At 39.4% G+C, this 57,671-nt stretch carries 41 protein-coding genes (2 of these 41 cut by a window edge); 26 read left to right on the top strand and 15 right to left on the bottom strand.

The genetic code is table 11. The annotated features are described in order from the left end of the window. The 4 genes from WAE64_RS13780 to WAE64_RS13765 form a co-directional block, all read left to right on the top strand. Nucleotides 1–1,793, top strand: the 3' portion of a protein-coding gene (locus WAE64_RS13780; RefSeq protein ID WP_340237376.1) for a glycoside hydrolase family 13 protein. It extends 85 nt beyond the left edge of the window; only the last 1,793 of its 1,878 coding nucleotides appear in the window; its start codon lies off the left edge, out of view; its stop codon occupies nt 1,791–1,793. Nucleotides 1,794–1,961: 168 nt separating this feature from the next. After that, complete coding sequence (gene pgmB / locus WAE64_RS13775; protein WP_340237375.1) at nt 1,962–2,627, top strand: beta-phosphoglucomutase; 666 nt, start codon at nt 1,962–1,964, stop codon at nt 2,625–2,627. Between the two features lie 48 nt (nt 2,628–2,675). After that, nucleotides 2,676–4,997: a family 65 glycosyl hydrolase domain-containing protein gene (locus tag WAE64_RS13770; RefSeq protein ID WP_340237373.1), complete on the top strand. Its 2,322-nt coding sequence runs from the start codon at nt 2,676–2,678 to the stop codon at nt 4,995–4,997. 1 nt (nt 4,998) lies between these two features. Further along, nucleotides 4,999–5,646, top strand: coding sequence for a hypothetical protein (locus WAE64_RS13765; protein WP_340237371.1), 648 nt, complete (start codon nt 4,999–5,001; stop codon nt 5,644–5,646). Between the two features lie 53 nt (nt 5,647–5,699). On the opposite strand, the gene WAE64_RS13760 is transcribed toward WAE64_RS13765, so the two are convergent. The 6 genes from WAE64_RS13760 to WAE64_RS13735 form a co-directional block, all read right to left on the bottom strand. Continuing rightward, complete coding sequence (locus WAE64_RS13760; RefSeq protein ID WP_340237370.1) at nt 5,700–6,425, bottom strand: hypothetical protein; 726 nt, start codon at nt 6,423–6,425, stop codon at nt 5,700–5,702. 93 nt (nt 6,426–6,518) lie between these two features. Then, complete coding sequence (locus tag WAE64_RS13755; RefSeq protein WP_340237369.1) at nt 6,519–7,073, bottom strand: DinB family protein; 555 nt, start codon at nt 7,071–7,073, stop codon at nt 6,519–6,521. 45 nt (nt 7,074–7,118) lie between these two features. Continuing rightward, on the bottom strand, nt 7,119–7,583 hold the full coding sequence (locus WAE64_RS13750) for a DinB family protein (protein WP_340237368.1): 465 nt from the start codon (nt 7,581–7,583) through the stop codon (nt 7,119–7,121). Nucleotides 7,584–7,713: 130 nt separating this feature from the next. Further along, nucleotides 7,714–8,538 (bottom strand): enoyl-CoA hydratase/isomerase family protein, encoded by an 825-nt coding sequence (locus WAE64_RS13745; protein ID WP_340237366.1) that lies wholly within the window; start codon nt 8,536–8,538, stop codon nt 7,714–7,716. After that, a complete protein-coding gene (locus WAE64_RS13740) occupies nt 8,538–9,368 on the bottom strand; it encodes a beta/alpha barrel domain-containing protein (protein WP_340237364.1) in 831 nt (276 codons plus the stop codon). Before WAE64_RS13740 ends, WAE64_RS13745 begins: the two co-directional genes overlap by 1 nt. Before the next feature lie 25 nt (nt 9,369–9,393). Then, complete coding sequence (locus WAE64_RS13735; protein ID WP_340237363.1) at nt 9,394–10,545, bottom strand: acyl-CoA dehydrogenase family protein; 1,152 nt, start codon at nt 10,543–10,545, stop codon at nt 9,394–9,396. A 142-nt stretch (nt 10,546–10,687) separates the two neighbouring features. Between WAE64_RS13735 and WAE64_RS13730 the strand changes: the two genes are divergently transcribed. The 5 genes from WAE64_RS13730 (at nt 10,688) to WAE64_RS13710 (ending at nt 20,234) form a co-directional block, all read left to right on the top strand. Further along, nucleotides 10,688–12,292: an acyl-CoA carboxylase subunit beta gene (locus tag WAE64_RS13730; protein WP_340237361.1), complete on the top strand. Its 1,605-nt coding sequence runs from the start codon at nt 10,688–10,690 to the stop codon at nt 12,290–12,292. A gap of 149 nt (nt 12,293–12,441) precedes the next feature. Beyond that, entirely contained in the window at nt 12,442–15,381 is a 2,940-nt protein-coding gene (locus WAE64_RS13725; protein WP_340237360.1) for a reprolysin-like metallopeptidase, read from the top strand. Nucleotides 15,382–15,549: 168 nt separating this feature from the next. Then, nucleotides 15,550–18,345, top strand: coding sequence for a M12 family metallo-peptidase (locus WAE64_RS13720; RefSeq protein WP_340237359.1), 2,796 nt, complete (start codon nt 15,550–15,552; stop codon nt 18,343–18,345). Nucleotides 18,346–18,707: 362 nt separating this feature from the next. Further along, a complete protein-coding gene (locus WAE64_RS13715) occupies nt 18,708–19,424 on the top strand; it encodes a ferritin-like domain-containing protein (RefSeq protein WP_340237357.1) in 717 nt (238 codons plus the stop codon). A 12-nt stretch (nt 19,425–19,436) separates the two neighbouring features. Then, nucleotides 19,437–20,234, top strand: a complete 798-nt coding sequence (locus WAE64_RS13710; protein ID WP_340237354.1) for a ferritin-like domain-containing protein — start codon at nt 19,437–19,439, stop codon at nt 20,232–20,234. Nucleotides 20,235–20,349: 115 nt separating this feature from the next. On the opposite strand, the gene WAE64_RS13705 is transcribed toward WAE64_RS13710, so the two are convergent. Then, complete coding sequence (locus WAE64_RS13705) at nt 20,350–21,459, bottom strand: MBL fold metallo-hydrolase (RefSeq protein ID WP_340237350.1); 1,110 nt, start codon at nt 21,457–21,459, stop codon at nt 20,350–20,352. A gap of 12 nt (nt 21,460–21,471) precedes the next feature. Then, complete coding sequence (locus WAE64_RS13700) at nt 21,472–22,887, bottom strand: aldehyde dehydrogenase family protein (RefSeq protein WP_340237348.1); 1,416 nt, start codon at nt 22,885–22,887, stop codon at nt 21,472–21,474. Between the two features lie 180 nt (nt 22,888–23,067). Here WAE64_RS13700 and WAE64_RS13695 point away from each other — a divergent pair, with 180 nt between their 5' ends. Together WAE64_RS13695 and WAE64_RS13690 are read left to right on the top strand one after the other, a co-directional pair. After that, nucleotides 23,068–24,183: a helix-turn-helix domain-containing protein gene (locus tag WAE64_RS13695; protein WP_340237346.1), complete on the top strand. Its 1,116-nt coding sequence runs from the start codon at nt 23,068–23,070 to the stop codon at nt 24,181–24,183. Between the two features lie 67 nt (nt 24,184–24,250). Next, nucleotides 24,251–25,396, top strand: coding sequence for a methionine aminotransferase (locus WAE64_RS13690; protein WP_340237343.1), 1,146 nt, complete (start codon nt 24,251–24,253; stop codon nt 25,394–25,396). 48 nt (nt 25,397–25,444) lie between these two features. Here WAE64_RS13690 and WAE64_RS13685 read toward each other — a convergent pair whose 3' ends face one another. Together WAE64_RS13685 and WAE64_RS13680 are read right to left on the bottom strand one after the other, a co-directional pair. Continuing rightward, the gene (locus WAE64_RS13685) at nt 25,445–26,557 is read right to left on the bottom strand and encodes an AEC family transporter (RefSeq protein WP_340237341.1); all 1,113 of its coding nucleotides are present in this window, start codon (nt 26,555–26,557) and stop codon (nt 25,445–25,447) included. A 105-nt stretch (nt 26,558–26,662) separates the two neighbouring features. Next, the gene (locus tag WAE64_RS13680) at nt 26,663–27,859 is read right to left on the bottom strand and encodes a pyridoxal phosphate-dependent aminotransferase (RefSeq protein ID WP_340237337.1); all 1,197 of its coding nucleotides are present in this window, start codon (nt 27,857–27,859) and stop codon (nt 26,663–26,665) included. Between the two features lie 969 nt (nt 27,860–28,828). Between WAE64_RS13680 and WAE64_RS13675 the strand changes: the two genes are divergently transcribed. From WAE64_RS13675 to WAE64_RS13665, 3 genes are read left to right on the top strand one after another with little or no spacing between them, the layout of a single operon-like run. Continuing rightward, the gene (locus WAE64_RS13675; RefSeq protein ID WP_340237334.1) at nt 28,829–31,999 is read left to right on the top strand and encodes a SusC/RagA family TonB-linked outer membrane protein; all 3,171 of its coding nucleotides are present in this window, start codon (nt 28,829–28,831) and stop codon (nt 31,997–31,999) included. Between the two features lie 40 nt (nt 32,000–32,039). After that, on the top strand, nt 32,040–33,509 hold the full coding sequence (locus WAE64_RS13670; protein WP_340237332.1) for a SusD/RagB family nutrient-binding outer membrane lipoprotein: 1,470 nt from the start codon (nt 32,040–32,042) through the stop codon (nt 33,507–33,509). 41 nt (nt 33,510–33,550) lie between these two features. Next, nucleotides 33,551–34,024, top strand: a complete 474-nt coding sequence (locus WAE64_RS13665; RefSeq protein ID WP_340237330.1) for a hypothetical protein — start codon at nt 33,551–33,553, stop codon at nt 34,022–34,024. A gap of 101 nt (nt 34,025–34,125) precedes the next feature. Here WAE64_RS13665 and WAE64_RS13660 read toward each other — a convergent pair whose 3' ends face one another. From WAE64_RS13660 to WAE64_RS13650, 3 genes are all read right to left on the bottom strand, one after another. Further along, the gene (locus tag WAE64_RS13660) at nt 34,126–34,851 is read right to left on the bottom strand and encodes a hypothetical protein (protein WP_340237328.1); all 726 of its coding nucleotides are present in this window, start codon (nt 34,849–34,851) and stop codon (nt 34,126–34,128) included. Further along, a complete protein-coding gene (locus WAE64_RS13655; protein ID WP_340237326.1) occupies nt 34,817–35,917 on the bottom strand; it encodes an AMP-binding protein in 1,101 nt (366 codons plus the stop codon). The genes WAE64_RS13660 and WAE64_RS13655 overlap by 35 nt, the downstream gene beginning before the upstream one ends. A gap of 67 nt (nt 35,918–35,984) precedes the next feature. Then, complete coding sequence (locus tag WAE64_RS13650; protein ID WP_340237324.1) at nt 35,985–36,455, bottom strand: QcrA and Rieske domain-containing protein; 471 nt, start codon at nt 36,453–36,455, stop codon at nt 35,985–35,987. A 345-nt stretch (nt 36,456–36,800) separates the two neighbouring features. Between WAE64_RS13650 and WAE64_RS13645 the strand changes: the two genes are divergently transcribed. The 10 genes from WAE64_RS13645 (at nt 36,801) to WAE64_RS13600 (ending at nt 48,451) form a co-directional block, all read left to right on the top strand. Beyond that, nucleotides 36,801–37,271 carry a DUF2452 domain-containing protein gene (locus WAE64_RS13645; RefSeq protein ID WP_340237323.1) on the top strand — a complete coding sequence of 157 codons (471 nt, stop codon included), beginning with the start codon at nt 36,801–36,803 and terminating at the stop codon, nt 37,269–37,271. A gap of 60 nt (nt 37,272–37,331) precedes the next feature. Beyond that, nucleotides 37,332–38,144: a 1,4-dihydroxy-2-naphthoyl-CoA synthase gene (gene menB / locus WAE64_RS13640; RefSeq protein WP_340237322.1), complete on the top strand. Its 813-nt coding sequence runs from the start codon at nt 37,332–37,334 to the stop codon at nt 38,142–38,144. A gap of 66 nt (nt 38,145–38,210) precedes the next feature. Further along, the gene (locus WAE64_RS13635; RefSeq protein ID WP_340237320.1) at nt 38,211–38,618 is read left to right on the top strand and encodes an EVE domain-containing protein; all 408 of its coding nucleotides are present in this window, start codon (nt 38,211–38,213) and stop codon (nt 38,616–38,618) included. Further along, nucleotides 38,611–40,248, top strand: coding sequence for a hypothetical protein (locus WAE64_RS13630; RefSeq protein ID WP_340237319.1), 1,638 nt, complete (start codon nt 38,611–38,613; stop codon nt 40,246–40,248). Before WAE64_RS13635 ends, WAE64_RS13630 begins: the two co-directional genes overlap by 8 nt. A gap of 244 nt (nt 40,249–40,492) precedes the next feature. Continuing rightward, nucleotides 40,493–42,031, top strand: coding sequence for a hypothetical protein (locus WAE64_RS13625; protein WP_340237318.1), 1,539 nt, complete (start codon nt 40,493–40,495; stop codon nt 42,029–42,031). Nucleotides 42,032–42,058: 27 nt separating this feature from the next. Beyond that, complete coding sequence (locus WAE64_RS13620) at nt 42,059–42,955, top strand: class I SAM-dependent methyltransferase (protein ID WP_340237317.1); 897 nt, start codon at nt 42,059–42,061, stop codon at nt 42,953–42,955. Nucleotides 42,956–43,090: 135 nt separating this feature from the next. Beyond that, complete coding sequence (locus WAE64_RS13615) at nt 43,091–44,317, top strand: tetratricopeptide repeat protein (RefSeq protein ID WP_340237316.1); 1,227 nt, start codon at nt 43,091–43,093, stop codon at nt 44,315–44,317. Nucleotides 44,318–44,370: 53 nt separating this feature from the next. After that, a complete protein-coding gene (thrS, locus tag WAE64_RS13610; protein ID WP_340237315.1) occupies nt 44,371–46,320 on the top strand; it encodes a threonine--tRNA ligase in 1,950 nt (649 codons plus the stop codon). Nucleotides 46,321–46,461: 141 nt separating this feature from the next. Beyond that, nucleotides 46,462–47,022, top strand: coding sequence for a translation initiation factor IF-3 (gene infC / locus WAE64_RS13605; RefSeq protein WP_340237314.1), 561 nt, complete (start codon nt 46,462–46,464; stop codon nt 47,020–47,022). 271 nt (nt 47,023–47,293) lie between these two features. Continuing rightward, nucleotides 47,294–48,451, top strand: a complete 1,158-nt coding sequence (locus WAE64_RS13600; protein ID WP_340237313.1) for a PAS domain S-box protein — start codon at nt 47,294–47,296, stop codon at nt 48,449–48,451. Between the two features lie 62 nt (nt 48,452–48,513). Here WAE64_RS13600 and WAE64_RS13595 read toward each other — a convergent pair whose 3' ends face one another. Beyond that, complete coding sequence (locus WAE64_RS13595; RefSeq protein WP_340237310.1) at nt 48,514–49,431, bottom strand: SAM hydrolase/SAM-dependent halogenase family protein; 918 nt, start codon at nt 49,429–49,431, stop codon at nt 48,514–48,516. A 159-nt stretch (nt 49,432–49,590) separates the two neighbouring features. Between WAE64_RS13595 and leuS the strand changes: the two genes are divergently transcribed. Beyond that, nucleotides 49,591–52,383: a leucine--tRNA ligase gene (gene leuS, locus WAE64_RS13590; RefSeq protein ID WP_340237306.1), complete on the top strand. Its 2,793-nt coding sequence runs from the start codon at nt 49,591–49,593 to the stop codon at nt 52,381–52,383. 216 nt (nt 52,384–52,599) lie between these two features. Here the strand turns inward: leuS and WAE64_RS13585 are convergent, their stop codons facing one another. Then, nucleotides 52,600–55,071, bottom strand: a complete 2,472-nt coding sequence (locus tag WAE64_RS13585) for a PIG-L family deacetylase (protein ID WP_340237304.1) — start codon at nt 55,069–55,071, stop codon at nt 52,600–52,602. Nucleotides 55,072–55,452: 381 nt separating this feature from the next. Here WAE64_RS13585 and WAE64_RS13580 point away from each other — a divergent pair, with 381 nt between their 5' ends. After that, on the top strand, nt 55,453–57,671 hold the 5' portion of the coding sequence (locus WAE64_RS13580; RefSeq protein ID WP_340237302.1) for a S8 family serine peptidase. Its footprint extends 619 nt past the window's final position; only the first 2,219 of its 2,838 coding nucleotides appear in the window; its start codon is at nt 55,453–55,455; its stop codon lies off the right edge, out of view.

The following is a 57,671-nucleotide window of genomic DNA, read 5'->3' as shown; positions in this document are numbered from 1 at the left end:
AGCGAATCAACCCTACTAATTGGTGGGTTGGCATGAAAAACCCTAACCTTCAAATCTTGCTTTATGGCAAAGACATAGCCAGTCATAAAATAAGCTTACAACCCTATGCCGGCGTGAGAATAAAAAAAGTTAATAAGGTAGAAAACGCCAATTATCTGTTTGTTGACTTAGAGATTACCAAAACAGCAAAAGCAGGAAAGCTGTCTTTTACTCTCGGAACAGGAGCAAATACTACCAAAATTGACTATGAACTTAGAACCCGAACAGCCAGACCGCAAGCCCTTACTCAAGCCGATGTTATTTATCTGATTATGCCCGACCGATTCTCGAACGGAGACGAATCGAACGATAGATTTGATGATATGATTGATAACAATGCAGATAGAAAGAACCCCTGGCTACGCCACGGTGGCGATTTACAGGGTATCATCAATCACTTAGATTATTTTCAGGAACTGGGCGTTACTTCACTTTGGCTCACTCCGGTTATCGAAAATAACCAGCCTATCACCAACGAAGGCGGCTCTATGAGAAGTGCTTATCATGGATATGGCTTCACCGACCATTATAATGTTGACCAACGTTTGGGCGGAAACGACACCTACAAAAAAATGATTGATGCAGCTCATGAAAAAGGCATCAAAGTGGTACAAGATGCCGTTTATAACCATGTTGGTATCAACCACTGGTTTTTACGTGATATGCCGTCAAAAGATTGGTTGAACCAGTGGGATACATATACCAATACCTCTTATAAAGACCAACCGCTATTTGATATTCATGCATCAAATTATGACAAAAGAGTTACTTCTGATGGTTGGTTTGTGCCTTTTCTACCCGATTTGAATCAGAAAAATCCGTTTGTGGCAAATTTTCTTATTCAGCACGCACTCTGGACGATTGAGTACTTTAATATAGATGCCTGGCGAATTGATACTTATATTTATAACGATATGGAGTTTATGAATAAGTGTAACAAGGCTATTCTGGACGAACACCCAAATATGCTAATCTTTGGTGAATCGGCTGTCGGAACGGTTGTGAGCCAGTCATATTTCACCAAAAACAATTACAATATCCCGTTTAAATGTAACTTGCCATCAAGTTGTGACTTTCAGGTGCATCATGCTATTAATGCTGCGTTGAACGAGAAATTTGGCTGGAACGAAGGCGTTAATCGCTTGTATCAGGTAATTGCACAAGATATGGTATATCAGAATCCTGAAAGACTAGTACCTTTTGTAGAAAATCATGACAGCGATAGATTCTTTTCGGTAATTGGTGAAGATTTCAATAAATATAAAATGGGCCTTACATGGCTTTATACGCTTCGAGGTATTCCGCAAATGTATTATGGCACCGAAATACTGATGAAAAACTTCAAGAATCCGACCGATGCTGAGGTGCGTAAAGATTTTCCGGGTGGTTGGAAAGACGACAAAGAAAATAAATTTGAAGCCGCTGGCCGAAACGAAAAAGAAAATGAAGCCTTTGAGTGGAACAAAAAACTACTGAACTACCGAAAAACATCGGAGGCAATTACTATAGGGAAAATGATGCAGTTTCTGCCTGTTGATGGAATCTACGTGTATTTCAGATATACCGACAAACAGCGAGTGATGGTGATAAGTAACTCTAATACTGCCGAAAAAGAGGTACAAACCCAGCATTTTGCCGAGATTCTGAAAAATGCACAATCTGCCAAAAATGTTATGACAGACGAGGTAATTTCTGATATTAAAAGCATCAAAGTACCTGCCATGACAGCACTAGTACTGGAAATTAACAATTAATAGTATTGCAAAATACAATTCGTTGAAAATTTCCTATCCAATAGGTACTACTCTTAATAAAACTATTGTTTAATTTGCAATACTGCCATAAACAATTCAAGTTGTTTATGGCTTGAAGAGTATTATGCCCAATACTAATGTATTCTGTAAAAATAACCAAAAGAAAATATGATTAAGGCTTTTCTATTTGATTTAGACGGTGTTATTGTCGACACTGCCATTTATCATTATCAGGCGTGGAAACAAATGGCCAATAATCTGGGATTTGATATTTCAGAAGAATTTAACGAACAACTAAAAGGTGTAAGCCGCATGGATTCTTTAGATATTATTCTAAAACACGGCGGTATTGAGGTTAGCGATGAAGAAAAACTGGCATTAGCTACACAAAAAAATGAAAACTATCTGAATTTAGTAAGCAAAATGAGCCCTGCAGATATTCTGCCAGGTGTTGGTGATTTTTTTGTGCAGGTAAAACAAGAAAATATAAAAATAGCCTTAGGGTCGGTAAGTAAAAACGCTAAGTTGATTCTGGAAGGAATTGGTATGCTCGACGATTTTGATTCTATAATTGATGGCACAAAAATAAGCAAAGGCAAACCTGACCCCGAGGTTTTTCTGAAAGGCGCCGAAGAATTAGGCTTTTCACCTGCTGAATGTCTTGTTTTTGAAGATGCCGTAGCCGGAGTTGAATCAGCAAAAAGAGCTGGCATGAAAGCCGTAGGAATAGGTAAAGAAGATGTATTGACAGAAGCTGATGTTGTGTTTGAAGACCTAGTAGGTGTAGATATTCATGACTTATTGGCTCAGGTCAATCAAGAAAATCTTTTATAGAAGACTTACTTTAACCATAAAATAAGCGACAGACGCTACTAATTACGTATGAAAAATTATATTGTCCATAACGAATGGAGCATTATTGAGGAGGGATTCCACCCCGAATATAATGAAATTACCGAAAGCCTCATGAGCCTTGGGAATGGTCGTATGGGCGGCAGAGGTAATTTTGAAGAAACTTATTCTGGCAAAACTTTACAAGGCAACTATGTAGCTGGTGTGTGGTTTCCCGACAAAACCCGTGTGGGTTGGTGGAAAAACGGTTATCCGAATTATTTTGCCAAAGTATTAAATGCCTGTAACTGGACGGGCATAGATCTTGAAATTGAAGGAGAAAAACTTGATTTGGCTTCTTGCGAAGTATCTGAGTTTCGTCGTGAATTAAATATGCATCACGGCACACTTGAGCGCTCGTTTATTGCCAAGTTTCCATCAGGTAAATCAATCAAGGTTAATACGCTTCGCTTTTGTAGCTTAAAAGATGACGAGTCGGGAGTTATACGCTTTTCGATTAGGCCATTGAATTTTTCGGCCTATGCCAAAATAACGGTATCGCTCGATGGTGATATTTCGAATAAAGACTCAAATCATGGAGAAAAATTCTGGAATGAAATAAGCAAAGAAACAGGACATGGCGAGGGGTATCTGACGCTAGAAACCAAAAAATCAAAATGGGAGTCGGTACCAACGTTTCAGGTGTGTACCGGTATGAAATTTGAAAGTTTCCAGCACGGTGAATTAGTTGATTTGCCAACGATGCCCATAAAAAAAGACAAATATGTGGCTAATGAGATAAAGGTACATCTGAAAAATGATGAGGAAACTGTTATCTATAAATATGCGGTTAACTTATCGTCGGAAAACTATGCAATTGAAAACCTTAATCTGGAGGCAAAGAAATATTTAGAACACATATCAAGCAAGGGTTTTGAACAAATGCTTGAAGAGCAAAAAGCTGCCTGGAAAACCAAATGGGAAGGTAACGATATCCAGATTGATGGAGACATTGCCGCACAACAGGGTATCAGATTCAATATTTTCCACCTGCAACAAACATATACCGGAGAAGATGCAAGACTAAACATCGGGCCAAAAGGTTTTACAGGCGAAAAATATGGTGGCTCTACCTATTGGGACACCGAAGCGTATTGCTTACCGTTTTATTTGTCAACATCAGAGCAAAAAGTGGCAAGAAACCTATTGGTTTATCGGCATAATCATTTACAAAGAGCTATTGAGAATGCAGGCAAACTTGGCTTTACGGCCGGGGCGGCATTGTACCCAATGGTTACGATGAATGGCGAAGAATGCCACAACGAGTGGGAAATTACCTTTGAAGAGATTCACAGAAATGGCGCTATTGCCTATGCTATTCACGATTACATCAGATACACAGGAGACCACCATTACCTGAGCGAATATGGTTTAGAGGTTTTAATTGGTATTGCCCGTTTCTGGGCTCAGCGTGTTAACTGGTCGGCAGCTCAGCAAAAATATGTGATGCTGGGTGTAACCGGGCCTAATGAGTACGAAAACAACGTAAACAATAACTGGTACAGCAATTATCTGGCTGTATGGTGTCTGAAATACACGCTTGAAGCCATAGATATTGTAAAGCGTAACTCTGCCCGGTTTGAAGATATTGTAAGCATTACAAACTTTGACGAAACGGCCGAAACATCGGCATGGAAAAACATTATTAAAAATATGTATTTCCCTTATGATGCCGAGCGGCAGGTAATTTTACAGCAAGATGGTTTCTTGGATAAAGAGTTGCTGACAGTAAATGATATTACACAGCATCGCCCGATTAACCAGAAATGGTCGTGGGATAGAATATTGCGTTCTTGTTTTATTAAACAAGCCGATGTTTTGCAGGGTATGTATTTCTTTGAAGAAGATTTTTCGATTGATGAACTGCAAAGAAATTTTGATTTCTATGAGCCAATGACTGTTCATGAATCGTCATTGTCTCCATGTGTGCACGTGATTCTGGCAGCTAAGCTAGGCAAGAAAGAAAAAGCCTACGAAATGTATGTCAGAACAGCCCGCCTCGACCTTGACGATTATAACAATGATACAGAAGATGGTCTGCACATTACCTCAATGGCTGGAACCTGGATGTCGGTTGTGAAAGGTTTTGGTGGTATGCGGGTAAAAGACAATATACTCTCATTCAGTCCATTTTTGCCTGAGCAATGGCAAAGTTTCTCATTCAGAGTAGGTTTCAGACAAAATGCTTTAAAAGTAGCTATTTATCCTGAACATATTTCGATTGAGAACTTATCAGAAGCCCCAATTTCAGTATTGGTAGAAGGTGAAAAAATAAATATTAAAGGTCTTGAAACCGTAAATATCCCACATTGATATGGATATAGACCCAAGCAATAAGGTAGTTCAGTTATGTACTGATGGCATGAGTAACGAGTTTGAAGGTAAACTCAATGAATCAGAAGCGCTATTTAATCAGGCTTGGGCATTAGCATCTAACGAATTTGAGGCTTGTATTGCAGCGCATTACATGGCACGCAGACAATTGTCATTAGCAGACAAACTCAAATGGAATCTTAAATCTTTTGATCTCGCAAATAAAATCGAAGGCGATGGTATGAAGAATTACTTACCATCGCTTTGCTTGAATGTTGGTAAATCTTATGAAGACTTAGAGCAAATTGCGGAGGCAACTTATTATTATCGCCTGGGTGCTGATTATACTGATACACTCAAGGAGAATCCATACGTTAACATGATAAAATCAGGGTTAACAGAGGGATTAAAAAGAGTAGGCGCAGCAGTAAACAATAATACTACTCTAAATGCATTGATTGATAAATGGTGCGAAAGAAAAGATTTAAAACCTTTGTCGTTTATATTGCCTGCCTATGTCAGTAATTTAGGCAGCCATGTTAGCAAACAGAAATTAAGAAGTGCCTTAAGTTATTTAAGTGCGGCCAAGTGCCTTAACAATGAAGAACAACAAATAGTCGAAGATTTGATTATTAATTTCTGCCAATAGCACAGTTAAAAACAAAGCGAGGCTCTTATTAATCTAAGAGCCCCGTTTTTATTTTAATTGACCATCGGCCTTTTCATCATTCTAAAAGCTCGTCTGAAACCTCCAATTAATGCCCATATACCTAGCCCTAAAAGAGCTAAACCGCCTATTATAGCCAAGGCTATAGCCCCTGACGAACCTCCACATTCAATGCCGCAAACCAAAACAACAACCCCGATTCCTAATAAAACGATACCGAGTACCATTAATAATACCTTTGCCGACCTATCAACCGTGGTTGTTGTAAAGAAAGTCTTTTTAATTTTTGCTACGGCATTTTTAAAGTATTTCTTAAAAACTGTTTTGGTTGTTAGCATTGAGCTTTCTGTTTCGCCAACAGTTGTACTTGTAATTGTAACAGCCAGAACAGAAAAAGGATAATTCATGGTAGGCTGAATACTATGCTCTGCCATGCGTACATGCTCAAAATAAGCAGCAGTCTGGTTTCCGATAAAGCCCCATAATGCGGCTGACGAAAAACAAGCTACCAATTGCATAACTTTGAGCCTGTAATAAAACTTATGCATTAATTCTCTGGCATTGAAAGGATATACCAGACAAACCCCGATATTAATAAACAACATAGCAAGCAAAAATGGAATCGAAAGAGTAGTGCCTTCGAAAAACATTTCGGCTCCTAAGACAAACGCCATACGGCATTGTACATAAAATAAAATCGGGAGAATGATAAAACGAACGAGCGCAGGATTCCTGCCAGCCCACCTGGAGATTTGAAACATTATCGTATGGATTTTTTATGTGAATTTATTATAATTCAAAATTATACGAAATATTTATACATTTCCAAGCTTTCGCTATATTTTTTTTAGATTTTAATACTCATCATCAAAACCATCGTTGAAATAACGGCTACTTTTCATCTCATCGTCGTCATCGAACTTGCTTGATTTAGGAGCCATTTTTTTCAAAATCCCAATCTGTCCGTTATGGTACAGGTCGTGGTTGATAATACCATGCAGAAGTGTGTAGAAATCATATTCACTACCCGGCACAATCTCTAACAAAAAGTTGTCGTCTTTATCTTCCAGGCTACTCATTAGCTCATCGTGGCTAAGGGTAAGCTCCATTTGAAGGGTTTCCCATTCAAACTCATCAATCTCTTTTAAGTTCCCCCAGTTTTGCTTTTCGGTTCTGATATCGAACTCTGCTTCTCCCTGAATCTTTTTCAATACAAAGATTCTCCAGGTTGTCATATGGTAAACTAATTCGGCAATAGTATGAATTCCTTTCTGACGATTTCCGGCAGTTTTCGGCTTTATGTCTTTTACATTTTCAAGTACTGATGGGCCATGCCATGAACCACCATGAAAAGCGGCATTCAATAAAGTCTTAATTCTGTCTATTTCTCTTGTTTGTAGTTCTTCCATTATATTTTTAATCTAATTCTATTGCTAACGTTTAATGTGTCAAAATTATTCCCATAAAACCCAAATCATACCTAAATGGTAGGTATCATGCTGGATTAAGCCTGTTAATAATTTATAATAGGTGTAGTCTTGTCCTGGTACTAGCTTAACGAGCAAATCGTCGTCTAAACTTTCGAGTGTACTTATCAGCTCTTCCTGATTAGCTCTTAATTGCTCAACCAGATTTGGCCAGTTTTGTTTAGTTATAGCCTCTTCGGTACCATAATTTTCCTCCTCACTCACCAAATCATATCTGATATTGCCACCTATTTTCTCAAGCACAAATCTTCTCCATGCACCAAGGTGGTATATAATCTGACATATAGAATATTTCGAATATTCTTTCCTTTCATCTACTACATTTAAAGGCATTGAGTTGATAAACTCCATTACTGATGGCCCATGCCAGGCATCTCCTCTGAATACGGTATCTAAATTATCAATAATTTTGTCAAGCTCCTTACGATTCATAAGCACTGGTCTTAAATTTCGCCAAAAATAACATTAAAATTTCTGACTGCAAATTTGCGGAAAAAGGTACGATTTGAAATACTTTCTATCAAAAAATATTCCTAAAATTTATAGAACATAACGATTTGCCTCATGAATTTTGCCAAACAGGCGGTCTTTTCTGTTTAAAAGCGAGAATACCCTCTTGTGCATCGGCCGAACTACGAATCTCTTGCAGTAGATTAATCAGGTATTGATGCTGCTCATTTTCAGCAATTGTAGCTAAATTCTGGTAAGCTTCTATACCTTTTTTAATAGCAAAGGGCGAACCAGCCAGTATAGTTTGAATCAATTCATCTGTATCTGAGTCGATTTTATCAGCTGTTGAAAGATGTGTTACCAAACCTAGTGCATGGGCTTCATGCGCAGAATATTTTTTGCCGAGTATGCACATTTCAAGAACTTTGCGTTGTGGCATTATTTTTAATAGGCTTGCCATAACCTGCAAAGGGAAAATTCCTCTTTTTACTTCAGGTAGGCTGAAACCGACTTCTTCGGTACCCACAACAAAAGTGCACCCTCCTATCAGCAAAAATCCTCCTGCCAATACGTCCCCTTTCACTTTGGCAATGCAAGGCTTTAGCAAACTCTTAAAGGCATCACCTAAAGTTATTTCCATAGCTGGTTCGGGAAGTTTATCATTGCTAATATCTAATGTAGGGTTCTGAAATACATTCAAATCCATTCCGGCACAGAAAACTGGGCCTTCTGCTTCCAGCAATACGCACCATACATCGCTTTGTGAATTAGCGTAAGCCAAGGCAAAAGCAATTTCATGTACCATTGTTGGGGTAAAAGCATTTCGTTTCTCTGGTCTGTTTAGCGTAATAATAAACAGATTCCCTTTAATCTCTGTTTTTATTAATTTAAGCTCAACATCCGCAAAAGAAGCAATATCGTTTTCAGTGAAATACATTAGTTAATCAGGTTTTGGAAAGCCATTTTTAAATCATTGATTTTATCAAAATCAGTGTTTTCACCAAATATCAATAAGTTTTCGGTTGGCATATTGCCTACCAGCTCGTCAGCAGCCATAGGGCAGCCACCATATCCTAATATAGCCCCGTCGAATCTTCTGCAACCTGCTCCATAGGCACTTTCAATCTTTTCTTTCCAGGTATCGGGGGTAGTATGCAGATGTGCCCCAAATTCTAATTCAGAGTACCGAGGTATAAGGTTTTGAAACAAATAACTAATGTTCTCTGGTGTTGCAATCCCTACTGTATCTGATAACGAAAATATCTTTATCCCAAGCTGTTTGAGTTGAGACACCCAATTTAACACAATTTCAGCATTCCAAAGGTCGCCGTAAGGATTGCCGAATCCCATTGAAATATAAATCACCAAAGCTTTATTGGCTTTCTCACAAATTTCCTGAATGCCCTTTACTCTTTCTAAAGATTCTGTAATTGTGGCGTTGGTATTCCGTAACTGAAAAGTTTCTGAAACCGAGAAAGGATAACCCAAATAGGTGATTTTGTCATAAGCGACTGCCTCAGCAGCACCTCTTTCGTTAGCTATTATTGCCAGCAATTTGGTTTTGGTGGTAGACATATCAAGCCCTTCAACAACGGCTTTGGTATCAGCCATTTGTGGTATAGCTTTGGGAGAAACAAAACTCCCGAAGTCGATGGTATCAAAAAGATTGCTTGCCAGAAGCTGATTAATGTAAGCTGTCTTTTTATGAGTTGGTATAAAATCGTGCAGCCCTTGAATAGCGTCTCTTGGGCATTCAATTATTTTCATGGGCTTTTAATTTTAGCAATACTAATTATTTTTTGGTAATTTCTCGGGCAATTACCACTTTCTGAATCTCAGAAGTCCCCTCACCAATCGTACAAAGTTTGGCATCTCTGTAATACTTTTCAGCCGGATAATCTTTTGTATAACCATATCCGCCATGAATCTGTACACCCTCATTTGCTACCTCAACCGCTGTTTCAGAGGCATAGAGTTTTGCCATAGCCGACACTTTGGTTACTTTCTGACCATTATCTTTTAAAAAACCAGCTTTTCGGGTTAAGAGTTCTGATGCTTCAATTTTTGTCGCCATATCGGCCAGTTTAAAACTCACTCCCTGAAAATTAATAATTGTTTTACCAAATTGCTCTCTTTGCTGCGCATATTTCAAGGCAGCCTCTAAAGCCCCTTTAGCGATACCAAGCGACAAAGCAGCAATAGAAATACGCCCTCCATCAAGAATTTTCAAAGATTGAACGAAGCCATCGCCTACATTACCCAGAATATTATCTTTATGTATTCTGCAATTATCAAAAAACAAACAAGCGGTCTCGCTTGCACGCATACCCATTTTGTTCTCTTTCTTACCTGCCGAAAAGCCCGGTGTATCTTTTTCAATAACGAAGGCTGTCATTCCATGAGAATCGCCTTTTTCGCCTGTGCGGGCAATTACAACAGCTACATTTGAACTAATGGCGTGAGTAATAAAATTTTTTGAGCCATTCAATACATAATAATCACCATCGGCTACTGCTGTTGTTGCCATGCCGCCAGCATCAGAACCCGTGCCAGTTTCGGTTAAGCCCCATGCGCCTATCCATTCTCCGCTAGCTAGTTTAGGTAAATATTTCTGTTTTTGTTCTTCGTTGGCAAAAGTGAGTATATGATTGGTACAGAGTGAATTATGTGCCGCTACCGACAAGCCGATAGAACCACAAACCTGCGAAATCTCGTCTATAATAGTAATGTATTCTTGATAGCCAAGGCCCGAACCACCGTAATTTTCGGGTACAAGTACACCCATAAACCCGAATTCACCCATTTTATGAAAGAGGTCAACCGGAAACTTCTGAGTCTCGTCCCATTCCATTACGTGAGGTCGAATATAGTTCTCTGCAAAGTCTTTGGCACTTTGGCGAATCATTTCTAGTTGTTCGTCTGTATCGATTTCAAAAACTGTCATATATTTATATTATTGGTTGTTGATAATTAGTTGCAATACTAATTATTTTTTTGACAACTATTTATCATATTTGCAAAAAAATTGTTCGATATTAAGAAATAATATCATTATTTTGTTTCATAAACGAAATCACTCATATATTATGCTAAATCTGGAATCACTTTTAGAAGAGCTGGCTCAAAAGAAAAAACAAATAAAACTGGGCGGAGGTTTAAAAAAAATTCAGGCACATAAGGCAAAAGGCAAAATGACCGCCTGGGAAAGAGTTGAATATCTTATAGATAAAAATACTGAATTTGTTGAGTTTGGGGTGTTTGCCGGAGAAGGTATGTATGAAGAAGATGGCGGTTGCCCCAATGGTGGCGTAGTATGTGGCATTGGCTATGTAAGCGGCAAAATGTGTGTGATAGTATCGAACGATGCTACGGTGAAAGCCGGAGCGTGGTTTCCGATTACAGCCAAGAAAAACCTACGTGCACAAGAGATAGCTATGGAAAATCAATTGCCGATTATTTATCTGGTCGATTCGGCAGGGGTATATCTCCCAATGCAGGCAGAAGTTTTTCCTGACAAAGACCATTTCGGTCGAATATTCAGAAACAATGCTCAGCTCTCGTCGATGGGTATTCCACAGGTAGCCGCTATTATGGGAAGCTGTGTAGCCGGAGGAGCGTATCTTCCGATTATGTCTGACTACGCCTTGATTGTGGAAGGTACAGGCTCGGTTTTTCTGGCGGGTTCTTATCTGGTAAAATCTTCTATCGGAGAGGATATTGATAATGAAACGCTCGGAGGTGCTACTACGCATTGCGAAATTTCGGGAGTAACAGATAATAAATTCCCGAACGATGCGGCTTGTTTAGATGAAATACGAAAGATTTTTGACAAAATGGGGCATAACCCTAAAGCAGGATTTGACCGCAAAGCCGCTCTCCTGCCACTAAAAGACCCGAAAGAAATCTATAATATTTTACCAGCCGACCGAGTAAAACCTTATGATATGGTAGAGATTATTGAAAGAATAGTAGATAATTCGGAGTTTGATGAATACAAAAAAGGTTATGGACAAACCATACTATGTGGTTTGGCTAGAATTGATGGCTGGGCGGTAGGGATAGTTGCCAATCAGCGCAAGATAGTAAAATCAAAAAAAGGTGAAATGCAGATGGGTGGCGTTATTTATTCTGATTCGGCCGATAAAGCCGCACGATTTATCATGAATTGTAATCAGCAAAAAATTCCACTCGTGTTTTTGCAAGATGTAACAGGTTTTATGGTAGGCAGTCGCTCAGAGCATGGTGGAATTATTAAAGATGGAGCAAAAATGGTAAATGCAATGGCCAATTCGGTTGTGCCGAAGTTTACGTTTATTGTCGGAAATTCGTACGGGGCAGGCAATTATGCCATGTGCGGCAAGGCCTATGACCCAAGGCTGATATATTCGTGGGTAACAGGACAGATGGCTGTAATGAGTGGCGCATCGGCCGCTAAAACTTTACTTCAAATACAAGAAGCAACGTTAAAAAACAAAGGTGTAGAACTAGACGAAGAAAAGAAAAAGGAATTGTTAGATTCAATTACAAATAAGTACAACTCTCAGCTCAGCCCTTATTATGCCGCATCTAACCTTTGGGTTGATGGGGTGATTGACCCATTAGAAACCAGAAAAATCATATCGGCAGGTATAGAGGCAGCCAATCATGCACCTATTACCAAACGTTATAACGTTGGGGTGATTCAGACATAGAAGCCATTAGATAAAAACTAAGATCAAAATACATCTCTGACAGTATTTAATGCTAACTTGCAAGACCAATATTTACCAAAATTCTGTAAGGTAAGTATTGGTCTTTTTCATAAATAACTTATGAAACCTTAACTTTTCCCTAAGCGCACATGAGAAAGAATTTACTCCTTATTCTTCTGCTGAATATCTATCATACCAGTTTTGCGCAAACTCCCGTAATTTTAGGACGAGAAGTAAAAATCAATATTAACCAATTAACGCAACAATTACAAACAGCCAATGCTTCAAGTGAAGATTTACGTCCTGTAATCAGCTTGCCTTCACCCGATGGGAATACGATTCTTTTCAAGATAAAAGATTCTCCGATCATGCAAAACCAAGCGGCAAATGTAAAGACTTTTAATGGAGAATCAATCGATAAAAGTATTCCAATACGAATAACACTCACACCTTCAGGTTTTAGTGCCATCATGCACTATAATAATGGCTATTATTTTATTGAACCTATCGACAAAAAGCCAGACACTTACAGGTTATATAACATTAACGAAGCACCCAAAGGCAGTTGTAATATTAGCGGCAATGAGCCTTTTCTGAATGAACATAAAAACGGGCGTGTATTAAGCGTATCACCATTCCCGATTGGTACGCATCTGCGAACTTTCAGGCTAGCCGTGGCTGCCACTAATCAAATGACCGCAGCACTGGGTGGACAAACACAAGCGAGAGACAAAATTATTTCGATAATAAATGCAGTAAACCTGATTTACGAAGTTGAAGTGGCTATCAGATTTTCATTGATTCCTGAAACCATCAGTTCAATGTCAATCTTGTTTACCTCTCAAGTATCAGACCCTTTCGTAATCAATTCTTCATTTGCTAGTGCCGCCAATGCTCAAAACGGGTTTAATGTACTAAGTACTAATACTTTATTACCTTACAGTAATTATGATATAGGGCATGTAATGAATGCCTATATTGATGGATCAGGGCCTGATTATTATGTACAAGGGCAAGCAGGCCCAACCCCGTGCGAAAACACCAGCAAAGGACGCGCATGGACAGAATTTGTAAGCAATGCCGCTTTGGGGAGCATAGTTGAGGTTTTTGCTCATGAAACAGGGCACCAGTTTATGGCATGGCACACCTATAATGCCATAGGTGGCGCATCTAATTTCTGTATCAACGGCTGGGATAGCAGAGCGGCCATTGAACCAGGAAGCGGTTCAACCTTAATGGGATATGGAGGTAATTGCGGAACGCCCGTTAATTATAACCTTACACCTCCGTATAATAGCACTTATTTTCATACCAAAAGTATTGAACAGATATTGGTTTCGGTAAATACATTTAATACTTGCTACACTTCAACAACTACCGGAAATACCCCTCCTACTGCCATTGGCGGAAACAATTATACAATACCCAAAGGCACACCTTTTACTTTAACTGGCTCTGCCACCGACCCAAACAGCACGGATGTATTAAGCTATGCTTGGGAACAATACGATATTGCCAATAACGATGACAAGGGCGCATTTGGCAGTAACATTAACGGAATTGGTGGATACCCGGCCGTAAACAGCACAGCAGGTGCGCCATTATTTAGAAGTAAAATTTCTAATGTTCCGGTCCGTAATTTCCCTGACTTAAGATTTGTGCTCAATAATGCGAATAATCCGCCAGATAATGAAGGAGAAGCACTACCACAAGTAAGTAGAATAATAAATTTCAGGCTTACTGTAAGAGATAACAAAGCCAGCGGTGGTGGAGTAGATTCTGACGAAGTGACTATTACCGTTGATGGTACTAAGGGTCCCTTATCGGTTACATTACCCAATGGCGGCGAGCCTTGGGCGGCTGGCTCTACTCAAATCATTACATGGGATGTTAACAGTACTCATTTGTTGAGCGCCAATGTAAAAATCTTACTTTCAGTTGATAGTGGTTATAATTACCCTTATACACTCTTATCTTCTACAGCCAACAATGGGACTGCGAGTGTCACAATTCCTACTAATATTGTAAACACATCACAAGCTAGAATCAAAATAGCAAGTACCAATAGCCCAACTGCTGAGTTTTTTGATGTGAGCAATAGTAATTTTACTATTAATTCATCTTGTATTGCAGCCACTACTTATATTTGTTCAGAACAGCCGATTACTGGCAACAGTGGAAGTACTGTATTTAATCTTGGGCTTAGTAAGGCTACAGGAAGTTTGTTTACTAATAAAAGCAAGACTTTTAGTTTTTCAGGTGCAAGCGGTCAGCCAGGAATTTACTACACGAATTCATCTAAAACTGCTTGCCATAACCCTTACACTATTACTGCTAAAATAGTGGTATTTAAGGTTAGTAAAACCGGAACTTATCAATTAAACGCTTTAGATAGTAGTACGAGCGCTGCTGGAATAAGTATATTCAACGCTCCCAATTTTAATTGCAACACTTTTTTAGGCTCAAACACTTATTCGACAGGACAAGGTATTTCTTGGGGTGGAGGCACAAATCTTACCTTACATGAATGCAACACTTACTACGCATTGGTATATAACTTTAACTCAGCTACAAGTTTTCAATTAAATTTCGATGGGCCTGGCGATATAATTGACGTACAAAGTGATGTTTCGGGCTTTAACTATACTTATGTAGCAGTTAATCAGGCTAATAATCAAATTGTGGCGGTGTCTGCATCTTCAAATTTTACTACACTTCCGAATGGCAACTTTAGTGTTTATGGCTTAAGTTATGCTAACGGATTTGACACTAATACTCTACTAAATAAAACAATTGCGCAGATATATGCCGAGAGCACCTGTCTTTTGTTTAGCAATAATAACAAACAATTAACTGTCATCGAGTTGCCATGTTTAAGTAATCTTGTGCTGACACACCCAATGAATGATATTACGAGCGGCGATGTTGCAAACCTTGCTTCGGCAAGTAATGGGAAGATAAGTGCAACTAATTTCATTACAGGCATTGGCACTCGAGCCACTTATCTGGCAAAAACTATTGAATTAAACGCCGGATTTAAGACCGAAACCGGAAGCGTTTTCAGAGCAGAAACAGGAGGGTGTAATTAAAATTGCTTTGCTGAATTGTAAAGTTCTGGTTTTTAGAAATTAATTATCTTTTGTCCAATCATATTAAGCAGTTCTAACCTTTTCTCACAAATACGTTTTATGAAAAAAACTTTTATTTTCATAGTTCTTTGCATTCTTCTGTCTGATTATCTATTTGCTCAAACCGATATGCGCAAAGTTACCTTAGATATATCTTCTTATTTACAACAATTGAATGCCTCTCCCAAAGAGTCGTCTTTAGGGATTGGTAATACGAGCAATTCTGCCACAATCATTAGCTTACCGCTGCCCGATGGCTCTTCGGCAAGATTTAAAGTTGTTGAGTATTCAATTTTACCCAATGGTACTAATGGCGATGCCAAAACGTATCTGGGTGAGCAAGAAGGAAACCCTACTGTTACTTGTAGAATTACCACAACAAAAGCAAAATTAATAGCTACGATATACATTGACGGACAAATTGTAGTGATAGAGCAAGACACGCAATCTGCAATTTCAAATATCTACAATGTTTATACAAAAACACATGAGGAATTTGAGTGTAGTGCAAAAGAGGGTTTGCTTAATAACAACCGTGTAAAAGCCATTGATCAAGTAAAAGACTACACCAATGGCACAAGTCTACGTACTTACAGAATGGCTATAATGGTTACAAATGAGTTTTATGTAGCGCGTGGAAATACAGATGCGGCAGTAAATAATGAGGTAGCTGCTATTATTAACAGTTTAAATGGCTTATACGAAAAAGAAATCGCTGTTAGATTTACACTTCGCTCGCCTATTAATCCTGCTAGTGCAAATGTATTTTATCGTAACACAAATAATATAAACACATACTATCAGGCGGTTGATGCGCTTAGATCTCAAATGAATACATTATTTGGTTCTGCAAATTATGACCTGGGACATGCGCTACATACTACTGGCGGTGGAGTTGCTTATTTTGGGGTTTGTGTCAATGACTACAAAGGTGGGGGCTGGTCTGGCAGTACAACACCATCTAGTTTTTTACTAATGGCACATGAAGTTGGGCATCAGTTTACTGCACCACATACTTTTAATGGCAATGGAAACGCCAATTGTGGAATAAGCAATAGAAATACGCCAACCGCATTTGAACCAGGTAGCGGTAATACCATTATGTCTTATTCTGGTTTATGCGGGACTGGTCAGAACATTACAGGGGGGCAAGTTCCATATTTTCATACCAACTCGCTCGACAGAATGATTAATTACATACAAACAGGCTCTGGAAATACCTGCGGTACGCCAACGGCAACTGGTAATACGCCACCTGTTGCTAATGCTGGAGCCAACTACACTATTCCTAAAAATACCCCTTTCACGCTTATAGGTTCAGGTACAGATGCCAATGGCGATGCGCTGAGTTTTACCTGGGAACAGTATGATGTACCAATGGCGAGTGACTCAGGTAAGCTTGGCCATACAGGAAACGCTGTTAATAGTACTACTGCACCATTATTTAGAACCCGCCAGTCTACATCACCTGTAAGAAACTTTCCGGACATGGCATTTGTACTAAACAATGCCAATAATCCACCAGATCAGGAAGGAGAAGATTTACCAAATGTAGCAAGGACGATGACTTTCAGACTTACGGCAAGAGATAATCGCACAGTTGGTGGTGGTGTTGATATGAGCTCTGTTACAATTACTGTAGATGGGAATAAAGGTCCTTTGACTGTAACAGCACCAAATGGTGGAGAGTCTTGGGCTGCAGGTATTTCACAAAATGTTACTTGGGCTGTAAATAGCACTAATGCACTCAGCGCAAATGTAAAAATCCTGTTATCAATAGATGGAGGAAGTAGTTTTCCGTACACTTTGGCAGCTTCAACAAGCAATAATGGCACATTGGCTGTTGTAATACCCGCAAATATTCCGAATACTACTCAAGCCAGAATTAAAATTGTAAGTACAAATAGTGCAACTGCTGAGTTTTTTGATGCAAGTAATGCCAATTTTACGATTACATCTAACTGTAATGTGGCAACTACATACATTTGCCCGGAAGCACCAGTGAGCGGTAATAGTGGTAATGCTATATTTAATTTAGGCTTATCGAAAATAACAGGTTCTTTATTTTTGAATAAAAGTAAAAATGTGAGTTTTTCAGGGCAAATTCAACGTCGTTTAATTGCTTATACTAATAACACTTTTACAAATTGCTATACTCATGAATTTTGGGAACCTAGTTCTCAGATTATTGCATTCAGAGTAAGTCAGACTGGTAATTATTCAATTTCAGCAGTACCAAACAATACCGGAAGTACGGCTTTTAGTATTTTTAACGCTTCAACTTTCAATTGCTCTACCTTCGTTGGCTCAAATGCCTACGGTGAAGTTAGTTGGTTCGGAAGTAGAAGTGTTTCACTTAATGCCTGCACCACTTATTATGCAGTTGTTTATAATTTTGAGTCGTCAGCTAGTTTTACATTCAATGTTAATGGCACAGGTGAGGTAATACAAGTTCTTACAGAACCAGTTGGCTTTAGTTATACTTATGTAGCGGTTAACCAAGCCAATAAGCAAATCACAGCAGTATCTGCATCTTCAGATTTTACTTCTATTTCGGGTGGTAGTTTCCTGGTTTATGGATTAAGTTATGCCAACGGATTTAACACCAGCAACTTACTGAACAAAACTATTGAACAGGTTTATGGGCTTGGCACTTGTCTTTTATTTAGTAATAACAGCAAGTCTCTAACCATTATTCCATCACCTTGCCCATCAAGCCTTGTCCTTACAAACCCAGCAAACAATATAAGTTCTGGGAATGTAACCAGGCAAGCGTCGGCAGCTAATGGAAAAATAACTGCAACAAACCTTGTAACCGGAACAGGCACCAAAGCCACGTATCAGGCAAAAGCCATTGAGCTCAATGCTGGTTTTACTGCCGATAGCGGAACAACCTTCAGAGCCGAAACGGGTGGTTGCAACTAAATAATTTTCATTATTCTGATAGAAAAAAATCCTATCCTTAATTGGGTAGGATTTTTTTCTGTAGATGAGACATATATTCTACAAGAATCGTATTTCTTTAGGAATAAGTAGAAAGTTTACCCCCTTTAAAGCCTACTTAAATCGTATTAAAACGGTGGCATGATTTTTTAGCATAAGATAAACAGAATTTGTTTTTTTAGGAAAGTAAGAACCAATCTATTGAATTAGAAAAATTTTAAAAAAAATTCTGTCCTAAAGAAATCCAACTTTAATATAACTTCGTAAATCCAAGTATTACAATAAATAAATTAAATCCAGAATGGTAGCCACAACGGCTATTTCATCAAAAACAAATCATGCCCATGGAAACACCAAAGTTGGGTTCATCACCACATGTGCGTTCACAAGATGAATCAGTAAAATCCGCAGACAGAAGAAACTTTTTAAGAAATGCCGGAATGGCTACCGTGGCAGGTGCTGTTTTTTTGGCCGGATGCGACAAAGATGACGACATGACCCCCACGCCATCAGCAGTGGACCTTGGAAGCGGTGATGTTGGTATTTTAAACTATGCCTATGCCCTCGAACAACTAGAGGCTGCTTTCTACACACAAGTTGTAGCTACGCCTTATTCGGGTATTACTGACGCCGAAAAAACTCTTCTTACCGAAATTCGTGACCACGAGATTATCCACAGAGACTTCTTTAAAGCAGCCCTTGGCACTAATGCTATACCTGGTCTTGAAGTAAATTTCTCTTCTATCGATTTCACTAGCAGAGCAAGCGTTTTAGGTGCAGCCAAACTTTTTGAAGATACAGGCGTTCAGGCTTACAATGGCGCCGGTAACCTGATTAAAAGTGGAGATTATTTATTAATAGCAGGTAAAATAGTTTCGGTTGAGGCACGTCATGCAGCAGCTATCAGAGATTTGTTGATGCCAAATTCAACTTCTTTTGCAGGAGATGATATCGTTGACAACAACGGTCTTGATAAAGCCATCAAACCTGCCGATATTCTGGCAGCAGTAAAACCTTATGTTAAAACTACAATCACTGCATCAAATCTTCCAACTTCTTAATTAGTACAGACAATGAATATCTTCAATATATTATCAGAATTAGAGAAAGTGGACACAGATGTTCACGAAAGACTAGAGCACGTTTCGAGACGAAGCATGTTTAATACAATTGGGAAAAAAGTTTCGGCTTTTGCAATTCCTGCGCTTTTAGCAACAAGTCTTCAAAAAGCTTATGCCGCAACTCCGGCAGCAATCGATGTTTTGAATTACGCATTGACTCTTGAATACTTAGAAGACGAATTCTATAAAGCAGGTAATGCTGCATCTGGCCTAATTCCGGCAGCAGAAAAACCAATATTTACTCAAATTGGTAAACATGAAACACAACACGTGGCATTTTTACTGGCAGCATTAGGCTCTAAAGCAGTAGCTAAACCTAAGTTTGACTTTACAGCAAAAGGTGCATTTGCCAATGTATTTACGAGTTATCAAACATTTGCCATTGTTTCTCATGCATTAGAAGACACTGGTGTGAGAGCTTATAAAGGCCAAGCTGGTAACCTGATGGCAGCAGAAGACAAACCTCTTTTGCAATATGCTCTACAGATTCACTCAGTAGAAGCACGCCATGCCTCAGTTGTTAGACGCTTACTAAATACCAAAGGCTTTGTAGCAGGCACAAAAGGCTGGATCACACTTAATCAAGGTTCGCCGGCAGCGGTTTATGCTGGTGAAGAAAACCTTCGCCAAGGTGGTGTAGACTTAACAGGTCTTGCAGGAAAATCGAAAGAAGCTATTTCAGAAGCATTTGACGAACCACTTACAAAAGAGCAGGTATTAGCAATTGCAACGCCATTTATTGCAGGTTAAGCTTTTCAAAATACCTTATTATAAAACGGAGACCTATCTTTACGTATATAACATATAGGTAGGTCTCCGTTTTTTGTTTTCAACACAAGTGTAATTTATTGTTAAAATACAATTATTAAATATTCCACCAGATTTTATCAGGGAGAGATTCACCGATTATCACTGGTTCTCCTATCATTGGCGTAGTAATAGGTAGGTTACTTTTTTTAGCAGCAGCAACTAATCTATTAATAGGCTCGTTCCATCCATGATTGGCTAAAATGAATTTCCCCCAGTGAACAGGTAATAATAGTTTTGCGCCAAGGTCAATAGCTGCTTGCGCTGTTTGTTCAGGAAACATGTGTATGTAAGGCCATTCTGCTCCGTATTGACCATTTTCAAGCATTACAATATCAAACGGGCCGTATTTATCGCCAATTTCTTTAAAATGCGTATCATAGCCCGAATCGCCGCCCATAAATATCTTATAGCCATGAATATTAAGTATAAAGGCCGACCATAGCGTTTTACCTCTAGCAAGGCTACGCCCAGAAAAATGTCGGGCCGGCGCCCCTATTACTTCAATATCGTCAGCTACTTTATGTACATCCCACCAATCAAGCTCCACTATTCTTTCTGGTTCAACACCCCAGAATTCCAAGTGAGAACCCACACCCAAAGCCACATAAAACTTCTTTACCCTAGGCATTAGCTTTACAATGGTTTTGTAATCGAGATGGTCGTAGTGGTCGTGAGATAAAAACAGCATATCAATATCCGGCAACTCGTTTGCATCATAAATATCACTTCCTTTAAATGACTTTCCACCAAATAAGGCAATTGGTGACACCGAGCCGCTTAACACAGGGTCAATTAGAATATTTATGTTCTTTGATTTTATAAGATATGATGAATGCCCAAACCACACGATTGTTGGCTTATCTGATTTCAGGCTCTTTAAGTCAGTTTTGACTGATGGCAAAGGCTTCGGAGGCGAAGCATCTTTGGGCTTATTGATAAACTCTCTCATCATTTTCAGATAAGAGGCATTTTCTAGAGTTACGCTTGTTGGTGATAAATTCTGAAAAGTGTCACTTTTATAATTGGGCGATTTCAGAATTTTTTTAAGTCTATCACCGAACGGATTTTTTCCAAAAAATTTTTGTCTCATAAATAAAATCGAACTAACGACAGCTAGACCAATAAATGCCGATAGAGCAATAAATGCTCTTCTGGTAAATTTCATAGTGTTTAATCTTTAAAACCATTTGATGACCAAATCAAGCATTTTTATAACTCTGTTATTGAAAGGTGGATGAAACATACTGAATGTAGAAAATTTGCTTTCAACAACTGCTTTTTTATTAGAAAATTCTTCGAACCCATATTTACCAAAAGATTTACCAATACCCGAATTATTCACGCCGCCAAAAGGAAGATTATTCTGTAAATAATGAATAGTTGTTTCATTAATTACGGCTGCACCCGACGATGTATTCTGCAAAATGTAATTTATATTAGCTCGTTTTTTACTGAATATATAAAGTGCCAAAGGCTTTTCGCCCTTATTAATATAGGCACTGATTTCTTCTATATTATCGAACTCAAGAATTGGTAAAACAGGGCCGAAAATCTCTTCCTGCATGATTTGCATGCCATCATTTAGGTTGGTAACCACTGTAGGCTCAATAAAGTTCTCAGCGGCAATCGTATTTCCACCAACGGCAACTTTTGCGCCTTTTTCTACGGCATCATCAATTAAACCCTTTATTCGGTTAAAGTGTCTGTTGTTCACTATTCTACAATAATCAGCCGATTTAGAAACATCTGTGCCATACATTTTTTGTATATACTTACCCATTTCTTGCACAAAAGTTTGGGTTTTTGAGCGATGAATAAGAATATAATCAGGTGCAATACAGGTCTGCCCATTATTCAGGAATTTCTCGGCTGCAATGGTTTGCGCAGCATATTTTACATCAGCGGTTTCATCAACAATGGTCGGTGATTTTCCGCCTAGTTCCAAAGTAACCGAGGCTAAATGCTTTGCAGCTGCTTGCATCACTACTTTGCCGATTGCTGGGCTACCTGTAAAAAAGATGTGGCTAAACGGCAAACTCAATAAAGTGCTTGATACCTTAGCATCGCCCTCTACAACTGCAACCTCATTGGCCGGAAATAATTCCTGAATCATTTCGGCAAGTAGTTTCGAAGCATTAGGCACCATTTCAGATGGTTTCATGATTACGGCATTTCCAGCGGCAATGGCTTGCAGCAATGGTTTCAGCGAAAGATTGAACGGATAATTCCAGGGGCTTATAATCAAGCAGTTACCCTTGGGCTCATGCATTATTTTGCTGGTTGTACCCAACATTTTTAGCGGCGTTTCAACGCTTTCGGGGCGCATCCATTGGTCAAGATGCTTGATAATATATTTTGCCTCGCTTACCACAGGCATCACCTCACTCACTTTCACTTCAAATAGGTCTTTTCTATAATCAGCTTTAAGTGCTTCGGTCATCTTATCCTGATTTTCGAGCACCCAGTTCATTACTTTTTTGATTTTAGCTATGCGTTCTTTTGAGCTTGTAGCAGCAATAGTAGAAAGGTTTTTCTTTTGAAGCTGAAATAAAGCCTCAATATCGGTTTCTATGGTAGCAGGAATATGAGTCATCAGGTTTTGTTGATTTATGATGGTTTTAACAAAATTCAAAAAAAATCTAGTAAAAACGCAAAAAACTTTCAAAAACAAATGCAATTTGGTGAATTACTAAAAATTTTAGATATTCGGGGAGGATTTAAGCTTTCCATTAAATATAATCTGTGTGGCATTCACACCTTTAAATAAGTCAAGATGTCATTAATAAGCAATAATTTAAAATACCTTCGACGTATCAACGGACTGACCCAAGACCAGTTTGCGCGTCGAATCGGCACTAAAAGAGCCAATGTAGGTGCGTATGAAGAAGCAAGAGCAGTGCCTCCGGTAGATACCCTTAAGATTATAGCCAATACTTTTGGCATTAGTGTAGATGATTTTGTAAAAAAAGATATAAGAAAACTAAGAGAAACGCCAGACCTTACTTTTGGTTTTGAAGCAAAACCTACTTACAGCAACGATGCCCCCGAGCCAGAAGAAGAAGACCCGTTTGACTTCCCTCCTTCTCTTGGTGATTTAATGCATCAGTTTTTGGGTGATGAGCCTCCCACACAAGAAAAAAACACCGAAATGGTGGCGCAAAAAGTTATGCTTCGCCCGTCGGATAAAATGCAGTATGAGCCAGAGCCTGTAATATCGCCAGCACCGCCCAAACCTGTGGTGCCTGCTATTCAGTACTCAGCCCCTACATCAAAGTATGTACCCGATAATCAGCCATTTAAAGCCCCAACTCAGCCACAATATAGCGAACCTGCGCCTAAGTTTAACGCTGATAATCAGCCATATAAAGCGCCTGTACAACCAGAACCTGCACCAAAGCCTGAACCTCAGACATTTAAAAACAATATTCATATTGTACGTCGTTCGCAGTATAACGACTACTTGATGAGAAACAAGGAAATAAGTTTTCTGAAAACGCTTACCGAATTTCATTTACCAACATTGCCCGCTGGCGAATACCGGGCATTTGAAGCGGCAGAAGATTTTACGTTTGAAGGTGCATTATTGGTTGGCTCCTTGGTCAAAAACTGGTATGATATAGCCGACAGCAAAAATTACGTGCTGGTTACAAAACCACAGGGTATTATTTATCGCAGGGTTTATAATCAGGTAAAAATAAAAGGAACTTTGCTCTTGAGCTCAGATAATCACCGGTTCCCAAGTACTGAAATTGCGTTTGATGATGTGATTGAAACCTGGGAAATAAAAGCATTTTTGAGTTATACTTTACCAGAACCAAGCCCTAGTTTCGATAAATTAAGCCATTTGGTTGGTGAAATGAAATTTGAACTAGACCGACTGAAAAAATAATCTAAAGATTATTACAATTATCTAATTATACCTGCCCATCATTAAGTAATGCTGGGCACTTACCTAAATGACTATTACCTCTAAACAACCGAACGTCGGAACGACGATTTTTACGGTTATGTCTCAGTTAGCTGCCGAAACAGGGGCTTTAAATCTTTCGCAGGGTTTTCCTAATTACAATTGTTCGCCAAAGCTTATTGAGCTTGTGAATCATTATATGCAAAAAGGCATGAACCAGTATGCACCTATGGCAGGTATTATGCCCTTGCGTGAGATACTAGCCCAAAAAACCGCCGACCTATATAATTTGCATTATCACCCAAATGATGAAATAACCATTGTTTCGGGTTGTACTGAGGCTATTTATGCTACGATGGCGGCAATTTTGCATAAAGGAGATGAAGTGATTGTGTTTGAGCCTGCCTATGATAGTTACGTACCGTCAATTGAGTTGAATGGCGGAAAAGCAGTGTATGTAACCCTGACAGCCGAAAACGACTTTACAATTAATTGGGAAGTAGTTAAAAGCAAAATTACCGAGCGCACCAAAGCTATTATGCTCACAACCCCTCATAACCCAACCGGAAAATGCCTCACACAAGATGATTTAAACAAACTGGCTGAGATTGTAAGGGACACCAATATTTTTATTGTTTCAGATGAAGTTTACGAACATATTATTTTCGATAACAGACAGCATTTATCTCCTGCCATGCATCCTGAATTAAAAGAACGCACTTTTTTATGTGGTTCGTTCGGAAAAACTTTCCATACCACAGGTTGGAAACTTGGCTATTGCCTGGCACCTAAAGAATTAACAGCAGAGTTCAGAAAAACGCATCAATGGATTACTTTCGCCTCTCCTACCCCAATGCAATATGCCTTTGCCGATTTTATGAAAGACCCAAATAATTATTTATCAGTAAGGGCATTTTATGAAGAAAAACGGAATAAATTTATCAACTGGCTAAAAGGCTCAAGGTTTACCTGGAAACCTGCTGAGGGTAGTTTCTTCCAGATGGTATCATATAATCAGATAACTGATGAATCGGACTATGATTTGGCAGTAAGATGGACAAAAGAAATTGGTGTAGCCTCGATTCCGATTTCGGTGTTTTACAACGAAAGATATGATAACAAGATTCTAAGATTCTGCTTTGCTAAAGACGACGAAACACTCGAAAAAGCCGCAGAAAGGCTTTGTAAGTTATAATAAATAAGGAAGCACATTGCTTCCTTATCACTATATAAAAATCTACTTCTAAGCTTCTACTTTTTTAACTTGCGCCTTTGCCATTCTTACAGCCTTGCCCACATATTTAGGAACAAAGCTAACAGCAATTAAGCCAAGTCCGGTTACAATAAGCGTTTCGATATGTGCAAAGAAAGTACCGGCAGTAAGAATCCCCATTACCAGAATAGTGGAGAATGGTAACGAGAATGCCAATACCAACACCGCAAATTCGATATTGAATGTACGTTTTTCTTTAGGCACCTGATTATTTTCTTCTTTCAATGCCACGGCTGACATGTGTGCAAAGGGCCAGAAACTACATGAGCTCAATGGCACAACTACTGCCAGCAATACCATAACCGGAGATGTAATATGAAAGATAATGATAATCAGTACGCTGAAAAGAATTGTAATTCCGGCTCTGAACAACAATATTGAACTTACCAATCTTATTTTTCCTTCTTTTAGCTGAACTGCCAGACCGATGTAAATTAACACCAACGGGGTCATGAGTGTGCTCGTACGATTAAAAATCTCCGAAATAACCGGAGGAAGGTCATCAAAACTTAAACCGAAGCTTAAAAAAGCAATAGCCAACAACATTACAATATTAATAGGCTCTTTTACAAGGCTTAACAAAAGGCTTTTTAGCTTCCCTTCTTCTTTCTCTTCATTTGTTTTGTTGTTTTTAAAATACATACTCATGGCAACAAAATAAAGGAAGTTTAAAGCAAAAAACTTATTGCCGACATCGGCCATTGCAGCCTTAGCTAATGATTCTTTACCCAAAAACTCATGAATAAACGGAAAACTAGATAAACCCGGCGCCAACGAAGGCATCAACATTGTGAGTGTACGCCCAATAGAACTATCTGTCTCAATCTTGAAGATTGTCAGGATATAAGGCATCGACAAATAAATAAAGAAATTGAATGCCAGTGTTATGAGTGGATATATTAATAAAGTTGAATCAATTTTCACTCCCATTAAGGCCACAAAAACTGTTGAGGGAAGCGCCACCGAGAGAATCATTTCTTTAATGCCATTCAGCTCGGTTTTACTCTTGATTTTTGACCTCAGACCCAATCCAATCACAATAAGGAGTATGAGTATAAACGTTTTTTGAAGTGCTACTGCCATAAGAAATCGAGAATTTAGGAAAAAACCTTCCTGTGATGCCCGGGTGAGTAGCTAAAACTGCTACTTCCCAGGCATCAATGAATAAATTAAAAATCTAAAATGCGCTTAGCTTAGTTCTTCCAGTGCTTTAACGAATATTTTCATTTCGTCCATAGTACCCATACTTACTCTACACCAGGTTTTCTTCTGGATGTCGAAAGTTCTGATACCGATACCCTTCGAATACATTTTGGCCAAGAAGTCTTTGCCGTCCATCGTAATCGGGAAAATAACGAAATTAGTATATGACGGAATGTATTTGTAGTTCATCTTGTCGAGATTAGCATACAAGTATGCTTTTGCCTCGGTATTAAGTTTTTTGGTTGTAGCCTGAAACTCCATGTCTTCGATACTTGCAGAAGCCGCCAGAACCGAAGTGTACGAAATACCCATACCACCTCTGGTGATATTCTGTATTTTATTAAGGTAAGCAGGTAATGCAGCAATATAGCCTACACGAAGACCCGCCATACCCATGATTTTAGAGAATGTACGTGCTACAATTACGTTTTTATTTTGTGCCAGAAGAGACACCATACTTTGGGTATCCGAACCTTCAGCAAGCTCAAGGTAGGCTTCATCAACAAAAATAGGTACTTTCTCTGATACACGTGAGCAGAAATCAAGTAGCTCTTTACCCGCTGTAATACTACCAGTCGGGTTATTCGGATTACAGATATATACTAATTTGGTATCGGCATCGATAGCAGCTTCCATAGCAGCAAGGTCGTGCGACCAGTCGCTTTTACAAGGTACAGCTTTCCATTTTGCACCTACTGTTTTAGCTACGTTCACTAACGACATGTAGCAAGGGTCGGCCGAAACGATATTTCCTTTGCCATTCATAAATTCAACCAAGGCAACCTTTTCAAGAAGGTCAGACGAACCAGGCCCCATCATAATATGGTTAGGTGTAATACCAGGCCCTTCTTTCTTTACAATTTTACCAATTAAATCACTAAGTTCTTTCCAGGCATAACGGTTGCCTAAAGATACAGAATCAACTACTGCTTGTTTTGCACTTGCAGGTGGACCATAAGGATTTTCATTGGCATTCAAACGAGCCTTTAATTTAGTTACATCAGGCGGATTGCTGATGAAGTGCTCACGCATTAAAGGAGTATAATATAATCTGTTTTTGCTATCTAATTGAACAGGTGTGTTCGGGAAAGCCCCCATACTTAATTGCGGAGCTACAACCATACCACCAAGTGCCATTAAGCCTGATTTTAATACATTACGTCTGTCAATGTTCTGATTCATTTTCTTCAAGTGTTTAAAGAGTATAAAGATTGTTTAGCTTTAAGTAAACTGATATTAATTTGTTATTTAAACAGACAGTGGTGTTTAAGACTGAACTGATAAATTCAGAAGATTTTGGCTTGCTGGTTCACTGAAATATTGCTGAAGTACTTCAATGTTGTTTTAGAAATTGTAGAAAGTAATACAGCAGCAAAAGTAATATAATACAACAAAATGACAAAATTTTATTTAAAATTATTTTAACATACTTTTTACATATTTTAAACTTTAATTTAAATTATACCAATTTTATAAACTTCAAAACAGTATTTTATCAATTTATTTTTCATTTTCATTAAAAACACACACATGCAACAAATTTTATATTTTTTTGATTTTGTAATGAAAAATTCTATAATATTGTACATATCCAAGTTATTTTTAAATAAAATGAACTATTTTCGATAGTATAATAAATTTTTTACAAAATTATTTGCAAGTACTTATTTTAACATATACTATTGCATTAGAAATTATTAGAAAAGTACAATAACACTTCATCAGAGACTCACTTCCGACCGCAAAAAGCCGAGTATCTGAACCCTATAAAATAATAGACTTCACATTAGCGAAGTTGCGGGGCTGCTAGTCTGCTCATTACACGACTATCAGCAATGCTGAATACCTGGTAAAATTATTCAGAAAAGCTCTTAACAATCAAGTTACTCTAATTGCATGCCTTCAAAGGCTATGTACCGGGAATCCTTTTTCCTTTAGAAAAAAATACAAACTTTTTAAACTAAACTAAACTATAAAATTTTAAAGATTAAGAAGAGATAGGCTTGCACCTCTCTTGCTGACGTAGCTCCCGACTTCAATCATAATCTCGAAGCTGAGCGGTCGGAAATTCGAGGAAGTGATTGAGTCGGACGGCTTCGTAAGTTGCTTACCTATTGTTTTTACTTAAACCTTTACAAACACCTTTCACTTATGAAAAAACACTTATACTATCTGACAGTTATGTTGCTTCTTCCGTTAAGTATACTTGCTCAAGACAAGGTTCTGACGGGAGTAGTAAGTTCGATCGAAGAGGGTGCGCTACCGGGGGTCTCAATTGCATTAAAAGGAACAGCAATAGGAACATTGACTGATGCCAGCGGAAAATTCACAATCAAAGTTCCTGCATCTGGCGGAATATTAGTATTCAGCGCCATTGGGTTTCAGACAATAGAAGAAAAAATAGATAACAGAACAAACTACCAGATTACCCTTGCAACCGACTCAAAAACATTGAATGAGGTTGTGGTAACTGCGCTGGGGATTTCTCGTGAGAAAAAATCATTAGGTTTCTCACAACAAGAAGTAAAAGGCGAAAGTCTGGTTGAAGCTCGCTCAACAAACGTGGTTAACTCATTAGCAGGCCGTATCGCTGGTGTAAGAATTAGCAGTAATGGCGGCCCGGGTAGTGGTTCTACAATCCAGATTCGTGGTTCATCTTCAGTTTCGGGTAACAACCAGCCCTTGATTGTATTAGATGGTGTACCGCTCCAACAACAATATGATAAACAATTTGGCGGGGGGATTTCTGAGATTAACCCTGACAACATTAAAGATATTTCGGTACTTAAAGGGCCAAACGCTGCTGCGCTATATGGCTCAAGAGCTGCCAACGGGGTTATCCTGATTACCTCAAAAGATGGTGCAGGCTCAAAAGGTTTAGGGATTGAATACAATGCCAACTTCACGGCAGAACGCCCATTGGTAAAACCAAACTTCCAGAACACCTATGGTGGTGGTAATGGTTATACAACCTGGTATTCAGATGGCTGGAGTGGTACAATCCAACCTGATGCTTACGACCAATACAAAGCTGCGTATGGCTTTGTGAACCCTGGTAGAACTACCGGTACAGATGGAACTGACGAAAGCTGGGGTGCGCCAATGGATGGCCGTTTGGTACGCCAATGGTTTACCGGTAAAGAGGTTGCTCCACTTACACCTCAACCAAACAACTGGAACGAATTCTGGGAAACTGGTACTTCTTTCACCAACCATATTGCTTTATCTGGTGCTAACGAAAAAGGTAGCTTCCGTTTAGCTTATGATAGACTAGACCAAAAAGGTATTGCATACAAAAACGGTTTTGAGAGAAGCAACTTTAAAATAAACTCAAATTATAACCTTACCAAATACCTTTCGGCCACTGTTTCAGGCGAATATATTAAGTCAGGTGGTAACCGTACTTACCAAAATGGTGATACGTTCATCTGGTCGCACAGACACGTATCTTGGGACCAACTTGCCGACTATAAAGATTATGCCGATGTACATATTCAAAGAGCAGTAGCTGGTCGTTTACCAGATAGCGACCCACCAAACTGGCAACATACGTATTTTACCAACCCATTTTATACAAACGAGTATTTGCCAAATAAAAACGACAAAGACCGTCTTGTTGGTAACATCGCCGTAAATGCAAAACTTTTCCCATTCCTGAAATTAATGTTGCGTTCAGGAACCGATATGTGGACCGACACAAGAATTAACATTGCAAACTTTGAACGTGTACGTAATGGAAACAGAACGCCGGGAACATTTTCAGAAGAAGTGCTTCGTCGTCAGGAAAGTAACCACGATTTCTTGTTAAGCTTTGATAAGAGCATTGGCAAAAACTTTACAATAGTAGCACAAGGCGGTGGCGCTCTTAGAACTAATTATTACAAAAGAAACTTTACGAATGTGGGCGAGTTAGTGGTTGATGGTGTATATAACCTGTCGAACTCTAACCCAAGCCAAAACTCAGTAGCAAGCCGTATCGAAAAAACAAACGTACAAAGTTTGTATGGCTCGGCACAATTTGGCTACCTGAATGCCCTATTCCTGGACGTAACTGCACGAAACGATTGGTCAAGTACTTTGCCTTCTAATGCCCGTTCTTATTTCTATCCATCAGTTTCAGCAAGTGCGGTTGTTACCGATTTGGTTAATATTCCGAAGAATATCCTGTCTTTTGGTAAAGTAAGAGCGAGCTGGGCGCAGGTAGGAAACGATGCTGACCCTTATCAGTTAGCACAGACTTTCCGTGCCAGTGGCTCTTGGAATGGTTCAATTCCTGAGTACTTTGAAAATATCACCATCGCAAATTCATCCCTAAAACCTGAAATTACCACAGGAGTTGAATTAGGACTTGACCTTCGTTTCTTCAGAAATAAAGTGGGCTTAGATTTTACTTACTACGACCAAACAACCAAGAACCAGATTCTGGGTGTTGAAATCTCAAAAGCCAGTGGTTACGACAAACGTATATTGAATGCAGGTAAGATAAACAACAAAGGTTTAGAGATTACTTTGTCAGGTACTCCGTTTGAATCAGTTAGTGGCTTTAAGTGGGACGTAGCCGTAAACTTTGCCAGAAACAGAAACCTTGTAGTTGAATTGGCTGAAGGACTTACCACTTATACTCTGCAAGAACGCAGAGGCTTGATTTCGATAGCGCAAGTTGGCCAACCTTATGGCTCACTATATGGTATCGGCTTTAAACATGCACCTGACGGACAAATTGTGTATGTTGATGGCTTGCCGGTTGTTGAAACAACACCAAGAGTATTAGGTAACATTCAACCAGACTGGACGGGTGGTATCTCAAATACCTTTGCTTACAAACGCCTGAGCCTTTCGGTATTGGTTGACGTGAAAAAAGGTGGTGATTTCTATGATGAAGGTACAGGAACTGCTCGTTGGACTGGCCAATATGCCGAAACAGCTATCGGTCGTGAAGAAGGTATCATTGGCAAAGGCGTTAAAAACATTGGCTCTGCCGAAAGCCCTCAATACGTACCAAACGATGTGATTGTTGCTGCAAACCAATTATATGGCTACAATAACCCAAGAAGATACCACGAAGCAGCCATTTTTGATGGAAGCTACATAAAACTACGTGAAGTTTCACTAGGTATCCGTCTGCCGGAAGCATTATTGAAAAAAGCAAGAATACAAAATGCGAAACTTTCTTTAGTGGGCAGAAACCTTGCCATTTTGTTTAAAAACTCTCCTCATATCGACCCAGAAGTTGACCGTTTCGGAGGTAACTCTCAAGGCTTTGCCTATGGTGAATTACCATCATCAAGAAGTCTAGGTTTCAACTTATCGTTGGGCTTCTAAGCGAGAGGAATTAGTTTTTTATCATTAAACCTGAAACATTATGAAATCATATAAAATATTAGTTTCTCTATTTGTTGCAATTGGGCTTTCGGTAGGTTCGTGTACCGATGATTTCGACGAAATGAATACCGACCCCAACAACCCTACGAGTATCAGCCCGCAATATCTGTTACCTTATGCAATCGAGAAATCGGTTGACAGATACTGGGGCGGAAACGCCAGATTTGAACGCTTGAATCTTGATGGTTCAATGCTCTGGATTCAATACCTGGCAAGAAACATTTATTCAAACGAAGGCGACAACTACGGTATTACGCCAACGTTTTATAACAATACCTGGAAATCGTTCTTTAACGATGGTCTGGTAAACTTCCAGAGTATCATTAAACAAGCAGGTCCTGAAGGCAAAACGCCTAATGCCAATTATGAAGGTGCAGCAATTGTTATGCGTAGTTGGGTATTTTCGGTACTAACCGACCTTTATGGAGCTATTCCTTACTCACAAGCATTGAAAGGTACAGATGGCACGCCTATTTATGTGCCTGAGTATGATTCGATGGAGCAAGTATATGCAGGTTTATTGAACGATTTGAAAGTAGCTAACGAAAAACTAACTGTTGGCGGGCCGGCTATATCGGGTGATATTCTGTATGAAGGCAATATTCTGAAATGGAAAAAATTTGCCAATTCTTTAAGACTCCGCCTGGCGAACCGTCAGGCTGCAAAGAAACCTGCCGAATCGAAAGCGATAATGACCGAAATTTTATCTGATGCTGCCAAGTTCCCAATCTTTACCAGCAACGACGATAATGCCATTTTGAAGAACACTGCAACACGCCCAAGTAACAACGAGTGGCACGAAGTAATGGTAATGGGTAGCCGTACTGACTGGAGCATGAGCAAAACTTTTGTAGATAAACTAAGCAGCCTAGGCGACACACGTTTATCGGTATTTGCTAATAAAAACGGCGCCGGAAACTACGAAGGTATCCCTAACGGTCTGCCAGATGCCATTGCTACTACTTACCTTAGCTCGGCATCAACTCTGGGTAGTTATTTTACACAAGCCACTACACCAAGTGTAATCATGACGCTAAGTGAGCTACAATTGATTCTGGCAGAAGCTGCTATTGATGGAGATATAAGCGGCGATGCAAATGCTTATATGCAAGCAGGTATCAAGGCGTCGTTCGACCAATACAAAGTTGAATTGCCTGCCCAATATTATGCAACTGTTGGTGCTGCTACAAAAGAGAAAATCTTAGACCAAAAATGGATTGCTTTGTTTGGTAATGCAGTTGAATCATGGACAGAGTATCGTCGTACAGGCTTCCCAGTATTGCCACTTAAAGACCCAAGAGCGGTATTTGAGAACGAAGGCGTGCTACCAACCCGCTTACCATACCCAACTACCGAGTATTCGTTGAACAAAACGAGCCTTGATAAAGGGATTTCGTTGAATGGTGGTGCCGATAATATGAGAACCAAATTATGGTGGGCTGAAAAATAATTTTTTGGCAGGATTTATTTACCAATTAAAACTTTAAGAACATGAAAAAGACCGCATATATATTGTTTCTAGGACTATTTATCCTGACGTCGGCTTGCGAAAAGAAAGATCCTTTTGTTGACAGAGTAGTCGCTCCATTGCTTTTTTTAGTATTAGATGAAAACGGTGTTGCTTCGTCGGGTATGACGACCGACCCAAGCGTTGCCAACAAAATATCGAAAGATGTTACGTTTTCAATTAAATTACTAGAGCTCGACAAAACAAATATTTTAGACCATACCAAAGGTATTGACTCTATTGCCGTAACATCGTTACCGATTTCGTTATCAATGAGAAACGGCACCAAAATAAGCGACCTGGTTACAGATAACACAGGCAAGGCGACGCTTAAAAAAACATGGGCAGAATTAGGAGTAGCAAATCCGACAGCGGCAACTACTCTTTTATTAAGCTGGACGGGAACTTACAAAGGTGTAACCTTTACCAAGTATTCTCGCATTCAGGGAGCGAATTAATAATCATAGGTTGAATAGATAATGTTTAAACTCATCTCAAATTTTAGAGATGAGTTTTTTTTATGGTATCCAATATCATCGAATAGAATTCGGTGAAAATCCTACAACTTAAACATCTTCTGAATTTTGTAAGGCTCTATCAGTAGCGACTTTCCGACTTCATACCAATACCCATCACCAATATTAACAAAAGTACCTTTGTGCGATGGTTTCTGGTTAAAGGCAACATCCATAATAAACTCGCCTGAGAAAGTATTTTTCAGTATAAAATTGAGTTCTTCCCAAGGCAAATAAGATGTTCTGGCAGCATCATTATTCTCTTTACGGGTAATTTCTACGCTTCTTTCTGCAAAAGAGGCATTAATTGTAAACTCCTTGCTTTCGCCGGCTTGGTTTCTAAAGAATACCAGATGTAGCGGCAGTTCTCGTTTTGCTTTTTCAAAAATAGCCTGTTGAATTTCTTCAAGCAAATATGAAAGCTTATCTGCATTAGACGGATAAAACGATTGTCCGTTGAAATCTACCTGCCAAAAATGCTGATGCGGCTCCAGATTTTTTATTTTCAATGGCTTGGCCGATTTCAGGTTGCCAAATAAAATATCTTTCCACACATCGGGTAGCGTACCCTTCCAACTGAAATCGTCATTTGCCGAAAATCCTTCGTCCATGATTTCGTCTTCTGTCAGAAGGTCACGGTCTAAATAGGTCAGATCAAAAGAAAGAGTTAAATCTTTGTTTTGTTCAATTTCTCCCGACAGCTCAATTGCATGGGCAAATGGCGGCGGAATGTTTTCAGATGTTTGGTATTTGAGGGAGAACGTAGACATTGACAGTTTTAATTTTATCGATTTTTCCTGTTGGTGTTTCAATCAGTTTTTCAACAAAAAAGATTTCCTTCGGAATTTCAAATTTAGGTAATTTTTCAGAGAAACTCAGGCCAATTTGGTTACCATTCGATAAAGGCTTTTTACTTTCAACTACCAGAATCAGTTTTTGACCCAACTTATTATCAGGCACCCCGTAGGCAAAAAAACGCCCCTGAAACGCTAATTCAGCTAGCACCTGCTCTCCTATTTTTTCTACTTTTTCAAGCTGAATTTTCACCCCTCCGCTATTAATAATATTATCGAACCGCCCAACTAGTCTGAATTTACCTTCTTCTAGTATCTCAACAATATCGTTGGTTACAACCCACTCATCATCTGTTGCTTTCAATTTTATCTTCAAGCATTCTCTTTCGTCTTGTGCAATCTCAATACCTTCTAAAACCGTAAAGAAATCTTCTTTCTCAGGGCCATTCAAAAGCTTTATTGCTATGTGCGTCAAGGTTTCCGTCATGCCATAAGTAGCATATACAGGCGCATTAATTTTTTGAATTTGCTCTTCTAGTGAATCACTGACTGACGCGCCGCCAATAAGAATGGCCTTGGCCGAATTGAGCGTTTCCAAAGAGCGTTCTGACTCTTCAAGTAGCGTTTGAATCTGCAAAGGGACAAAGGCAAAAAAGTTTCGGCCGCGATTAGAATTAAGTAGATACAGATGTTTTTCGATACCTGTAAATGGGCTTGATGTAGGCTCTACTATTATCAAATCCATGCCTATTTCAAAAGCACGTACAAGCATCATCATTCCTGCAATGTAATCTACACTCAAGCAGCAAAACGCTGTATCGCCCTCTCTCAGATTAAATGTTTTGGCGGTAAGATACGCCGACTCAATCAATTGCAGGCGTGTAAATGTAATGGGTTTAGGAATACCAGTTGACCCGGATGTATGGATAGTGAAGTTTTGCTGACCTAAGTCCCAGGCCTCTTTAAATTTCATAACCTTTTGGTAATAAAGGTTATTGGGTGCTGTATTGATAATCGTTCCGTCTTTTTCTAAAAATATCATAGTGGCAACAATAAAAAACCCTTCTTAAATTGATTAAGAAGGGTAGAGTTAATACTATGATGCAAATTTACTCAAAAATACGCACAGTATTGTTGGTTAAATCAGAAGAAACCGAATATTTCTTTAATGCAGTAGTGGCAGGCCCTTTCTGTACGCTGCCATCAGCCTTAAATTCTGACTGGTGATTTGGGCAAAGAAAATCATTAGTTGCAGGTCTGTAATCAATCGTAGCTGACTCATGCGTACATATTGCGCTCACAGCAATAAAAGTATCGGTGTTGGTACGCGCAACAATAATATTTTGTGGCTTTACTACTACATACCCTCCTCTGCTTTTTAGCTTAGTATAGGTAGAATTATTCAAATCAATCGTAAAATCTACTTTCCCAGAGCTTCCATTCGGGTCAGGGTCGGGTATTTCACTGCCTCCTTCGCATGATTGCAAACAGTTCATAAGCATTATTGCACCAAAGCTTATACCCACCTGTTTCATAAATTCTTTTCTGTCAATCGTTTTACTGTCTGTAGCGGTAGTCATAAATCGTATATAGTTTAATTAAGTCGAAAATATTCCCTCTAACTGTGCCTACGTATAAGACGTACACTTGAATAAAAAAGTAACAAAGCACAAAACTAAAGTTATTAAATCTACTAATATCAACATTAGTAGATATTTAATCTAAAAATATCTAAATAAAAAATTAATTTATCCAATAATTTATATATTTGCAGAAATAAATAAAAGCAAAAATTTATTATTAAAACTCAAAACCCTATGCTTTGGTTTTAATAAAAGTCGTGATATTTCGAAAAATTAGCACTGAAAGTCATTATTTTTTAAATATTTAGCTCAGAAACAAAGTTTTCAAAATAAATTTGCAAGATGGAAAAGAATCCGATAGACAAAATAAAGGTTGCCGAGAATCCGGGTTTAATGGAATATGCCCATACGGCAGGCAGTGCGGTAATACGCCCCGAAGACGTCGGAAAAGTAAAAGGCAAAGCCCAACTGGCTATGCGGCAGCAAACCAATGAGCAGCTAAACAAGATTTATAAGCAAATGGAACTGCTGGCTCAACAAGCCAAAGAAATCAAGAACAGAATTGATATTTCGGAACGAATTTATGATGCCGCCATAGGCTTTGAACCAATCATTAATCATATCTATTATTTATATGAGAAAAAAGATGGTTCAGATATCCTATCGATGGTTGCACCATCAGAGTGGGGTCGTTCTTTTCCGTTCAACCAGTTTTTGGCAAAAGTTTTTTTATTGGCCGACCATACCTGGAAAGTAGAGTTTTTTCAGGAAGACGACCGCTCAGAAACGATAGATTTAGATGAACTAACCTAAGCAAAGTTCACAAATACATTATACATTATTTTCATTATACCATATTTCAAAAGATAAATTATGACTTGGGAAACAATAAAAGAGTACGAAGATATAAAGTTTAGTTTCTTCGAAGGAATTGCTAAAATCAGTATCAACCGTCCGGAAAAACACAATGCCTTTCGCCCTCAGACTGTCAAAGAAATGATAGATGCGATGGCATTTTGCAGAGAAGAGCCTTCAATTGAAGTAATTATTCTGACAGGCGAAGGAGGAAAAGCTTTTTGTAGCGGTGGTGATCAGTCGGTTCGTGGACATGGTGGATATATCGGAGACGACCACATTCCTCGCCTGAACGTACTTGATTTACAAAAAATGATTCGTTCTATCCCTAAAGTTGTTATTGCATCGGTAGCAGGTTGGGCCATTGGCGGCGGCCACGTATTGCACGTAGTATGCGACCTTACCATTGCTGCTGAAAACGCTCGTTTCGGCCAGACAGGCCCAAAAGTAGGTAGCTTTGATGGCGGCTTTGGAGCAAGTTATCTGGCACGCATTGTAGGCCAGAAAAAAGCCCGTGAAATATGGTACCTATGCGACCAATACGATGCACAGGAAGCGCTCGATATGGGCTTGGTAAACAAAGTAGTACCTTTAGATAAGCTGGAAGAAACAACGATTGAATGGTGTAGAAAAATACAAGACAAATCGCCATTGGCTATCAGAATGTTGAAATCTTCATTCAACGCCGAACTCGACGGACAAGCAGGTATTCAGGAATTAGCCGGAAATGCCACTTTACTTTACTATTTATCGGAGGAAGCAAAAGAAGGCTTTAAGTCGTTCTTAGAAAAACGCAAACCAGACTTTAAAAAATTCCCTAAGTTCCCGTAACAGTATACATACTCTTATTAGCCCCAGTAACTGGGGCTTTTATTTTAACCATAAAACTAATCTAAAATGAACTATTGGCTCGTAAAATCAGAACCTTTCAAATATTCCTGGGACGATTTCGTTAATCAAGGCGTAGGGATGTGGGACGGTGTAAGAAACTACGCTGCAAGGAATAATCTAGCTGCAATGAAACTAGATGACCTCGTACTTTTTTACCATTCGAACGAAGGCGTTGAGGTTGTTGGAATTGCAAAAGTTGTCAGAGAATCTTACCCAGACCCCACCACAGACGACCCACGTTGGGTAGTTGTCGATTTATCGCCCGTCGAAAAACTGCCGAAGGGTGTTACGCTGAAAGAAATTAAAGCCGACGAAAGACTACAAGACATGGCACTGATTCGTTTTTCCCGACTTTCGGTACAACCAGTAAAAAAAGAAGAGTTCGACATCATCGTCGCTAAAAGTTATGAATAGTAATCAAACATACAAACCACTAAACAGCAAGCGTATCCTAAACACTTTGGCTATTATTAAAATATGCCTGCTTGCAAGCATACTGCTTTTTTTAAACTTAACTGCTACCTACGCTCAGAGTGTTAAGCGTATTGAAATACCCACCAATGGCGACGATAACAAGTATCAGGTTATCACGTTGGGGGACGAGGGCTTGCTGATATTATCAAAAACATCGAAGAAAACATTTAATATCACCAAGTTTGATACTGAATTACAACAAACATGGTCGATTAACGGCGATTTGGAAGAAAACCAATCTTACGTAGATTTCAGCCGTGACGGCCGTGATGTTTATTTTCTATTCAGTAAATTCAATAGTGACCTTTACCAAATTATTAAGGTTTCTACCGGAATAGGCTTAATGCAGAAGTTTTTCTTCGAGAATATCTCTCGTTTCGAAGTATCTGAATTTAAGGTGCATAACGATTTTGCGTATCTTGCCGGAATGGTAAAAGAAGAACCTGTATTGATGAGCGTGAATCTGCAAAAGCTTCAACCACGTATTCTAGCAGGAGGACTGAAAGGCACAGCCAGTATCTCATCTCTCGATTTCGACGAGGAAAACAACCTCTTGGTGGTTTCTTATTCAGTTAAGAAAGGTCGCTCGAGCTATATGGTTGTGAAACGCATTAACCCCAACGGTAAAATAGTAGAGCAACTAAGCGTTGAGCCCGAAGATGATTACGGCTTGCTGACAGGAAAGCTATTCTCTCTGAACGACGGTACTCAATTAATGATTGGTAACTATGGCTACAAAGGCTATCAGTCAAATGGTGTACCTATGTCGCAAGGTTTATACATAAGCAAGGTTGACGAAGAAAACCCTGAATATGTAAAACTCCACAGTTTTACAGAGTTCAAGAATTTCTTCAAGTTTATGTCGCAAAAACAACAAGACCGCATAGAACGACAAATATCTAAGAAAAAAGACAAAGGCGGCGACCTAAGACTCAACTACCGTGTGTTGGTTCATGATATTATCCAGAAAGATAACCAATATATATTAGTAGCTGAAGTATTTTACCCTGAGTTCAGAAACAACAATAATTTCTATGGCTCTGGTATGTACGGCAGCCCATTCTGGGGTGGTTATCCTTATGGTTTTGGTAATATGGGTTACTACCGATACTATGGTCTGAATTCTTGGGCATGGAATCCGTGGTTATGGGGTGGTAGCAGAGGCTTTAACAACCAACAGTTTGATGGTTTTAAATATACCCACGCAGTAGTGGCAGGTTTCGATGAAAAAGGCAACCTAATATGGGATAACAGCTTTAGTTTTGACAACGTAAAAAGTCAGGAGCTAAAAGAGAAGGTTAAGATTAAACTCGATAACAACGATATTACACTTGTATATAGCCACAAAGGGAAATTAGCCAGCAAAATTGTGAGAGGCAACGAGGTAATAGAAGGTAATAAAACAATTGAAGTCGGCACCGAGAGAGAAGGCGACAGAATAAGAGACACCGCAACCGACGACCTTGAATACTGGCATCAGAACTATTATCTGGCTTGGGGTTATCAGAAAATAGCCAACAAAACGGGAGGTTCAAGAAAAGTGTTTTATCTGAATAAGATAGCGTTTTAACGACTTTCTTTAATGGCTTAAGAGCATGTTTAAAAATTATTGTTCGACCTACGAAGGTATTTTTTTTAGCGATACTTCGTTGCGTTTTTTCGACCGCAACGGCGGACCGTGTAGCTGCTGGCTACGTCTGCAAAACGCGCCCACAGCAGCGGCCGCTTGTCTAGCTAAAAAATCTGTCCTTCTCGGTCAGAAAAACAAAATTTAAAAATGCTCTAACTTGGTGGTAAAAGAAAAACTATTATTGATGAGAAAAGCATTCATTATTATTTTTTTAATTAGCTGCTTTGGGGTTTCGGCACAGGTTTTAAAAACAGTAGAATTTGAAATTAATGGTCGGCCTACTTGGCAGCAACTCATTCCACTAGGCCAGAATGGTATCATTTTGTTCGCAAAAAAAGATGTTACAAAGGCTGTTATTGTAAAGTTTGATGCTGATTTGAAGAAAGTGTGGGAATCAGAAGTGTTTCTTGACGTTGAAAAAAAACCTGCTTCTTATACTGTTGACGAAGACCAAGTTACCTTTATGTTCAGCGAAACAAAAGGGATGTACTATCAGGTTTTTAGTATTTCGTTAAAAGATGGCAAGCTTGAAAACAAAGGATTTGAACTAAGAGAATTTTTTCAAGACCAAGACTACGTCTTTTTCAAAAACCGAATCCTGATGGCAGGGGTCAACGAAAAAGGAGCAGTTTTTTATAAATATAATTTTGATGCCGATTTGGGCGATTTTGTAATTGCTGAGCTTACGGGCAAAGCACAAGTGCAATATTTTAAGCACGATGCCACAAAGAATATCATAGAGAGCCTGTGGTCAATAAAAGAAGTAAGCTACACCAACGAAAAGAAAAAGAAAGGTGAGTTTATAAAAGATGCTTACGTAGTTTATGCCCAATATGATACTACAGGGAAACTCATTACAAAAAATACAATTGCCTCAAGTGCAGGCAACTTCCCACTTACGGCTACTTTTACCGAAATCGATGCTGACACTAAGGTTATTTCGGGCACATACCAGTCAAACTCTGGTGCTAAAGGTATGTATCTATCGAAGATTGAAGACGGTAAAACCACAAGCACAAAATTTTACGACTATCGGCAACTTTTGAAGGGCACCCCTCCTATTGATGATGCGAACCTGAAAAAGCTGATTGATAATTTTGTTTTGTTACCCATAAAACCAATATTTGGGCACAATACCATTACAATTGGTGGTACTTTTTTTCAAGCAAACTTTCAGTCAGCCAGCACAAGCACACCTAATTTTAATGGTTATGACCCCTACCCTAGTTATGGCCGTAATGGCAATGCAAATTACAATTATAGTCGGTCACAATCGAAACAGGTATTTAGGGGGTATAAGTTTCTGATTGGTTTTGTGGCAAGTTTCGACCTCGACGGCAATATGCTTTCACAAAACCGTATCGAAATGAATCAGGTTTCGCCACAGGTACAAGAAACAATGGCTGTTTCAGCAGATAAATCGACGGCTGTGTGTATTAAAGGAGCACTTTCGGTAAACAATCTATCTGATTTTGTAAAGCCTGCAACCTACAAACTTTCGGAAGAAACCGTCGATGCCAAAAATAGTCAATTTGTGCCAAGTTACCACGGTGTGCAAAATTGGTACGAAAATTATTTTATTGCTGACGGAAGTCGTATTAAATTTGAGGCCTTAAAAGATTTAGATGCTCCCAAAATAAAAGCAAGCAAGCGTAAAAAGGGGCAACGTTCGCTTCCTCAGACAAATACCAAAAAAATAATTTTTCTGAGTAAGATTCAGTAATTTTGTATTCATTTAAAAGTATTAACCTTGTATCAGCTTCTACAGCCAAAAATAAGTTCCTACGAATTAATCGATTCGGGCAATTTCGAAAAACTAGAGCGCTTCGGCGATTTTATACTTGCACGCCCTGAACCACAAGCGGTTTGGGATAAATCGTTGAGTGAAGAAACCTGGGAGAAAAAAGCCTCTGCTATTTTCAGAAAAACCAAAGGGAAAGACCAACTAAGCCCCGATGAAAGAGGCGAATGGCATAACCTAAAAAAAATGCCTGAAAAATGGTTAATGAACTACGAACAAGGTGGCCGTAAATATAAATTTAAGCTCTCCCTTTCTTCGTTCAAGCACGTGGGTATCTTCCCTGAGCAGGCCGAAAACTGGCAATATATTGAAGATAAAGTTCAGAAAATGGGTATCGACTCCCCAAAGGTGCTGAATCTTTTTGCCTATACGGGCGGTGCATCGCTTATAGCTAAAGGCAACGGTGCCGATGTAACACATGTTGATTCTATTAAACAAACTATCTCTTGGGCACGTGAAAACATGGATATAAGCCAGCTTACTGATATTCGTTGGGTGGTAGAAGATGCCCTTAAGTTTGTAAAAAGAGAAGTAAAAAGAGGCAAGAAATACAACGGAATCATACTTGATCCTCCGGCTTATGGCCGTGGTCCTGATGGCGAAAAGTGGATTCTGGAAGAAGGCATCAACGAGCTTATCAAAAGCTGTCTGCAACTGATTGACGACGAAAACTTCTTTTTTATATTAAATCTCTATTCGATGGGTTTTTCGGCTGTAATTGCAGAAACCATCATTAAGCAGAATTATCCTGCTGCTACCAACACCGAAATGGGCGAACTGGTATTGCAAGATTCTTTCCAGAAACGCTTACCACTAGGGGTGTTTTATCGTTTTGCTTCGGTTTAGGAGAATAATTATAATTATCTATGCAAAGCTCATAAATTAAGCCTCTATATTATCAGCAAAGGTTTTTATTGTTAGAAAATTTTCGGATTTTTGTGAAAAATATTGCGGAATGCCTTGCAGCATGCCATTTAAAAAATGCAAAAACAATTTAATTTATATTTTTTACTGATTGTAGCTGTAATGCTTGCTGCCTGCGGACAGGGGAATCGTGAACGTTCTAAAATTCCGCCTTCGCCGTTTCAGCTTGAAAGCGTAATGAATAAAGAAGCGATTGATGCTTTGACAGAGGCTATCAGAAGCAATCCGAGTGTGGCAGAGAACTACTTTAAGCGTGCTAGTGTTTTTCTTAAAACGGGTAATGCGGAACGAGCATTGGAAGATATAAACCGTGCCGACCAACTAAAACAAAATACCGGAAAATACTTGTTTGTAAAGGCTTTGATTCTCAGAAAGATGAAAAAGTACAGCGAGGCTTTTTCGTTTGCCCAGAGTGCCGAAATCTTGAACATTGATACGCCAGAGTTATATACTTTGCTGGGAGATTTATCTCAGCAAAAAAACGACCTTGTTTCTGCAGAAAAATACCTAGCAAAATCTTTACAGATTGCACCTTATGATGGCGAAACCTATTTTTATAAAGGAACGCTAGCCGCCCGTAAAGGCGATACCCTAAGTGCCATTTCGTTGATTAACCAATCAGTTGAAATGAAACCATCTTTCAGAGAAGGTTATTCAAAACTAACTGAGATATTGCAGAACTACCGGATGTATGACTCGGCCTTAGTCGTAAATAAATCTGCCATAGCACAGTTTCCAAACAGTGCTGCTGATTTGTATGTTGAAAGAGGGCTGGTTTATTTTAAGGTTGGCCGTTTAGATAGTGCCTTGGTTAATTATGAGCGAGCAGCAAGCATTGATAATAAACGCACAGATGTATTGCTTTACTCTGCGGCTATTTATTACCGATGGAAAAGCTATGAAAAAGCACTTGAAACCTATGAAAGAGTACTTGAAATTAATGAAGCAACTCCTAAAGTTGACTACTTTATAGGGCTTACTCAAGAGCAGCTAGGCAATATGCAAAAAGCCGAAGATGCCCTTAAAGAAGCAGTAGAGAAAAACCCGAACGATGAACAGGCGATTCTTGCTCTGAATAGAGTTTCGGGTCTTGTAAATGCCAATTATGGCGATTACCAACCAGCGCCTGTGCCTGTCAGAAGGCCAACACCTGCTGCACCAAAGCCGGTAGTTGTTGAAGAACCCAAAAAGCTTTTGGATACATCACGCCTCAGAATAAATACCATTAAACCTAAGGCAAAAGTGAACGTAAAAACCGATTCTACCCGTAAAATCGGATTCTAAACAGAAAAGTACACCCATTATTGATTATTAATATATATAGTACAACCAGTGTTATGATTAAAATTACATTACCGGACGGAAGCGTAAGAGAATATCCTAAAGGAAGCTCGAGTTACGATGTCGCCCTTTCTATCAGCGAGGGGTTGGCAAGAAATGTATTGGCCGCCAAAGTGAACGGAAAAGTTCAGGACGCCAATCTACCTATTGAAGAAGACTCAACCTTGCAGCTTTTGACGTGGAATGATACCGACGGTAAATCGACATTCTGGCACTCGTCGGCTCACTTAATGGCCGAAGCATTGGAAGCCTTGTATCCGGGTGTAAAATTCTGGGTTGGTCCTCCATTAGAAAACGGTTTCTATTATGATGTTGATACCAATGGTGTTAGTATATCTAACGATGACTTCAAGAAAATAGAAGATAAAATGCTGGAACTTGCTCGTCAGAAAAACGAGTATCAGCGTATTCCGATGGCTAAAGACGAAGCCATCAAGTATTTTGAAGAAAAAGGCGACGAATACAAACTCGATTTATTATCAGGGCTGGAAGATGGTTCTATTACCTTCTATCGCCAGGGTAATTTTACTGATTTGTGTCGTGGGCCACACATTCCGAATACAGGCTTTATTAAAGCAGCCAAAATCATGAATGTGGCAGGTGCATACTTCAAAGGCGACCAGAACAATAAAATGCTGACTCGTATTTATGGTATCACTTTCCCGAAACAAAAAGAACTTGATGATTACGTTCAGTTTCTGGAAGAAGCCAAACGCCGTGACCACCGTAAACTAGGCCAGGAACTTGAGTTGTTTACATTCTCTGAAAAAGTAGGCAAAGGCTTACCTTTATGGTTGCCCAAAGGTGCTATGCTCAGAGAAAGGCTAGAGAATTTCTTACGCCGTGCGCAGGTTAAAGCTGGTTATCAGCAGGTTGTTACACCGCACATCGGTGGTAAACAATTATATATAACTTCTGGTCACTGGGAGAAATACGGTAAAGATTCGTTTCAGCCCATAACAACACCTGAAGAAGGTGAAGAGTTTATGCTGAAACCGATGAACTGCCCGCATCACTGCGAGATTTATCGTGCACGCCCACGCAGCTACCGTGAGCTACCTTTGCGCTTGGCTGAGTTCGGAACTGTGTATCGTTATGAACAAAGTGGCGAGTTACATGGTTTAACTAGAGTACGTGGCTTTACGCAAGACGATGCACACATTTTCTGTCGTGAAGACCAGGTGGAAGACGAGTTCAAGAAAGTAATTGACCTTGTATTGTATGTTTTCAGAGCATTGGGCTTCGAAAATTTCTCGGCACAGGTTTCGCTAAGAGACCCTGAAAACAAAACAAAATATTTTGGAACCGATGAAGCATGGGACAGCGCCGAAAACGCTATTCGCAGAGCTGCAGCCGAAAAAGGTTTGCAAACTGTTGAAGAGCTAGGCGAAGCCGCTTTCTACGGCCCAAAACTAGACTTTATGGTGAAAGATGCCCTTGGTAGAAGATGGCAGCTTGGAACTATTCAGGTTGATTATCAGTTACCACAGAGGTTCGAGTTAGAATATGTAGGCTCCGATAACCAAAAGCACCGCCCGGTAATGATTCACCGTGCACCTTTTGGCTCACTAGAGCGTTTCATTGCGATTCTGATTGAAAATACTGCCGGTAATTTTCCATTGTGGTTATCGCCAGACCAAATTGCCATCTTGCCGATTTCAGAAAAATATGAAGACTACGCCAACGATGTATTCCTGACTTTGCAGGAAAACGACATCAGAGGATATGTTGACCATAGAGATGAGAAAATCGGTCGTAAGATTCGTGATGCAGAGGTTAATAAATTACCTTTGATGCTTATTGTAGGTGAGAAAGAAGCCGAAGAGGGCAAAGTGTCGGTTCGCAGAAAAGGTGAAGGAGACTTAGGCTCAATGAGTATCGAAGAATTTATTACTTATGCCAAAGCGGAGATTAACAAAAATATTCCGCAGTTCGGGCAAAAATAATGTAATGTTTAATACATTTTAATCATAAAAACAAACAATTGGCATAAGAAATCGATTAATAATCGGTCTTATTGTTTGTTTTTATGATTTATAGTTTATAATTTCGTAAAATTCAATTATTAGCAACCTTAAAATCGTTAAATGGCACAACAACCATTCAATCGTAATTTCAGAAGACCAGTACAGAAAGAAGACGAACATCGTATTAACCAAAGAATACGTGTACCTCAAGTCCGATTAGTCGGAGACAACATTGAGCAAGGAATATTTGATACTGCTCAAGCCTTGGCAATGGCACAAGCCCAAAGCCTCGATTTAGTAGAGATTGTTCCTACTGCCAATCCACCAGTTTGTAGAATTGTAGATTATTCTAAATTCAAGTATGACCAAAAGAAAAAGCAGAAAGAAATAAAAGCCAAAGCTGCTAAAACGGTCATTAAAGAAATCCGCTTCGGCCCTCAAACCGATGACCATGACTTTAATTTCAAGTTAAAACACGCTATCAGTTTCTTGAAAGAAAATGCCAAAGTAAAAGCCTATGTGCACTTCGTAGGTCGCCAGATTGTATTCAAAGACCAAGGAGTAGAGCTTTTAAAACGCTTTATTGCCGGGCTTGACGAATATGGCAAACCAGAAGGAGAGTTAAAACTAGAAGGCAAGCGTATGATTGTTTTCATCGCTCCTAAGACTCAGAAAAAATAAGAAATTATTATATAGATTTTAGTCTAAGATGTATCATTCATTTGATACATCTTTTTTGTGTTTTCTTTTAATTATGTAGCTGCTTAGGATTATTTCGTTAAAATACGGCTATCCTTAAATTAAAATTAATAATGCTATGCAGTTGCTAGAATTGCCCTTTCAGGCACAATTCTTGTCATGTAACATTGCATCAGCTTTTCTTCTGTGACTTCCAATCTTTATGAAACTCTAATACCATATAATTTTTGTTTTAATATACTTTGCGATTTTAATGGATAATTTAAGTTTAGCTGAAAAAAGAAGAATTGAGGCTGTCCACCAATTTCTTCAAATTGATTTCGATAAATCAAAGGAATACCAAGAGATAGTAGATTTAGCTGCCGAACTTTGTGAAAAACCTGTGGCAATTTTAACTCTTCTGGATGAAGAAATAAACTGGCTTAAAGTTCGCACAGGAGTAAATCTACACATCATGCCCAGAGAGACCTCATTTTGCCAACATGCAATAAAAGCAGATGATTTGCTAGTTGTAGAAGATGCAACAAAAGACAGCAGATTCATTGATAACCCTTTGGTATTTTCTGACCCAAAAATAAGGTTTTATGCAGGTGCGCCTATCATTATAAGTAGTGGCTTGAAAATTGGCTCTCTTTGCTTATTTGATTTAAAACCAAGCGTTATTTCACCCTATCAGCAAAAGACACTAAAGATTTTATCAAGGCAAATTACGCATTTGATGGAACTTGACTTAAGCCATAGGCTGCTAAAATTACAAGTAGAAGAGATAGAAGAACGTAATAAATCTTTATATAAGATTGCACAGATACAATCTCATGAAATCAGGCATCCATTGGCTACTATTATGGGCTTGGTTAATCTTATTAAAGATGGCTATCAGGATGTAAATGAAGAATGGGTGGCAATGATAATTGAAGCAAGTAATAATCTGGATACCAAAATTGCCTCTATTGTAAATGAAACCATTGCTGAAAAAGATATACGAATAACCCGATTTCATAAAATAGTAGAAGAAATTGAAGATTACGCCATTATTCTTTTAGATAAAGAAGGCAATATAGAAAATTGGAACAAAGGAGCCGAAAAAATTAAAGGCTACAAGAATATTGAAATAATAGGTAAAAATTTTTCGACATTTTATACAGAAGAAGATTTACGAAACAACCGTCCGCAAAAATTAATTGAATATGCCCGAAATCACGGTTTTTCGAAAGATGAAGGCTGGAGAGTGAGAAAAGATGGCTCAAAATTTTGGGGAAGTATTCTTATCACTGCCATACATGATGCTAATAATGAAGTAATAGGGTTTACCAAAGTAACAAGAGATTTAACAGATATGAAACAGCTTGAAGAGGAGAAATCGGCCTATATTGCTAATCTTGAAAGCCAGTTACGAGGGTTAAAATCATAAAAATATGCTTAGGTAAAGCGTATGTTTAAAACATAAATTAAACATACGCTTCAGTTTTGAGATTATAGCTTGCTCACTTCCACACGCCAATCTGCACCGCTCGAAACACCATATTTTTTGGCAAAACTATCCATGTTTATCCCGATAGAAAGGTTCAGCAGGCTATTTATATAAAGCAGGTTGTCGCCTTCTTTTACATCGCCAAACGTGTGTACATAAGGCATTAAGCCTTGAAATACTATCCTTTCTTTTTCTAAAATCTTAACAGTGAGCATATCGCCTTCTTTTACACCTAGTTTCTCAAAGGTTTTGTTGTCAATATTTGTCCATACATTACCATATTGAATATCCAGAATCGGTATTCCGCCTGTTACTATATTGCTTGCAAAGGCAGGCTTGGCATATTGAAGCATCAACAATTGCTTATTAGGAATCAAGTCTCCTACCTCGCTGAAACTCATCTTACCCGATGCCAGTTTAGCACCTGTATAAGCAAACACATCTCGGCCATGAAAAGTATAAGAGTTCTGCGAATTTGGTAGTCGGTTTGCACTCGAAATCTCCCTTATTTCTTCAATACCTTCGCTTTCAGCTACGAGTGTAAACAAGCCATTATCTGGCCCTACATAGTAGTGATTAGCCTTGGTTTTAAGAACAATCGATTTACGTTCAGTGCCTACTCCGGGGTCAATTACGCCTACAAATACCGTTCCCGGTGCCCAGTAAGGTGCTGTTTGCTGCAAACGATAGGCTCCTTCCCAGACATTAAAAACGGGTATTTCGTGCGTTAAATCATGAATCACCAATTCGGGGGCTAGTTTTAGTGCAACGCCTTTCATGGCTGCCACAGCACCATCTTTAGTGCCAAAATCGGTAATTAAAACCAAAGGCGATTCGGATTTATCGGAGAAAATATAAAAAACGCCTAATGTACCCAAGATAAAAAGTAAGAGAATAACAAGTAAAATTTTGCGTATCATAAGCATATTAGTTTGGCTATTGAAGCGAATGGAAGATAAGTTTTAGTCATAATCTTTTGACAAATTAAACAATTTACAGCCTTAAAATGCTATTTTTGCAAAAAATTTCATTCTAACATCGGGCGGCAACCGCTCATATACACAATTATAATAAATTTTATGTCGGAGTTTAACCATCGTGACATTGACAAGAAATGGCAACAGTTCTGGGAAGACAACAAAACCTATGAAGTTAAGATTGACCATTCAAAACCAAAGTTCTATGTATTAGATATGTTTCCGTATCCATCGGGAGCAGGTTTGCACGTAGGCCATCCGCTCGGGTATATTGCCAGCGATATCTACTCAAGATACAAAAAACTCAAAGGTTTTAATGTCCTTCATCCGATGGGTTTCGACTCATTCGGTTTGCCTGCCGAGCAATATGCAATTCAGACAGGGCAACATCCGGCTATTACAACCGAAGCAAATATCACTACTTATATCAGCCAGTTGAAAAAAATCGGTTTCTGCTACGACTGGAGCCGTGAAGTGCGTACATCTGACCCTAAGTACTACAAATGGACGCAGTGGATTTTCATGGAGTTGTTCAGAAGCTGGTATAATAAAGATACCGACAAAGCAGAGCCCATTGAAACACTTTATGAAAAGTTTGCTCAGAATGGCACCAAAGGTGTAAATGCAGCTTGTGACGATGATGTAACAGCCTTTACAGCCGAAGAATGGAATGCATTATCGGATACAGAAAAATATAAAGTTTCGTTGAAATACCGCCTTACCTATCTGTCAGAAGCGGTGGTTAACTTCTGCCCTGCCTTGGGTATGGTATTATCGAACGATGAGGTGAAAGATGGCGTTTCTGAACGTGGTGGCTACCCGGTGATTCAGAAAAAAATGCAACAGTGGATGATGCGCATCACTGCATACGCCGATCGCCTGATTAGTGGCTTAACAACCATCGACTGGTCAGATTCGTTGAAAGAACAACAACGTAACTGGATTGGTCGCTCGGTGGGCGCTATGGTGAAATTTGAAATAGAAAATACACCTGACAAACTGATTGAGGTTTTCACAACCCGTGTTGATACCATCTATGGTGTATCTTTTATGGTTTTGGCGCCTGAGCATGAGCTAGTTGCAGAACTGACAACGCCTGAGCAAAAAGAAAGTATTGATAATTATATAGTTGAAACACAGAAACGCTCTGAGCTAGACCGTATGTCTGACGTGAAGAAGGTTTCAGGTGCTTTTACAGGTAGCTATTGTATTAATCCGTTCAGCGGTGAGAAAGTACCAATCTGGATTGCTGATTATGTATTGGCTGGTTATGGTACAGGTGCTGTAATGGGTGTACCATCAGGCGACCAACGTGACTGGAATTTTGCTACACATTTTGGCTTGCCGATTGTGCCAATCTTAGATTCTCAACAAGATATTGACCAACAAGCCGATGCTACCAAAGAGGGTAAATATATTAACTCTGGTATTATTAACGGTTTAGGTTACCAAGAGGCTACCAAAAAGCTAATCGATTCATTAGAAGAACGTGGCATTGGTAAAGGAAAGGTGAATTACCGCTTAAGAGATGCCGTATTTGCCCGCCAACGTTATTGGGGAGAGCCTGTTCCGGTATACTTTAAAGATGAATTACCGTATTTGATTGACGAGCAGGATTTACCAATGGTATTGCCTGAAATCGACAAATATTTACCTACTGAAGATGGCGAACCACCGCTAGGCCGTGCCGAAGGTTGGAATTATAAAGGGAATCAATACGAACTAAGCACTATGCCAGGTTGGGCTGGTAGTAGCTGGTATTGGTTCAGATACATGGATGCGCAAAACGAAAACGAGTTTGCATCGAAAGAAGCCATTGATTACTGGCAGAATGTTGACTTGTACCTGGGTGGTACCGAACACGCTACCGGACACTTGTTGTACAGCCGTTTCTGGAACAAATTCCTGAAAGACAGAGGCCACGTACCACAAGAAGAATATGCCTTGAAATTAATAAATCAGGGTATGATTCAAGGACGCTCTAGCTTGGTTTATCGTTTGAAATCAAGTGAAGGTGCAGATAAAAACCCTGTATTTGTTTCTTACAATTTAAAAAATCAATACGAAACAACTACAATTCACGTAGATGTTAGTTTGGTAAAGAACGATGTCCTGAATGTTGAGAAATTTAAAACATGGAGACCAGATTTAATCAACGCTGAGTTTATTCTTGAAGATGATAAATATGTTTGTGGCTCACAGGTAGAGAAAATGTCAAAAAGGCTTTACAATGTTGTGAATCCTGATGATATAGTAGATGAGTACGGTGCTGATACTTTCAGATTGTATGAAATGTTCTTAGGGCCATTGACAGAAAGTAAACCTTGGGATACTCGTGGTATTGAGGGTACTTTCCGCTTTATACGCAAACTATGGCGCTTGTTCTTCGACCAGAACGGTAAATCTATTGTAACAGATGCCGAGCCAACAAAAGCAGAATTAAAGGCATTACACAAAACTATCAAGAAGGTATCGGAAGATATTGAGAATTTCTCGTTCAATACTTCGGTAAGTACATTTATGATTTGTGTGAACGAATTATCTGACCTTAAATGCTCTAAAAAGGCTATTTTGGAACAATTAGTTATTGTGTTGTCGCCGTATGCGCCACACATTGCTGAGGAGTTATGGGAGATTCTTGGTAACGAAAAAGGTACAGTTACGCAACAGAGCTTCCCTGAGTTTGATGCTAATCATTTGGTAGAAGATTCGTTTGAATATCCGATTCAAATAAATGGTAAAGTACGTACTACTATTTCGTTCCCGGCTGATATGAGCAAGGAAGATATAGAAAAAGGCGTATTAGCTAACGAAAACGTAATCAAATGGCTAGAAGGCAACGTACCTAAAAAGCTGATTGTAGTACCGAAAAGAATTGTGAATGTGGTGATTTGATAATTCTGTTAGGGAATATTTATAAAGCAAAAAGAGGAACAGGTAATCTGCTCCTCTTTTTCATTTTATAATTGCTATCAGATTTTAAAACCACGGAGTTTCACAAAGTGACTAACACAGAGTTTCACAGAGGAAGAAAAGGTTTTCAACGTGTAACTCAGTGCAAAACTCCGTGTAACTCCGTGGTAAAATATTTTTATTAATTTTGCTCAAGCCTTACTTCCCAACCGAAATCATATTGGCAAACAGGCGGTATGCACCCGGTACACCTGCCGGTAATTCTCTGAAAAATGCTAGGCCTGTAAATACAAAGTTTCCTTTGCCGTATTTGGCATAAAGCACGCTTCCCTCCTCTTCTCTTTCGTTGGCATCGTGCATCGAGAAAATGGTTTCGTATTCTTTTGCCCATTTATCGGCAAAATATAAGCCTCTCTCTTGTATCCAACCGTCGAAATCCTTGGCTGTGATTTTGTTTGGGGTATTCAGTAACGGATGCGCTGGTTTCAAAATCTTCACCTCAGCGTTTTCGTCAGTTACACGTCCTCGGCCGATACCAAAATTATATGGCCCCATTTCCTTTACTTTCGATACGCCATAGAAAGCGTTGGTTTGGTATTGTGTTATTACATTGCCCCCGTTTTTAACATAATCCATCAGTTTATCCTGATAATATTTCAGATGTTCTTCGGTGTTATAGGCACGTACGCCAACAATAATAGCATCGTAGGCCGATAAATCTTTGCCCAATTCAACAGGCGTAAGCATACTTACCTGATAGCCGATTTGGGTCAAAGCAGCAGGAACTTCATCACCTGCACCAGCTATGTAGCCGATTTTTGTACCTTTTTTCTTTAAGTCGATTCTGATAGCCTTTGCCTCTGAAACCGGATAAAGTGTCAGCGTCGGGATATGCTTATAATCTACCACGGCAATGCCTCTGTTGTAAGTACCGTTGGCTGTTTTTACAATGGCTTTCAGGCTCACTTCTGATGCTGTTGTTGATGGAAATACTTTAAAGCTAACAGTTTTCTCCTCGTATTTATCTTTTAGCTCAAAGTTGATAGCCGCAGGCTCTATTCTCCAGCCTGTTGGCACAGCCAATGAAACCGAACCCGAAACACCTTTTTTACCTGCTTTCAAGGTTACTTTTACATCTTTTGGCTGATTATCGGCAAAAGCATATACTTTCTCATCGATAGTTGCCATTACCTCGGGGCGAACCTCAAAATAGCGATAGATTTCGCCAATTGATGGTTCTACAAACTTATAAGTAAGGGGTGTCTGGAAATTGAATTGCTTGCCGTCTATCGTAAAAGTATACTCACAAACCAAGTCGGCTGGTTTTATTGGTAAACCTCTTAATAGCTGGTCGTTTACTTTATAGAAACCTTTTTCTTTCTCTTCCATCAACCAATAAGGCTGTGTGATAGGCGTAGTAGCAGGAATCTGCAAGTCGAAATTCTGGTTTACAGGTACGTTATCGGCCAGTTTTAAGTTCATAACAGAATCTTTGCCTGTGCCTTTAAAACTCACTTTCTCCAACACGATATTGGCATTAGAGCGAGCCACTACGTTTAGGTTTACTTTGATTTTGTCTCCTCCGGCTACTGAATAGTCTGACGGATTGGCTTCAAACCATAGACCCGTGCAAGCCAGAATCAGGTCTTTTACTTCATTTTTCTTGTAGGTTGTCCAGACATTTTCTTCCAAACCATCAATTGTATTATAAATAGAAATCAATGCCGGAACAGATGCCGATGGATTTTCTACCTTGAAATTGCGCAATACTTCATTCACTAAGCCTTCTACTTTTTCACCACCTTTTATGCGTTTCCAAGTCATGTCTATGCCATCAAACAAATCGTTTTGTGCTGGTTCACCTACTTTGTGCAAGGCATAGTCTACACGTTGTCCTTTGGTGCGAGCCGAACCAAAACCCTGGCTTTTGTGCATACTACGTGCCTCAGCAGCAATTTCGGTATAAGATTTACCCAATAACGGATTATAATTGCCTAGCTGAATTTTGATATAACTACCTTCTTCCGGCGAGTTGTTCTGAAAATTTGGTGAGAACGAGTTCCAAACTACACGCTTTACTTGCCACGGTTTTACATAAGCTAGTTGCTCAGGGAAACGTGTCGGGTCGGCTGCTGCTTTGTAGGCTTCTTCTGATAATACAGCCGATGCTGAGTGGTGCCCATGCCCTGCTCTGGCATCAGGCGGAAAACGATTCACCATAACATCAGGCTGAAAATTACGGATTCGCCAAACCAAGTCAGACAAAATCTGCTCTTTGCCCCATGTGCTAAGGGCTTCATCGGTGGTTTTGGTAAAGCCAAAGTCGTTGGCTCTTGTAAAATACTGCTCGCCGCCATCAATGCTTCTGGCACCCATTAGCTCATGCGTACGCAGATACCCCACGTATTCGCCTTGTTCAGAGCCAATCAGGTTTTGTCCGCCATCGCCACGGGTCATGGCAATGTAGCCTGCCCTTACCATTTTTTCTTTCGAAAGCCATGTAATAAAAAGCGTGTTTTCGTCGTCGGGGTGAGCAGCTACATACAGCACGTTTCCTACCACATTGAGCCTTTTCATGGCTTGTATTATCTCACCCGTATTCATCTGTTTCGTTTGTCCGAAACTTACCGTACAATAAAAAAAGAGTAAAAAGATTAGGGTTTTCTTCATCGTTTTTGAAAATTTACACAAGAAAAATATTTAGTGATTGAGCGATTGAGTGAGTTAGTGATTATTTTGCAGGTTAATGATTATTCGAAATAAAATTAGTGCTCATATTGGTTTAGATAGGTTTGTTTTATTACATATTTTTTGAGGGAAATGTTCAGATAGAAATAAACATTTCCTAAATCGTACACGTAGAGACAGGGCAATGCGGGGACGCCTAGTTCCTGTCTCTACAAGACTAGGCATTCAAAAACATATTCTTCGACAGGAGCCGTATCGCAATACGGCTCTACAAAATACCGTTTTTAACCCTTTTATTTCTTAAAATCAATAAACCGCACACACAATCTGAACGCTAAATTCAATTCCTAAAAAACAAACCCTATGCGCATACAACTACTGATTTTTGCTACGCTTATTACGTTTTCGTCAATAGGTCAGAAAGTTAATAAAGATTTTATTGATGGTGAAATTTATTTGAAAGTAAAGCAAAAGCCCTTGGGGAGTTTGTCGAGTGCTGTTAACTTATCGAACGAATTGCTGTTTCTGCAAAAGTTTTCAGAAGAATTTGTTCTGCAGCAGGCAAATAAGCCCTTTTTTACGACTAATGCCGAAAATCTGCAAAAAGTATATCGTTTAAAACTTCGGAATCCTGAAAAAATAGATGAAACGCTTAAACTTCTGAAACAATTTAGTGAAGTTGAATTTGTTGAAAAAGTACCTCTTAAACAGATTATTGGCACACCCAACGACCCAAGTACAAGTTCACAGTGGTTTCTGAGCAAAGTAAAAGCCTTTGAAGCGTGGGATGTAAACCCCGGCGGCAGGTCGGTAGTTGTTGCGGTGGTAGACAACGCCATTCAGACCAATCATCCTGATTTACAGGCAAATATGCTGACAGGAATTGATTTGGCCGACGAAGACAATAATCCGAATCCGCCGAGTGCTTTGTTTGCGCATGGCACACACGTAGCGGGTATTGTGGGGGCTGTTTCAAACAATGGCATCGGGGTGGCATCGGGAGGTAATAATCGGGTAAAAATACTACCTATAAAAGCCACAGGTGATGGCTCCGACTACCGAAATATTGACAAAGGCTATGAGGGTGTGCTGTGGGCTGCCAACAATGGGGCAAATATCATTAGTTTATCTTGGGGAAGTACCGAGTATTCTCAGGCCGAACAAGAGGTAATTGATTATGCACACAACAAAGGCATTGTGATAGTAGCTGCTGCCGGCAATGAAGAGACCTTCAGAACGAGTTATCCGGCTGCGCATAAACACGTCATTTCGGTAGCTAGCCTTGACAATGACGATAAAAAGAGTTCGTTCTCTAATTACGGCAACTGGATTGATATTTCGGCACCTGGGCGTGGTATTCTTAGCACAGTTCCGTTCAATCTCTATGGCTCGTTCAATGGTACTTCTATGTCTACCCCACTGGTTTCGAGTGTGTTGGGCTATATCTGGTCGTGTTTTCCGTCTCTGACAATCCCGCAGCTAGAAAATCTTCTGTTCAAAACTGCCGATAACATAGATGCTGCTGACCCTGCTTACAAAGGACTTCTAGGCGCAGGCAGAGTGAATTTATTGAAAGCCATTTCGTGTGCCAATATTGGCCTGACGGCCGTAAACATCAACACCAACGGCAGTACCAATATTTGTGAGGGGCAGTCGGTTACGCTTAGTGCCAATGTGGGTGCTGGTTACACTTACCGATGGTTTAAAGATGGTGTGCCTATCAACGTGAATACGGCTTCTTACACCACAAATGCAGTAGGCAATTATCAGGTAATTGTGAGCAATGGCACTTGCAGCATTGCTGCCGAACCGATAAAAATTGAACGAAATACGATTGTAAGCAATGCACCCAGTGTAAGCAATAAGGAAGTAGCCTACTGCGCCGACCTGAGCCAGACAGGAGGTTTACAGGCAACGGCCGTTAATTGTAATTACAGCGGGCCGTCGACCTTTATTTATAATGGCCCAATGGTGGGTTACGATGGCTTTGATAAAACAGGCGATAACCCAACCGTAAACGCCATTGGCTTGAAAGGTACACTTACGAGCCTGAAAGTTTCGGTTACATGGCAGAAAAAAGACCAAGCCAGCAAAGATGCCTGTAACCTGCAAGATGGTGGCCGAAACCCGTATAATGATGAAGTTTCGTTTAAGATACAATCGCCGACGGGTAAAATTGTTACGCTTATAGCATCGGGTACTTATGCGGGTGGCACAGCTAGCTCGGGTATTGTTACTACGGTTTTTGAGATGGGTGCCAGCCCTATTGCACAAGGTTCGCTGCCTGTTTCGGGTACTTTTGCACCTGCCGAATCGTTTGCCACGCTATTAAACGAGAATCCACTTGGCACGTGGACGTTGCTGCCTGAAGACGATAACACCGTTGACCCGCTTTGTGTGAAGGGTTTTGCCATTACCCTTGCTACCAATGGCACAGCGCAGCCGCCAACTATTACGTGGTGGAGTGCCAATACCGGTGGCACATTGCTGGCCACAGGCAATGAATATTTGCCATCGACGACTTCGGTTGGTGAGCAGACTTTTTTTGCACAGGCTACCTGCGACGGCCAATGCCCTAGCCC

The organism is Emticicia soli, from assembly GCF_037860775.1.
Classification (GTDB): Bacteria; Bacteroidota; Bacteroidia; order Cytophagales; family Spirosomataceae; genus Emticicia; species Emticicia soli.
The sequence above is the reverse complement of the archived record's forward strand: the minus strand, read 5'-3'. Positions and strand labels throughout refer to the sequence as shown.

Excerpts from the sequence above, each read along its gene's own strand:
- pgmB (WP_340237375.1), top strand. The coding sequence starts at position 1,962 with ATGATTAAGGCTTTTCTATTTGATTTAGACGGTGTTATTGTCGACACT.
- WAE64_RS13770 (WP_340237373.1), top strand. The coding sequence starts at position 2,676 with ATGAAAAATTATATTGTCCATAACGAATGGAGCATTATTGAGGAGGGA.
- WAE64_RS13765 (WP_340237371.1), top strand. The coding sequence starts at position 4,999 with ATGGATATAGACCCAAGCAATAAGGTAGTTCAGTTATGTACTGATGGC.
- WAE64_RS13760 (WP_340237370.1), bottom strand. The coding sequence starts at position 6,425 with ATGTTTCAAATCTCCAGGTGGGCTGGCAGGAATCCTGCGCTCGTTCGT.
- WAE64_RS13755 (WP_340237369.1), bottom strand. The coding sequence starts at position 7,073 with ATGGAAGAACTACAAACAAGAGAAATAGACAGAATTAAGACTTTATTG.
- WAE64_RS13750 (WP_340237368.1), bottom strand. The coding sequence starts at position 7,583 with ATGAATCGTAAGGAGCTTGACAAAATTATTGATAATTTAGATACCGTA.
- WAE64_RS13745 (WP_340237366.1), bottom strand. The coding sequence starts at position 8,538 with ATGTATTTCACTGAAAACGATATTGCTTCTTTTGCGGATGTTGAGCTT.
- WAE64_RS13740 (WP_340237364.1), bottom strand. The coding sequence starts at position 9,368 with ATGAAAATAATTGAATGCCCAAGAGACGCTATTCAAGGGCTGCACGAT.
- WAE64_RS13735 (WP_340237363.1), bottom strand. The coding sequence starts at position 10,545 with ATGACAGTTTTTGAAATCGATACAGACGAACAACTAGAAATGATTCGC.
- WAE64_RS13730 (WP_340237361.1), top strand. The coding sequence starts at position 10,688 with ATGCTAAATCTGGAATCACTTTTAGAAGAGCTGGCTCAAAAGAAAAAA.
- WAE64_RS13725 (WP_340237360.1), top strand. The coding sequence starts at position 12,442 with ATGAGAAAGAATTTACTCCTTATTCTTCTGCTGAATATCTATCATACC.
- WAE64_RS13720 (WP_340237359.1), top strand. The coding sequence starts at position 15,550 with ATGCGCAAAGTTACCTTAGATATATCTTCTTATTTACAACAATTGAAT.
- WAE64_RS13715 (WP_340237357.1), top strand. The coding sequence starts at position 18,708 with ATGGAAACACCAAAGTTGGGTTCATCACCACATGTGCGTTCACAAGAT.
- WAE64_RS13710 (WP_340237354.1), top strand. The coding sequence starts at position 19,437 with ATGAATATCTTCAATATATTATCAGAATTAGAGAAAGTGGACACAGAT.
- WAE64_RS13705 (WP_340237350.1), bottom strand. The coding sequence starts at position 21,459 with ATGAAATTTACCAGAAGAGCATTTATTGCTCTATCGGCATTTATTGGT.
- WAE64_RS13700 (WP_340237348.1), bottom strand. The coding sequence starts at position 22,887 with ATGACTCATATTCCTGCTACCATAGAAACCGATATTGAGGCTTTATTT.
- WAE64_RS13695 (WP_340237346.1), top strand. The coding sequence starts at position 23,068 with ATGTCATTAATAAGCAATAATTTAAAATACCTTCGACGTATCAACGGA.
- WAE64_RS13690 (WP_340237343.1), top strand. The coding sequence starts at position 24,251 with ATGACTATTACCTCTAAACAACCGAACGTCGGAACGACGATTTTTACG.
- WAE64_RS13685 (WP_340237341.1), bottom strand. The coding sequence starts at position 26,557 with ATGGCAGTAGCACTTCAAAAAACGTTTATACTCATACTCCTTATTGTG.
- WAE64_RS13680 (WP_340237337.1), bottom strand. The coding sequence starts at position 27,859 with ATGAATCAGAACATTGACAGACGTAATGTATTAAAATCAGGCTTAATG.
- WAE64_RS13675 (WP_340237334.1), top strand. The coding sequence starts at position 28,829 with ATGAAAAAACACTTATACTATCTGACAGTTATGTTGCTTCTTCCGTTA.
- WAE64_RS13670 (WP_340237332.1), top strand. The coding sequence starts at position 32,040 with ATGAAATCATATAAAATATTAGTTTCTCTATTTGTTGCAATTGGGCTT.
- WAE64_RS13665 (WP_340237330.1), top strand. The coding sequence starts at position 33,551 with ATGAAAAAGACCGCATATATATTGTTTCTAGGACTATTTATCCTGACG.
- WAE64_RS13660 (WP_340237328.1), bottom strand. The coding sequence starts at position 34,851 with ATGTCTACGTTCTCCCTCAAATACCAAACATCTGAAAACATTCCGCCG.
- WAE64_RS13655 (WP_340237326.1), bottom strand. The coding sequence starts at position 35,917 with ATGATATTTTTAGAAAAAGACGGAACGATTATCAATACAGCACCCAAT.
- WAE64_RS13650 (WP_340237324.1), bottom strand. The coding sequence starts at position 36,455 with ATGACTACCGCTACAGACAGTAAAACGATTGACAGAAAAGAATTTATG.
- WAE64_RS13645 (WP_340237323.1), top strand. The coding sequence starts at position 36,801 with ATGGAAAAGAATCCGATAGACAAAATAAAGGTTGCCGAGAATCCGGGT.
- menB (WP_340237322.1), top strand. The coding sequence starts at position 37,332 with ATGACTTGGGAAACAATAAAAGAGTACGAAGATATAAAGTTTAGTTTC.
- WAE64_RS13635 (WP_340237320.1), top strand. The coding sequence starts at position 38,211 with ATGAACTATTGGCTCGTAAAATCAGAACCTTTCAAATATTCCTGGGAC.
- WAE64_RS13630 (WP_340237319.1), top strand. The coding sequence starts at position 38,611 with ATGAATAGTAATCAAACATACAAACCACTAAACAGCAAGCGTATCCTA.
- WAE64_RS13625 (WP_340237318.1), top strand. The coding sequence starts at position 40,493 with ATGAGAAAAGCATTCATTATTATTTTTTTAATTAGCTGCTTTGGGGTT.
- WAE64_RS13615 (WP_340237316.1), top strand. The coding sequence starts at position 43,091 with ATGCAAAAACAATTTAATTTATATTTTTTACTGATTGTAGCTGTAATG.
- thrS (WP_340237315.1), top strand. The coding sequence starts at position 44,371 with ATGATTAAAATTACATTACCGGACGGAAGCGTAAGAGAATATCCTAAA.
- infC (WP_340237314.1), top strand. The coding sequence starts at position 46,462 with ATGGCACAACAACCATTCAATCGTAATTTCAGAAGACCAGTACAGAAA.
- WAE64_RS13600 (WP_340237313.1), top strand. The coding sequence starts at position 47,294 with ATGGATAATTTAAGTTTAGCTGAAAAAAGAAGAATTGAGGCTGTCCAC.
- WAE64_RS13595 (WP_340237310.1), bottom strand. The coding sequence starts at position 49,431 with ATGATACGCAAAATTTTACTTGTTATTCTCTTACTTTTTATCTTGGGT.
- leuS (WP_340237306.1), top strand. The coding sequence starts at position 49,591 with ATGTCGGAGTTTAACCATCGTGACATTGACAAGAAATGGCAACAGTTC.
- WAE64_RS13585 (WP_340237304.1), bottom strand. The coding sequence starts at position 55,071 with ATGAAGAAAACCCTAATCTTTTTACTCTTTTTTTATTGTACGGTAAGT.